Genomic DNA, 57,671 nt, shown 5'->3' on the forward strand with positions numbered 1-57,671 from the left:
ATCGCGGCGAACGAGTGCATGGTGACGCCGTCGACGTCCTTCTCCGGGGCAATCGCCTCGAAGGCGGCCCGCTCGTCGATGTGCGGGCCCATCGGGTGCTGCAGCAGGATGCCGTGCACCTCCGGATCCTTCGACAGGGCGGTCACCGCGGCGACGACGTCCTGAGTGGTGGAGTCGGCCGGAAGGGCCACGTGCCGGGACTCTATGCCCGCCCGCGCACACCGGTTGCGCTTCATCCTGACGTACGTCACCGAGGCCGGGTCCTCCCCGACCAGGACCGTGGCGAGGCAGGGGGCCGTGCCGGTGCGCCGGAGGATCTCCGCCGCCGTGGCGGCGCTTTCGTCGACGATGCGGCGGGCGAGGCCGGCGCCGTCCATCAGTTGGGCCGTGCTGGTCGGGTTCACCGGGAGCTCCTGGGCGTACGGGCGATCGCGGCGGCCACACGGGCCGCGGCACATCGCGGGAACGGCGGTCGATCGCCCAGGCGCACGGCTTCGGCAGCCGCCATCGGCTGCCGGTGTTCTCGGCGGCCGCTCCCCGGTGGTGCTCCACCTCAGCGCCAGTCACGGCCCGCGTCCACTGTAGAGCTCGGGAGCGGGGGCCGTGGTCGCACTCCCCCACTCCGGTCCGCGCTCCGGTGTCAGCCGGCGCTGCCCGGCTTCGGCAGGGGCTTCCCGTACCAGATCTCGATCAGGCGGGCCGCGATCGAGATGCCGAACGGGGGCAGGATCTCGCCCGATTCGAAGGCGGCGGTCAGCTCCTCGCGGGAGAACCAGCGGGCCTCCTCGATCTCCTCGCCGTCGACGTCGATCTCGTACGTCGTGGCCCGGGCCATGAAGCCGAGCATCAGGCTGGACGGGAAGGGCCAGGGCTGGCTGGCGACGTACTCCACCTCACCGACGGTGATGCCCGCCTCCTCGAACACCTCCCGTGCCACGGACTGCTCGATGGATTCGCCCGGCTCGACGAACCCGGCGAGGGTCGAGAAGCGGCCCTCGGGCCAGTGGACCTGGCGGCCCAGCAGGGCGCGGTCCTGGTCGTCGGTGACCAGCATGATGACCGCCGGGTCGGTGCGCGGGTAGTGCTCCGCGCCACAGGCCTGGCAGCGACGGATGTGGCCGGCTGCCGCGATCACCGTGCGTTCGCCGCAGCGTGAGCAGAAGCGGTGCAGCCGCTGCCAGTTCTCCAGCGCCACCGCGTGCACCATCAGACCCGCGTCGCGGGGGCCGAGGAGCAGGCCCGCCTCCCGCAGGCCCGCGGGCCGGGCCGACTGGTCCATGCGGCCCGGCAGGGAGTCCTTCTGGAGGGCGAAGTAGCTGACGCCGTCCTCGTCGGTGCCGAGGAAGTAGCGGTGGGTCTCGGTGACCGGGGCCTCGAAGGCGGGGGTCATCACGAGTTCGGTGCCGTCGGCGGTGTCGTCGATCAGCACCTGCCCGCCGGAGACGACGAAGACCCGGGTCGTCGGGTGGCTCCACGCGGCGGACAGCCATGCCTCGTCGAGGCGGTGGTGCGCGGCGCGGTCGATGCCGCTGGGCGCCGTCAGACCGATGGGCCGGTCTGTGGTGGCGTTGTCGAAGGTGCTCACAGGTGCTTCCTACTCCCCCGGGATGGATCGGGTGTTCAGAGGATTCAGCGGAGTGCGGCTGCCAGTTCGCCCCAGAGATGGGCGGTGGTCTCCACGCCCTTGAGCAGCAGGTCGAGCTCGACCTTCTCGTTGGGGGCGTGCCAGCCGTCGGACGGTACGGAGATGCCCAGGAAAAGGACGGGTGCGCCGAGCACGTCCTGCAGGTCGGCGGCCGGTCCCGAGCCCCCTTCGCGGGTGAAGAGGATCTTCTGGCCGAAGGCCCGTCCCATGGCGCGGGCCACGGCCTGCAGGGCGGGGTGGTCCAGCGGGGTGAGGCAGGGGCGGGTGGCGGGGAGGAAGGTGATCCGGTGGCGGATCCCGGCCGGGATCCGCGCCTCGGCCCAGGTCTGCACGGCCTGCTGGACGTGGTCCGGGTCCTGGCCCGCGACCAGGCGGAAGCTGAGCTTCACCAGGGCGGACGACGGGATGATCGTCTTGCTTCCGGCGCCCTGGTAGCCGCCGCCGATGCCGTTGACCTCGGCGGTGGGGCGGGCCCAGATCCGTTCGAGCGTGGAGTGGCCCGCCTCGCCGGCCGCGGTCTGTGACTTGGCGGTACGCAGCCAGGTGGCCTCATCGAAGGGCAGTTCCGCGAAGAGGGCGCGTTCGGTGTCCGTGATTTCGGCCACGCCGTCGTAGAAGCCGGGGACCGCGACCCGGCCGTCCGCGTCATGGAGTGCCGCGACTAGACGGGCGACCTCGGTCGCGGGATTGGGGACGGCGCCGCCGAACGATCCGGAGTGGATGTCCTGCGCCGGGCCGTGCAGCTCGATCTCGCACTCGGCGAGGCCGCGCATGCCGGTGCAGACGGTCGGGGTGGTCTCGTCCCACATGCCGGTGTCGGAGACGATCACGGCGTCGGCGGCGAGGCGGGCGGCCTGCTGCTCGACCAGGGCGCGGAAGTTCGGGGAGCCCGACTCCTCCTCGCCCTCGACGAGGAGCTTGAGGTGCACGGCGGGGTGGTGCGGCCGGTGGTGGCGAGGTGGGCCCTGACACCGAGGGTGTGGAAGAAGACCTGCCCCTTGTCGTCGGCCGCACCGCGCCCGTACATCCGGCCGTCGCGGATCACCGGCTCGAACGGGTCGGTGTCCCAGCCGTCCTCGCGGGCGGCGGGCTGCACGTCGTGGTGCCCGTAGACGAGGACCGTGGGGGCGTCCGGGTCGTCGGAGGGCCACTCGGCGAACACCGCGGGCGCACCCGCCGTCTCCCAGACCTCCGCGACCGGGAAGCCGGTCTCCTTCAGCTTGGCGGACAGCCACGCGGCACTGCGCCGTACGTCCTCCTCGTGCTCCGGCTGAGCGGATACGGAGGGGATGCGCAGCCACTCGGCGAGGTCGTCGAGGAAGGCTGTGCGGTGCTGCTCGGTGTACGTACGGACGGCGCTGTCCGGGGTGTCGCTCATGACCTTCAGCCTATCGGGCCGTGGGAGGTGGCTCGTCCAGGAGGATGCGCTCCAGCTCGGGACGGCCCGGGAGGCGGGCGGGCCGGACGCTCTCGCCGCTGCGCACGAAGAGGAACGTGGCCGTGACGTCGGTGAGCGGGAGTCCGTGCAGTTCGGCCCAGGCGACGCGGTAGACGGCGAGCTGGAGGGGGTCGGCGGTGTTGGTGCGGCTGGTCTTCCAGTCGACGATCTCGTACGTGCTCCCGGTGCGGTACACCGCGTCGATACGCCCCCGGATCACCCGGCCGGCCAGGGTGATCTGGAAGGGCGTCTCGACGCGGTACGGGGTACGGCGGGCGTACGGGGTGCGCTCGAAGGCCTCCTTCAGCTCGGCGAGATCGCGCTCGTCGGCGATGTCGGCGTCGCTACCGTCGCCGCCCGGCAGCTCGTCGGGGCCGAGCATGGGCAGCGGGAGCTCCTCGAAGCGGGACTCGACCCAGGCGTGGAAGCGGGTGCCACGGCGGGCGGCGGGCTGCGGAGGGCGGGGCATGGGGCGGGCCAGTTCCTGGGCGAAGCCGTCGGGGTCGTCGGCCAGGCGCAGCAGCTGGGTGGCGGAGAGCGAGGCGGGCACGAGGACGTCCCGCACGGTGGCGCGCGCCCGGCGCAGCTCCCCGGCGAGGGCGTCCAGGTCGCGGTCCCAGGAGGCCAGGGTGCGGGATTCCTCCGGGGTGAGGCGCGCGGGGACCCGCTCGGGGGCGCGGGCGGCCGGGACGCGCGGGGTCCGGGGCGGGCCGTCTTCGGGGACGGGCGCGCCTTCGGGGGAAGGCCCGTCCTTGGCGAGGGGCGCCGCGTGCGGGAAAGGCCCGTCGTCGGGGGCGGACGCATCGTCCGGGAAAGGGCCGTCGTCGGGGAAGGGGGCGTCGTCCAGGAAGGGGTCGGCGGGGAAGGGGGCGTCGTCCGGGAAGTGGCTGTCGTCGAGGGGCGGCTCGTCCGGTGGCGGTGCCTCGTCCGGGTCCGGCTCGTGCGCCGCGGACGGTTCGTCCCGCTGCCGGGGCGCCGCGGCCCCGTTCCGCCCTTCGTACGGGCCCGCGGTTGCCTGGGGGCCCCGTGCCGGGCCTCCTGCGGCCAGGGCGTCCGGCACCGGGCCGGCCATAACCTGCGCGTCCGGCGCCGGGCCCGCCTCAGCCAGTGCCTTGAGGTGGGCCATCACCGTGTCCGCGGCGGCCCGGCGGCGGGCCAGTGCGGTGTCGTCCAGGGGCAGCGGCCAGGCGTGGTCGGCCGCCGCCTCGGCCAGGGCCGGGTTCTCCTCGTCCTCGGCCGGCTCGTCCGCCCACGCCTCGATCTCGCCGTGACCGGCCGCGCAGTGCTCGTACAGCGCGTGCAGGAAGCCGGACGGGCCGCGCGGCTTCTTCTGGCTCGGGCCCCACCAGTGGCCGGAGCCGAGCAGCAGGGTGCGGGGCCGGGTGAAGGTGACGTATCCGAGGCGGAGCTCCTCGGTGTGCTGGTGCTCCTTCATCTCCTCCTTGAAGCCCTTGAGGCCCTTGGCGTCGAAGGAGTGGAGGACGGGCAGCGTGGCCGTGTCGCCGCGCAGGGCGTGCGGGAGGACCTTGGACTGGGACGTCCAGGCGTCGCGGGACTGGCCGCTGGGGAACTGGCCGGTGACCAGGCCGGGCACGGCGACGACGTCCCACTCCAGGCCCTTGGACTTGTGGGCGGTGAGGACCTTGACGGTGTTCTCGCCGCCGGGCAGGGCGTTGTCCAGGCCCTTCTCGTACTGCGCGGCGGTGCGCAGGAAGCCGAGGAAGGCCAGGAGCGTGGCCTCGCCGTCGACGGCGGCGAAGCGGGCCGCGACGTCGAGGAAGTTGGCGAGCGTCTCGCGGCGGCGGGCTGCCAGGGCCTGCGGGGACGCGGACAGTTCGACTTCGAGGCCGGTGGTGGTGAGGACCCGGTGCAGTACGTCCATCAGCGGGTCGGCGAGCGAGCGGCGCAGGTCGCGCAGCTCGGTGGCGAGGCGGGCGAAGCGGATGCGGGCCTCGGTGGAGAACGGCAGGCGGTCGTCCTGTTCGCCGCCGGAGTCGAGGAAGGTGTCCAGGGCGTCGGCCAGCGAGATCACCTCGGCCGGGTCGATGCCCTCGACCGCCTCGGCGAGGCGGCGGTCGGGGTCGAACTCCTCGTCGTCGTGGGAGGCGCGGTGGACGAGGAGGCGGGCGCGGCGGCCGAGCAGCGCCAGGTCGCGGGGGCCGATCCGCCAGCGGGGGCCGGTGAGCAGCCGGACCAGCGAGGCGTTGGCCCCGGGGTCCTGGAGGACCTCGCAGACGGCGACGAGGTCGGCGACCTCGGGGAGGTGGAGCAGCCCGGAGAGTCCGACGACCTCGACCGGGATGTCCCGGGCCACCAGCGCGGCCTGGATCTCCGGGAAGTCGCCGGCGGTGCGGCACAGGACGGCGATCTCGCCGGGTGCCTTACCGGTCCGCACGAGGTGGGCGATCGAGTCGGCGAGCCAGTCGATCTCCTCGGTGTGGGTGCGCAGCAGGGCGCAGCGGACCAGGCCGTCGCGCTCGGCGCCCGGGGCGGGGCGCAGGGCCTCGACGCCTTCGTGCATGGCGCGCAGGAGTTCGGCGAGGCCGTTGGCGAGGTGCAGGAGGCGGCCGCCGCTGCGGCGGTTCTCGCTGAGGGAGTAACGGGTCGCTGGGGCGCCGTCGGCCTGCGGGAAGTGGCTCGGGAAGTCGTCGAGGTTGGCGACGGAGGCGCCGCGCCAGCCGTAGATGGCCTGGCAGGGGTCGCCGACCGCGGTGACCGCGTGTCCGGAGGCGATGCCGTCGGGGCCGCTGCCGAAGAGGGCGGAGAGCAGGAGCCGCTGGGCGACGGAGGTGTCCTGGTACTCGTCGAGCAGGACGACCCGGTACTCCTCGCGCAGGATCGCACCGACCTCGGGGCGGGTGAGGGCGAGCCGTGCGGACAGCGCGATCTGGTCGCCGAAGTCGAGGAGGTCGCGGCTCTGCTTCGCCTCCCGGTAGCGCCGGGTCAGGGAGAGCAGTTCGCGGCGGGCCTCGGCCGTCTCGGGGATCTTGCGCAGTTCGGCGTTGCTGAGTTTGGCGGTCTCCAGCGTGCGGAGCAGTTCGGTGTCGTACCCGGCGAGCTGCTCGGGGCGCAGAAGATGTTCGGCCAGCTCGGCGTCGAGGGCCAGCAGGTCGCTCACCAGGGTGGGGAACGACCTGGTCAGGGCCGGGTAGGGGCCGGGTGCCTCGCGCAGGACGCGGGCGGCGAGCTGGTAGCGGGTGGCGTCGGCGAGGAGTCGGCTGGTGGGTTCGAGCCCTATCCGCAGCCCGTGCTCGGTCAGGAGCCGGCCGGCGAACGCGTGGTACGTGGAGATGCTGGGTTCGCCCGGGGGGTTGTCCGGGTCGATGGTGTCCGGGTCGGTGACGCCGGCGGCGATCAGGGCCTTGCGGACGCGCTCCGCGAGTTCGCCGGCCGCCTTGTTGGTGAAGGTGAGGCCGAGGACCTGTTCGGGGGCGACCTGCCCGGTCCCGACGAGCCAGACCACGCGGGCCGCCATCACCGTGGTCTTGCCCGACCCGGCTCCGGCCACGATCACCTGTGGGGCGGGCGGCGCGGTGATGCACGCCGTCTGCTCCGGGGTGAAGGGGATGCCGAGGAGCTCCTTGAGCTGCTCGGGATCGGTGAGGCGTGGGGACACTCCACAGAGGCTAACCGGACCCACCGACAACCCACGAAGCCGCGAGGGGCACGGGACGGGCCCCGTACGGCCGGTCCTGGCGGTGGTGTGAGGAAGCGCACGAAGACCGCGAAGCGGCGGATGTGCGGCACCCCGAGGCGGCCGGGAAGTGCCTCGCCCCGGGCCCGCCGGCCGGTCTAGGTTGAAGCCGATCACCGTTGATCACATCTGTACTGATCACATCTGAACGCGTCAACATCCCTACGAGGACGGTCACATGAGCACCGACGCCCCCGCGCCCGGCTCCGAAGCCCTGGACGCCACCGCCGGGCTCAGGAAGCGCATCGACACCACGAAGGCGCACCCGGCCCGGGTCTACGACGTCTTCCTCGGCGGCAAGGACAACTACCCGGCCGACCGGGAGGCCGCGGCGATGGCCCTGGCCGCCAATCCGCGCGGTTACCTCACCGTGCGGCACAACCGGGACTTCATGCGGCGGGCGGTGACCCTCGCGGCGCAGGGCGGGATCCGGCAGTTCCTGGACGTCGGCACGGGGCTGCCGACCCAGCAGAACGTGCACCAGATCGCGCAGGCCGTCGCACCCGATTCGAGGGTCGTGTACGTCGACAACGACCCGGTCGTCCTCGTCCACGCGCAGGCCCTGCTCACCAGCGGACCGGAGGGGCGCACCGACTACATCGAGGCGGACCTGCGCGATCCGGCCACGATCCTCGAAGCCGCCCGTCGCACCCTGGACTTCGACCGTCCCGTCGCGCTCGTCCTCGCCGCCGTCCTGCACTTCATCGAGGACGACGAGGCCTACCCGATCGTCACCCGGCTCGTCGACGCGCTCGCGCCGGGCAGCTGCCTCGTCCTGAGCAACGTCAGCTCGGATCTCAACGCCGAGCAGGTCGGCCAGGTGACGAAGGCGTTCAAGGAGCGCGGTTTCACCATGGTCCGCCGTTCGCGCGCGCAGGTGGAGCGTTTCGTGACGGACAACGGTCTGGACATGCTCGACCCCGGCGTCGTCCCGGTGCACCGCTGGCGCCCCGAGCAGGTCATCGATCTGCCCGAGGCCGCGGATCCCGATCTGGAGTTCGTGGCGGGGCTGGACGAGCTGGACCGGACGCGCTACCAGGACATCAACGATGTCACCGACGCGGACGTCAGCGTGTACGGGGTGATGGCCCGCAAGCCCTGACCACTCCGGAGACCCCCGGTCGGAGGGGCAGCCGGCTCACTCCAGGACGTGCCGCCCTTCCGGCTGGGCACTGCACGAGGCCCTGAAGGTGCAGTGGGTGCAGTGCTGGCCGGTCGTGGGGGTGAACCGTTCGTCCAGGACCCGGCCCGCGGCGGTCGCCAGCAGGTCGGAGACCCACTCGGAGTCCGGCGGCTGCTGGGCCTGCACCTTGGGCACGGCGTCGCCGCCCTCCTTCTTGGGGGCGGGCTGGCGCAGCTGTACGAGTTCGGCGCCGCCCGACTCGGGGCGGCGGCCGTCGAAGACGTCGTCGACCGCCCCTTCCCGGACGGCCAGCTGGTACACGGCGAGCTGGGGGTGGCGGGCGACCTCGTCCTTCGTCGGGGACTGCTTGCCGGTCTTGAAGTCGACGACGTAGGCCCGGTCCTCGGCGTCCCGCTCCACGCGGTCCATGGAGCCGCGGATGCGCACCTCGTACTCCCCCGCCTCCAGGGTCACGTCGAAGTCGTGCTCGCTGGCGGCCGGGGTGCGGCCGGTGCGGTCCATGACATGCCAGCGCAGGAAGCGTTCGAGGGCGACGCGTGCCTGTTCCTTCTCCTGCTGCGACTTCCAGGGGGCGTCGAAGACCAGCCCGTCCCAGACCGAGTCGAGCCGCTCCATGAGGACGGCCAGGTCGGCCGGCGTACGGCCGGAGGCCACCTCGTCGGCGAGTACGTGGACGACGTTGCCGAAGCCCTGGGCGGCGGTGGCCGGGGCGTCGGCCTTCACCTCACGGCCGAGGAACCACTGGAGGGCGCAGGTGTTGGCGAGCTGGTCGAGCGCGCTGCCGGAGAGGGCGACGGGCTGGTCACGGTCGCGCAGCGGGACGGCCGAGCGGGTCGGCTCGTACAGACCCCACCAGCGGTACGGGTGGGCCGACGGTACGAGCGGCTGCCCCTCGTCGTCGGTGAGCGCGGCGAGCCGGGCGAGGCGGTGGGCGGCCTCCTCGCGCAGGGTGTCGGAGGCTTCGGGGTCGACGGTGGTGGCGCGCAGTTCGGCGACGAGGGCGGCGACGGCGAGAGGGCGGCGCGGGCGGCCGGTGACGTCGCGGGGTTCGACGCCGAGCTCGGCGAGGAAGCGGGACGGCTGGTCGCCGTCGTCGGCGGGTGCTTTGACGGCCGTGACGACGAGGCGCTCGCGGGCCCGGGTCGCGGCCACGTAGAAGAGCCGCCGTTCCTCGGCGAGGAGGGCGCCGGGGGTGAGGGGTTCGGCGAGACCGTCGCGGCCGATCCGGTCCGCTTCGAGCAGCGAGCCGCGGCGCCGCAGGTCGGGCCAGAGGCCCTCCTGCACGCCGGCGACGACGACCATGCGCCACTCCAGGCCCTTGGACCTGTGCGCCGTCATCAGCCGTACGGCGTCGGGCCGGACGGAACGCCGGGAGAGGGTGTCGGCGGCGATGTCCTGGGCGTCGACCTCCTCCAGGAAGTTGAGCGCGCCACGGCCGCCGGTGCGCTCCTCGGCACGGGCCGCGGTGTCGAACAGCGCGCAGACGGCGTCGAGGTCGCGGTCGGCGTTGCGGCCGCCCGCTCCGCCACGCAGCGCGGCGCGCTCCAGCCGGCTCGGCCAGGGGGTGCCGGACCACAGTTCCCACAGAGCCTCTTCGGCGGTGCCGCCGCCCTCCAGGAGCTCGCGCGCCTTGCGCAGCAGGGCGCCCAGTCGCTGGGCGCCGCGGGCGTACGCCGGATCGTGCGCGACGAGCCGCTCCGGCTCGGCGAGGGCTCGGGCCAGCAGATCGCCGGAGGGCGCGGGCACCCGGTTCCCGGCGGCCCGTTCCTCGTCCCGCAGGGCCCGGCCGAGGCGGCGCAGATCGGCGGCGTCCATGGAGCCGAGGGGAGAGGCGAGCAGCGACAACGCGGTCTCGGTGTCGAGCCAGGAGGAGGGCGGGGCGGGGGCGGGTGCCGGGTCAGGGGCGGGTGCGGTGGCTTCCTCCGCGGGAGCGGAAGCCGGTTCCGGGCCGCCCTTTCCGGCCGCGTCCGCACGAGCCACATCCTCAGGAGCCACATCCTCAGGAGCCACGTCCGCCGGAGCCACGTCCTCAGACGCCGCCCCCTCAAGAGCCGCGTCCCCAGGAGCAACATCCCCAGCAGCCGCGCCCCCGTCCCCGGCCGCGCCCCCGTCCGCAGCCGTGTCCCCGTCCCGGCGCAGGGCTGCCGTGGCCACCGTGCGTAGGGCCGCCAGCAGCGGGGCCACCGCCGGTTCGTGGCGCAGCGGCAGGTCGTCGCCGTCCACCTCCAGGGGGACGCCCGCCGCGGTCAGGGCACGGCGCACCGAGGGGATCGTGCGGCCGCCGGCCCGGACCAGCACCGCCATCTCGTGCCACGGCACCCCGTCCTCCAGATGCGCCCGGCGCAGCAGGTCGGCGATGTTGTCGAGCTCGGTGGAGGCGGTCGGGTAGGTGTACGTCTCGACGCTGCCGCCCTCCCGGACCGCGCCGAGCTCCCGGTGGGCGCGGACCTTCGCCGCGGGGAGCCGGGTCAGCGGCATCCGCCGGGTGAGCAGCCGGGTGGCGGCGAGCAGCCGGTCGCCGGAGCGCCGGGATGTGGTGAGCACGCCGACGGGGGCAGGAGCACCGTCGGCCCGCCGGAACACCTCGGGGAAGTCGAGGATGCCGTTCACATCGGCGCCGCGGAAGGCGTAGATCGACTGGTCCGGGTCGCCGAACGCGATCAGGTTCCGGCCACCGCCGCCGCCCGGGGCGCTCCCCCGGTTCCCGGCCAGGGCGTGCAGCAGCCGCACCTGCGCCGGGTCGGTGTCCTGGTACTCGTCGACGAACACCGTGTCGTACTGCCCGGCCAGCAGCGCCGACACCTCGGGGCGCTCGGCCAGCAGTACCGCCCGGTGCACCAGCTCGGCGTAGTCCAGCACCCCCTGGGCGTCCAGGATGTCGAGGTACTCGGCGAGGAACTGGGCGGCGGCGCTCCAGTCGGGGCGGCCGGTACGCCGGGCGAAGTCGGCGAGGGCGTCCGGGCCGAGGCCCAGCTCGCGGCTGCGGGCGAGCACCGCGCGCACCTCGTCGGCGAAGCCGCGCGTGGTCAGGCAGGCCCGCAGTTCGTCGGGCCAGCGGATGTGGGCGTGGCCCTGCTTCTCCAGATCGAGCTGGCCGGCCAGCAGATCGCGGACCGTGACGTCCTGCTCGGGCCCGGAGAGCAGCCGCAGCGGGTCGGCGAAGAGATCGGCGTCCTGGTGGGCGCGGACCAGGGCGTAACAGAAGGAGTGGAACGTGGTGGCCTGCGGGCCGCGGACGGCACCGAGCCGGGCGGCCATCCGGTCGCGCAGCTCGACCGCGGCCTTGCGGCTGAAGGTGAGGACCAGGATGCGGGCCGGGTCGGCGCCGCGGGCGACGTACGCGGCGACCGTTTCGACGAGCGTGGTGGTCTTGCCCGTGCCCGGACCGGCGAGGACCAGCAGCGGCCCGCCGGAGTGATCAACCACCGCACGCTGCGCCGCGTCCAGGAGAGGGGGGTCCACGGAGCCCGGCAGGGTGCGCACCAGTCGGTACGCGCCCGTGGCCGTCCCCCGCCGTGCCTGACGGTGCGGACTGTGCCGGGTGGTGGAGGAGGAGCTCACGTGGGTCGCCGGTCCTGGTGGGTGTGCTGATGGTGAGGGTGCGGCGCCTGCCGCGAACTGACGACGCTACTCCGGCGACGGCCCCGAATGCGGCGGGACGGCTGCGGGGATCGTCACGTTCCGCGGAGGCGGCGGACGCCTCGGGGGCGGCGGACCCCGCGCCGTCCGCGGGTCACGCTGCCTTTACGCCGTACGGGCCCGGCTCCGCCCGATGCGCCACCGGATGGCCGAAGCTGTCAGGTGTGAGCACCCCCGCCGTCGTCGCCGTCCGCTGCCGGACCGCCCGTCGCCCCGCCGGCCGCCGCGTCGGCCGCACCGTCCCACCGGGCGCGTCGCATGTCCAGACGCGGAAGGTGACCGTCGGCGCTCCGCGCGGCCTCGCGCAGCGGGGTGTTCTCCTCGCGGTAGTGATTCAGCGCACGCAGCTCGTGGCCGGGCAGCAGCGCCCCGTCGGCACGCACCACGCGCCACCAGGGCACCGCGCTCCCGTACAACGCCATGACCCGGCCGACCTGACGCGGTCCGCCGTCGCCCAGCCACTCCGCGACGTCGCCGTAGGTCATCACGCGGCCGGGCGGGATCAGTTCGGCGGTGTCGAGCACGCGCTCCGCGTACTCCGGCAACGCGTCGCTCGTCGGGTGTTCGCTCATCCGGCCCATCCTGCCGTACGCCACCGACAGCCCGGCCGGTTGAGTGTCCGTACGGACACGGAGCGTGCGCGCGGCGGGAAAGGAGCGTATCTTGCGCTTCGCGCGCCCCTGCATCGCACCCTGATGCCCTCCTCCGTCCGCCGGCCGTGCCACCATCATGCGGGCGGTGACCGGTGATACGAGAACACGAAAACCAATCAGAGGCGACGAAGGAGCAGGGCGTGCAGCCACCGAAGGCGGCCGACGCCTCTGATGCCGAGCCGCGCCCGGACGGAGCCCGGCCGGAGCCGGACACCGACCAGGACACCGACCAGGAGAACCCTTCCGGGGAACCGGCCGGCTCGACGCTCGCGACCTCCGAGGCGCCGACCGACCGCGTCTCGGGCGACGAGCCCCTGCTCCCCGCCCGGGTGCACCGCCCCTCCGATCTGCTGCGCCTCCTCGTCGGGGTCCTGGCGATCGTCGTGCTGTTCTCCGTCGCCGCGTTCGCCCACGGCACGACCACCGGCCTCGAACAGGACATCAACAAGGGCACCGGTCAGGCACCCGATCTGCTGATCAAGATCGCCGGTCTGGTCTCCAGCATCGCTGTCCTGCTCGTCCCGGTCGCCTTCGCCATCGAGCGGCTGATCAAGCGGGACGGGCTACGGATCGCGGACGGCGTCCTGGCCGCCGTGCTGGCGCACGGGGTGACGCTCGCGGCGGACCTGTGGGTCGCCAAATCCGCCTCGGGATCCATTCAGGACGCCCTGACCCAGCCGCAGCCAGGTGACGCGCTCACCGATCCCGTGCACGGCTACCTCGCCCCCGTGATCGCCTATATGACGGCGGTGGGGATGGCGAGACGGCCGCGCTGGCGGGTCGTGCTGTGGGTGGTGCTGCTGCTCGACGCCTTCACCATGCTGGTCGGCGGCTACACGACACCGCTCTCGATCGTCCTCACGGTGCTGATCGGCTGGACGGTGGCCTACGGCACGCTGTACGCGGTCGGTTCGCCGAACGTCCGGCCGACCGGTCAGCACCTGATGGGCGGTCTGCGCCATGTCGGCTTCCGCCCCGTCACCGCGATGCGGGCCGACGACGTGCCCGACTCGGGCGACCAGAACGACCGCGGCCGCCGCTATCTGGTCTCCCTGGAGGACGGCCCACCGCTCGACGTCACGGTCGTCGACCGGGAACAGCAGGCCCAGGGCTTCTTCTACCGGGTGTGGCGCAGGCTCACCCTGCGCGGCATCACCCAGCGGCGGTCCATCCAGTCGCTGCGCCAGGCGCTGGAGCAGGAGGCCCTGCTCGCGTACGCGGCCATCGCCGCCGGGGCCAACGCCCCCAAGCTGATCGCCACCTCCGAGCTCGGTCCCGACGCCGTGATGCTGGTGTACGAGCACATCGGCGGCCGCTCGCTGGACGCCCTGGAGGACGCCGACATCACCGACGACCTGGTGCGCGGTGCCTGGCGCCAGGTGCAGGCGCTCCAGTCCCGGCGGATCGCGCACCGCAGGCTGACCGGTGACGCCCTGCTGGTGGATCGTTCCGGCAAGGTGTTCGTCACGGATCTGCGCGGCGGCGAGATCGCGGCCGGCGACCTGGTCCTGCGGATGGACGTCGCCCAGCTGCTGACCACGACCGGCCTGCGGGTGGGCGCCGAGCGGGCGGTGGCCGCCGCACTGGCGGTGGTCGGGCCCGACACCGTCGCGGACTGTCTGCCGCTGCTCCAGCCGATCGCGCTCAGCCGCTCGACCCGGGCACATCTGCGCAGACTCGCCCGGGAGCGTTCGCAGCGGGAGCGGGAGGCCGTGCTGGACGCGTCGGACGCGGCCAAGCGGGCCCGGGCGCATGACGCGGAGCTCTCGAAGGAATCGGACCGCAAGTCCGCCCGCAAGTCGCTGCGCACCGAGAAGCAGGCCGAGAAGCGGGCCATGGACGACGCCCTGGACGAGGCCCGCGAGGAGGACCTGCTCTCCCAGATCCGCCAGGAGGTACTGCTGATCCGGCCGCAGGCCCCCGTCGAGCCGGTCCGTCTGGAGCGCATCAAGCCGCGCACCCTGTTCAGCTTCATCGCGGGCGCCATCGCCGCGTACTTCCTGATCTCGCAGGTCACCGAGGCCGACTTCGGCGCGGTCGTCGAGCAGGCGGAGTGGGGCTGGGTGGCCGCCGCGCTCGGCTTCTCGGCCCTCAGCTACATCGCGGCCGCGATGAGCCTGCTGGGCTTCGTGCCCGAGCGGGTGCCGTTCGGCAAGACGGTGCTGGCGCAGATCGCCGGATCGTTCGTGAAGATCGTGGCCCCGGCCGCGGTCGGCGGTGTCGCCCTCAACACGCGGTTCCTGCAGCGCTCCGGCGTACGCCCGGGGCTCGCGGTCGCGAGTGTGGGTGCCTCACAGCTGTTCGGTCTGGGCTGCCACATCCTGCTGCTCGGTGCCTTCGGCTATCTGACGGGCACCGAGAAGACACCGTCCTCGCTCACCCCGTCCAGGACCGTGATCGCGGGGCTGCTCACCGTCGCCGTACTGGTGCTGGTGGTGACGGCGATCCCGTTCCTGCGCAAGTTCGTGGTGACCCGGGTGCGGTCGCTGTTCGCCGGTGTCGTACCCCGCATGCTCGACGTCGTGCAGCGGCCGCAGAAGCTGCTCACCGGCATCGGCGGGATGCTGCTGCTGACCGGCCTGTTCGTGATGTGTCTGGACGCGTCGGTCCGGGCGTTCAGCGGTCCGGACACGCCGCACCTCAGCTACGCGAGCATCGCGGTGGTCTTCCTCGCCGGTAACGCGCTGGGCTCGGCGGCGCCGACCCCAGGCGGCATGGGCGCGGTCGAGGGGGCGCTGACACTGGGTCTGATCGCGGTGGGCCTGCCGAAGGAAGTCGCGGCCCCGGCGGTGCTGCTGTTCCGGCTGATGACGCTGTGGCTGCCGGTGCTTCCCGGCTGGATCTGCTTCAACCAGCTGACCCGCAAGGGCGCGCTCTAGGGGCTTGCGTTCGAGTCAGGCCGGGTCAGGTCCGGCAGCCCTCATCCGGCCGCGACCGCACGTTCACTCTCCCCGTCACCGCGGCAACCGCCCGTCGGCAGTCGCACCGATGGCGTGCGCGGGCGCGTCAGGGCCCTCCCGCCGCTGCCGCAGGACACGGCCACCCGCTTGGACCGGCGCCCCGTGCACGCTCCCGGCCCCCGCCGCACGATGGAGCGATGAGGACCTCCCCTGCCCTGCGCGCCACCGCCCTCGCCGCCACCGTGACCGTGCTGCTCCCGCTCGCCGGCTGTTCGGACGGCGGTGACAAGGACGCACCGGACCGGTCGAAGAGCTCGCCGCACGCGGCGAACGCCGCCGCGACCGGCAGCCCGTCCGGCCTCGCCGCCCAGAAGCTGAAGTGGAAGCCCTGCCCCGCCCCGTCCCAGGCGGAGGGCGGCGGCGCCGCACCCTCCCCGCTGCCCGGCGGGGCCGTCTGGGAGTGCTCCGTCATGAAGGTCCCGCTCGACTACGCGAAGCCCGACGGCGACACCATCGGGCTGGCGCTCGTCCGGGCGAAGGCCATGGACAAGAAGAAGCGGATCGGTTCGCTCATCTTCAACTTCGGTGGCCCCGGCGCCTCGGGGGTCGCCACCCTGCCCGCCTTCGGCACGGAGTACGACAAGCTGCGCACCCGCTACGACCTGGTGAGCTTCGACCCGCGCGGGGTCGGCCGCAGCGCCGGCGTGGAGTGCGAGAACGACAAGCAGCTGGACGCCCGCTACGAGGAGGACGGGACACCGGACACCGCCGCCGAGGAGAAGGCGTTCACGAACGACACGAAGACGTACGCGGCGGCCTGCAAGAAGAACTCCGGCGCCGAACTCCCCTTCGTCGGCACGACGAACGCCGCCCGCGACATGGATCTGATGCGTCAGGTGCTCGGCGACGAACGGCTGTACTACTTCGGCATCTCGTACGGCACCGAACTGGGCGGCGTCTACGCGCACTTGTTCCCCAAGAGCGTCGGCAGGTCGGTGCTGGACGCGGTGGTCGACCCGACCGAGGACTCCGAGCAGTCCTCCCTCGGCCAGGCCAAGGGGTTCCAGCTCGCGCTGGACAACTTCGCCAAGAGCTGCGCGGACCGGGGCGACGCGTGCAAGCTGCCGGGCTCCGACGCGGACGAGGTCGAGCAGGGGGTCTCCGACCTGCTGGGCCGGCTGGAGAAGAAGCCCGTGCCCGGCATCGGCTCCCGGAAGCTGACTCAGACGCAGGCCACCACCGGCATCGCGTCGGCCCTGTACTCCAAGGAGACCTGGCCGCTGCTGGAGCAGGGCCTGGACGAGGCCGACGGCGGCAACGGCGCGCTGCTCCTGGCGCTCGCCGACTCCCTCAACGGCCGTTCCCAGGACGGCCACTACGACAATTCGGCCGCGGCCAACCTGGCCATCAACTGCGCCGACTCCAGGGAGCGGTTCACGCTCGATCAGACCAAGGCCAAGCTCCCCGAGTTCCATGACGCCTCACCGGTCTTCGGTGACTACCTGGGCTGGGGTCTGATGGCCTGCACCGGCTGGCCGGTCGCGGGCACCTGGAAGACCCCTGACGTCAGCGCCCCTGGCTCGGCCCCTCAGCTGGTCATCGGCAACACCGGCGACCCGGCGACCCCGTACGCGGGCGCGAAGGCGATGGCCGACGAACTGGGCAAGGGCGTCGGCGTGCAGATGACGTACAAGGGCGAGGGGCACGGGGCGTACAACAGCGGCGACGCCTGTGTGCAGAAGGCGGTCGGCGGCTACCTGCTGGACGGCAAGGTGCCGGCCGCCGGAACGGTCTGCGGGTAGGGCCGGGTCCGCCGGAACGACCCCGGGTCCGGGCGGGAGGCGCCCTACCATAGGCGAACTGTCGAACGGGCAGGCACAACGGGGAGGGACGGACACGTGGTCGCATTCGCACGGGCCGGGGCGCTGGCCGCCACCGCGCTGCTGCTGACGGGGGCACTCGCGGGCTGTGAGGACGGGACGGACGACAAGCCCGGCGCGCGGGCGGACGGCAGCACGGCCACCTCGCCGTCCGCCCGTGCTTCGTCCACCGCGAGCGGGAAGCCGGGGCTGCCGGCGCTGCCCGGCTCGCTCACCTCGCAGCGGCTTGGCTGGAAGCACTGCAAGGCCCCCGAGGGCGGTACGGCGCCGGGTTCCGCCTGGCGCTGTGCGACGGTCCGCGTCCCGCTGGACTACACGAAGCCGGCCGGCACCACGATCGGGATCGCGCTGATCCGCAAGGAGGCCCGGGACAAGAGCCGACGGCTGGGCTCGATGCTGTTCAACTTCGGCGGCCCCGGCGGATCGGGGGTTTCCATCCTGCCCCGCGCTGCCGGTTCGTACGGAGAGCTCAACACCCGTTACGACCTGGTGGGTTTCGATCCGCGCGGGGTGGCCGCGAGCGCCGGGGTGCGGTGCCGCTCCGACCGGGAGCAGGAGGACGCCTCCCGGAAGGTCGACATGACTCCGGACACGGCGGCCGAACAGGCGGCGTTCATGAAGGACGGCGCCGACTTCGGCGCCGGATGCGCGCGCATCTCGGGCAAGGTCCTGCCGTTCGTCGGCACGACGAACGCCGCCCGGGACATGGATCTGATCCGTCAGGTCCTCGGTGACAGGAAGCTGACCTACTTCGGCATCTCGTACGGCACCGAGCTGGGCGGCACGTACGCGCACCTCTTCCCCGCGAGCGTGGGGCGCACCGTGCTGGACGCCGTCGTCGACCCGACCGCGGACACCGTCGGGCACGCCCGCAACCAGGCGACCGGTTTCCAGCGGGCGCTGGACAACTACCTCAAGGACCGCGGCGAGGACCCGAAGGCGGGCACCCGGCGCATCGCCCGGCTGCTGGCGCGGATCGACAGGAAGCCGCTGCCGACGGGCACGGGCCGCACGCTCAACCAGTCACTGGCCATCACGGGCATAGTGACGCCGCTCTACTCCAAGGGCAACTGGCCGCTGCTGACGGAGGCCCTGGACGAGGCGACGAACGGCAACGGCGGCAAGCTGCTGGAGCTGGCGGACTCGTACAACAGCCGTGACGAGAGCGGCCATTACGGCACCGAGAGCCACTCGCAGCGCGCCATCTCCTGCGCGGACAGCAAGGCACGCCCCTCGGCGGCCGAGGCGAAGGCGCTGGTGCCCGGATTCGAGAAGCTGTCCCCGGTCTTCGGCGCGTTCCTGGCCTGGGACACCGCGGGCTGGTGCTCGAACTGGCCGGTGAAGGGCGAGCACGACACCCCGGAGGCGAGCGCCCCTGGCGCCGGGCCGATCCTGGTCGTGGGGACGACGGGCGACCCGGCCACGCCGTACGAGGGCGCGCGCAAGATGGCGGACGAGCTGGGCAAGGGGGTGGGCATCCTGCTCACCAACAAGGGCGAGGGGCACGGCGCCTACGGCCAGAACACCTGTGTGACGTCGACGGTGGACACGTACTTCCTGGACGGGAAGGTGCCGGCGGACGGCAAGACCTGCTCGTAGCCGGCAGGGCGGCACACGCCGAAGGGGCCGGCCCGCATGATGCGGGCCGGCCCTTCGAAGCGTTCAGCCGCTAGTACACCGGCTTCTCGGGCTCGATCTGGTTGACCCAGCCGATCACGCCGCCGCCGACGTGCACCGCGTCGGCGAAGCCAGCCGACTTGAGGACCGCGAGGACCTCGGCGCTGCGGACACCGGTCTTGCAGTGCAGCACGATGCGCTTGTCCTGCGGGAGGTCCTGCAGGGCGCTGCCCATCAGGAACTCGTTCTTCGGGATCAGCTTCGCGCCGGGGATCGAGACGATCTCGTACTCGTTCGGCTCACGGACGTCGATGATCTCGATCTTCTCGTCCGCGTCGATCCACTCCTTGAGCTGCTTGGGAGTGATCGTGGAGCCGAGCGCCGCCTCCTGGGCCTCCTCGGACACGACGCCGCAGAAGGCCTCGTAGTCGATGAGCTCGGTGACGGTCGGGTTCTCGCCGCAGACCGCGCAGTCGGGGTCCTTGCGGACCTTGACCTGGCGGTACTGCATCTCCAGGGCGTCGTAGATCATCAGCCGGCCGACGAGCGGGTCGCCGATGCCGGCGAGCAGCTTGATGGCCTCGTTGACCTGGATGGAGCCGATGGACGCGCAGAGCACGCCCAGCACGCCGCCCTCGGCGCAGGAGGGGACCATGCCGGGGGGCGGCGGCTCCGGGTAGAGGCAGCGGTAGCAGGGACCGTGCTCGGACCAGAAGACGGACGCCTGGCCGTCGAACCGGTAGATGGAACCCCAGACGTACGGCTTGTTCAGCAGCACCGCGGCGTCGTTGACGAGATAGCGGGTGGCGAAGTTGTCCGTGCCGTCCACGATCAGGTCGTACTGGGCGAAGATCTCCATCACGTTCTCGGCTTCGAGCCGTTCCTCGTGAAGGACCACGTTCACCAGCGGGTTGATGCCCAGCACCGAGTCCTTGGCGGACTGGGCCTTGGACCGGCCGATGTCGGCCTGGCTGTGGATGATCTGGCGCTGCAGGTTCGACTCGTCGACCTCGTCGAACTCCACGATGCCGAGCGTTCCGACACCGGCGGCGGCCAGGTACATCAGAGCCGGCGAGCCGAGACCGCCGGCGCCCACACAGAGCACCTTCGCGTTCTTCAGCCGCTTCTGCCCGTCCATCCCGACATCCGGGATGATCAGGTGGCGGGAGTACCTGCGGACCTCGTCGACGGTGAGCTCAGCAGCTGGCTCGACCAGGGGTGGCAGCGACACAGGAACCTCAACAATGCAGGTGGTCGGTTTCTACGTACTTCGACTACGTACGGTTGTTCTTGCCGTAACACTGCCACGCCCCCTCTCATTCCGAGATACCCGGTCCGATCCGCGAGACGATTTCGTCCCAGTACCTGGGCAGAGTCGCGAATGGATCGCTTTGTCCGCGCCCGTTGCCCGGATCCGCCTCTCCGGTGCGGTCCGTGAAGAAGATCGTTCCGGCGCCCTGCCAGCGCGCGATGCGCATGGCTTCCTCCAGGTGGGTGCGCGGGATGCCGTGGACGAAGTGCGCGAACCGGCCGGGCGGGTAGGCGGCGGTCCACTCCGCCACCTGGGACCAGCGGTAATCGGTCCACGGGCCGCGGAAGGTGACGAGCTGGTCGGCGGCCTCCGCGTAGCCGGGATACGGGTGGGTGTCGTGCCCGAGCACCAGGTGCCCGCCGTCCTGCGCGCTGTCGCTGTCCTCCAGCAGCGCGGCGAGCGTGCTGGTGAGACGGCGGACGGCCGGGAGGCCGGGGCGATCGGCCGGACACCGGTCGAGGTAGAAGCCGTCGACGCGGTACCAGTCGAGGAAGGCCTGGGCGTCGGCGATCAGCTCGCCGAAGGGCCGGCTGCCGTGGGCCAGATCGAGCTGTCCTAGCAGCCGGCCCGCCGACGCCCGCACGGAGTCCGGCGGCTCCGCGCCGTGCACGGCGCGTTCGCGGGCGTTACGGAGCCGGCCGGCGGCCTGCAGGCAGTGCGGGTCGGGCCGGGTGCCGGGGCCGTTGTCGATGTTGAGGACGGCCCAGTGCAGCGGGGTGCCGGGGCGGGTGAGCTCGGCCCATTCGACGGGTGCGAGCAGCGGGTGCGCGTAGCCGGGGACCCCGAAGCCGAGCTGCTCCGCCCCGCTGGTCCGGCGGGCCGTGCCGGTGCTGGTCAGATACGGCACGCCGCCTCCATCCAGATGTCGGCGAGGGACTCCTCCAGATTGATCCGGGGGCGCCAGCCCAGCCGGTCCCTGGCCGTGCGGACATCGGCCTGCTGCCAGGCGCCGCAGCCGTCCGGGTAGGGGGACGGGGTGGCCGAGAGGTGTTCCATGACCGATTCGGTGGAGGTACGGGGGGCGCCGATGGGGAGCCGGGCCGGGGGCGTGTCCAGCTCGTGGAGCGCGCCCCCGTATCCGGCGACCTTGGCGAGCACGGCGGCGGCGTCACGGAGCCGCACGGCCCGGCCGGTGCCGATGTTGACGACGCCCTGGGCGGCGGAGAGCGAGGCGGCGTGCACGGCGCGTGCGACGTCGCGCACGTCGACGAAGTCGCGCTGCACGCCGAGGCCGCTGAGCTTGAGCTCACCGTCGCCGGACTGCATGGCGCGGCGCATCGCCTCGGCGAGCCGGCCGAGCGGGGAGCCGGCCGGGGTGCCGGGGCCGACGGGTGAGAAGACCCGCAGCACGACGGCGTCCAGGCCGGAGCCGAGGACGAGTTCGGTGGCGGCGAGTTTGCTCACTCCGTACGGCCCGCCGGGCCGGGGGATGGCGTCCTCCGCGGTGGACGAGCCGGGCTGCGAGGGGCCGTACTCCGAAGAGCAGCCGACCTGGACCAGCCGGGCGGTACAGCCGCTGCGTCGCATCGCTTCGCAGACGGTGGCGACGGCGACGGTGTTGTGCCGGGTCAGGTCGCGGGCCCCGCCCGGGTGGCGCCCGCGCAGTTGACGACGACTCCGGGGTGGACGGCGTCCAGGAAGCGCGTGAGCGCTCCGGGGCTGCCGCTGGCGAGGTCGAACCGTACGTCGGCATCGTCGCCGCGGCCGAGCGCCGTGAGGTGTACGGCGGGGTCGGCGAGCAGCCGGTCGGCGACGAACCGGCCGAGGAATCCGTTGGCTCCGAGCAGCAGCACCCTCATCGCGCGCCCCCTGCGTGCCGACGGCGGGCTGCCGGTGCGGGGTATTGGGGGGTCATGTCCGGTTTCTCCTTGGGGAAGTTGCGTACGGTGCGGGAAGGGACCCGCGGCGTCGGCTCCGCGGGGGCTGTGTTGGTGCGTCAGGCGGCGGTGTGGGCGGAGGCTCGGGAGAGAGCGACGGTGGCGGTGGTCAGCAGGCCGAGCGCGGCCGCGCCGCAGGCCACGGCGGGTACTGCGCCGGTGCCCGCCGCCTCGACGAGCACGTCGACCGGCCGGGCTACGGCGTCGAGGCCGGGCAGCCGCCCGGCCAGGATCAGTGCGGGAGCAGCGGCCTCGACGGCGCAGGCGGCGGCGAGTCCGGTGGCGGCGGGTTCGGGGAAGCCGTGGACGGCGAGCAGCCGGGCCAGCAGGAGCAGTACCCCGAGGGCGGCGGCTCCGACGGGGGCGCCACCGCCCCCGATCCCCAGGCCGGCCAGGTACAGCAGCCCGGTGAGTACGACGAGGAAGAACGCCACGGCGCCGAACAGCAGGGGGCGCACGCCTGCGGCGAACTCCTCCAGTGCGCGGCTGCCGTGGAGTTTGCGGTGAGCGTGCACGGAGAAGAGGTGCGCGCACCAGGCCGCGGGCGCCACCGCCACGGCGAGCCCGAGCAGGGGTGCCGGGGTGATCGCCCAGGGGCCTTCGGGACCGCCGCTGAGCACCTGGTCGAGCAGGGCGTTGCCGTACAGGACGTAGCCGAGCAGCCAGCAGCCGTACATGTCGGCGGCGCCCGTGGAGCGGCCGCCGGTGGAGAGCGGGCCGGTACGCAGGGCGAGGGCGAGCCCGATCAGCGCGAGGAGCCCGCCGCCGCTGCCGATGGCGAGCCGCGCCTCGTCACCGAGCGCCCCCTCGGTGAGCCGCAGCGCGACGAGGGTGGCCAGGCAGGCGGCGCCGGGCAGCAGCGCCCGGAGCGACCACGCGGCGCGCGTCTCGATGTCCCGCGCCGGAGCGGGAAATGCTCCGCCGGACTCCCCCGCGATGCCGGGTACCCGTGCGAACAGTTCCTCGGCGAGCGAGAACACGTCGCGGTGCCGGTAGCGGGCGGCGGTGCGGTCGGTGACGCCGTGGGCTTCGAGCCCGGCGGCGATCTCCAGCGGATCGACGGCGCGCTCGCAGAGTTCGCGGTGCCGGTGCATGAGCGTCTTCACGGGGTCGGCGGGGCCACGTCGGCCCGTGCTGAGCTTGCGCGACGGCGCGGCACGCGCGATCTCGGGGGCGCGTGGGGAGGAGTGCACCTCCACGAGCTCCGGGGAGGCGGCGCGACGCACGGGCGGCGGGGTCCGCTGCGGTGCGGCCTGCTGTCCGCGCGGCTCGCTCTGCGGGGTGGCCCCCGGGGCCGCGCCCGTCCCGGCATCCGGGTTCGCGCACCGCGCTGCGGCAGCCGCGACCGCCGGGGCACTTGTCGGCTCGGCCTCGGGCACTGCGTCCGGCGTGGCCTCGGGTTCGGCAACCGGCTCGGCCTCCGGCAGCGCGTCCGGCGTGGCCTCGGATACCGCGTCCCGCCTGGCCTCGGATACCGCAACCGGCTCGGCCACGGGTGCGGGTCCAGCGTCCGGCCCGGCCTGCGTCAGCGGCCCGGCTGCCGTGGTGGCCGGCCCGGCGTCCGGGGTCTCGGTCGATCCGACGTCGGACCGCCCGGCGTCCGGGGTCTCGGTCGGGCGGCCCATCGTCGTTCCTCCGTGCTTTTCACCCGGTGCGCCGGGCAGTCCTGGCCGGTCCTGACCGCGAGCCGGCTCACCCGGTGCGCCGGGCAGTCCTGACCGGTCCTGACCGCGGCCCGGTCCGGCCGTTTCCTGGTCACACATCCCCTGGTCACACATCGCCGTCCCCCGCTCCACGCGCTCCGGCCCAGCTCGGCGTGCGCTCGGCGGGTTCCGGGGCCGAGCCCTCGTCCGGCTCGGGCCACAGGCCGAGGACGTGGGCCTCCGGAGGGGTGGCGAAGGGGCGCGGTCCGCCGTGCGCGGCCGCCGCCTCCCGGCGCACCGGGGCCCGGGAGATCAGCTCCAGGTAAATGCCGCGAAATGCCGCGAGGTTCTGTTCGACGGTGAAGAGTTCGAGCGCCCGGGCGCGCGCCGCCGCACCCAGGCGCGCACGGCGCTCGGGGTCCCGCAGCAGCGCCAGACAGGCGTCCGCGAGGGCGCGGGGGTTGCGCGGCGGCACCACGAGCCCCGTGCCGCCGATGACTTCGACGACCGCGCCGACGTCCGTCGAGACCGTGGCCCGGCCGCAGAACATCGCCTCGACCAGGCTGATCGGGAAGCCCTCGACCACGCTGGAGAGCACCACGACCCCGCCCGCCGCATACGCGTGGGCCAGGTCGGGCACCTCGACCCCGCCGATGTCCTCGAAGGAGACCGGGTTGTCGCCGACGGCATGCGCGTCAGCGGCCTCGTCCGGGAACAGCTGGGCGGCGAGTGCCCGGCAGTGCGCGAAGTAGCCCGCACCCTCGGGCCCCTGGGCCGGCGCGCCGATGATCCGCAGCCGGGCGTCGGGCTCCGCCCTGCGCACTTCCGCGAAGGCGTGCAACAGCGCGATCAGGTCCTTGGCGGGCTCGATCCGGCCGACCCACACCAGGGTGTCCGGGCCGCCGTCGCCCTCGTTCTCGCCCAGCGCCGCGAACCGGCCGGACTCCATGCCGGGGTAGACCGTGCGCACCTTGGCGGGTTCCGCGCCGCAGCGCTCCTGCCAGCGGCGGGCGTGCGTGTTGCCTGGGGTGATGAGGGCCGCCTGGCGGTACACCTCGCCGGCCAGGCGGCCGTGGAAGTTCGCCAGCAGGGCGCGCACCGGCGCACTGAGCGGGGTGCCGGTCGCCGCGAGATAGTGCGACCGCAGCTGCACGGCGTGCTCGGTGACCAGCAGCGGCACCCCGAAGAAGCGTTTGGCCAGCAGCCCGGGCAGGGCCGCGGCGCCTCCGGAGGTGGCGTGGCAGAGGTCCACGGCGCCGAGGCTCTCCTCGTCGTACCAGTCGAGGGAGAGCGGGCGGAGGACCCGGTCGAGCTCCGCGGCGAAGGCGAGGAGGTCGGGGACGGTGGCGCTCTGGACGGTACGGCCGGTGCCGGGCGCGCCGCAGGCCGCCTCCAGGATCCGTACCGCGGTCTCGGAGCGGAGCGCGGCGGGAAGTCCGCCGTGCTCACAGGCCAGTTCGGCGAGTCCGTAGAGGCCTTCGGTGAACCGGGCGTCCTCGGAACCGGCTGCCTCGCCGGGTGCACCGCGGCCGGCGGGGTCTTCGCCCTCACCCCGCTCGCCACCGGTCGCGCCCGCCGAACAGACCGAGGTCGCGAGCGCCGTGAAGTGGGCGGTGAACCGGCGCCGTTCGCGCCGTCCGTAGGACCGTGCGCCCCCTCCGGTCAGCAGGCGTGAGAGCACTCCCCTGGGGGCGTGGAGGCCCAGGGTGTCCTCGTCCGCGGTCCACAGCGGCGCCGTGCGTACCCGGCTCACATGGACCGGGAGCTGCACCCAGCCCTGCGCCTCCTGCTCGGCCGTGCGGCTGAGCGCGAAGAGATCGAACTCGTGCTGCGTGAGTCCGCGCACCAGACGGTCGCACCAGAGTCTGGAATCACCGGTCGCATACGGATAACCACCGTCGGTGAGCAGTCCGATCCGCACGAGCACACCCCCGATCTCCCTTGTGGGCGGCCACCGTTGGATCGGCGACTCGCAGCGGGACGACCGTAAGCGGATACGCCGGTGGTGCGACGGACGGTTGTCCGTCGCACCACCGAAAGGGGTGAACCGTCGTAACTTTCCCGCCCGCGTAGCGTTCCGTCGCGCTATAGAGGCATTCGGCTACGTAGGGTCAGGCCGCGGTCAGCTCCTTGCGGGCCTCGCGACGCGTCGCCGCGAGGGCCGGATCGAGTGTCGGCACGGCCGCCAGAAGCTGCTTGGTGTACGGGTCGCGGGGCGCTCCGTACACCTGCTCCACCGGGCCCTCCTCGACGATCCGGCCCCGCCGCATGACGGCGACCCGGTCGCTGACCTGCCGTACCACGGCGAGATCGTGCGCGATGAAGACCAGCGCGAGTCCCAGTTCCTGCTGCAGCTCGGACAGCAGTGCGATGACCTGGGCCTGGGTCGTCACGTCGAGGGCGGAGACCGCCTCGTCGCAGACGATCAGCCTCGGTTCGGCGGCCAGCGCCCGCGCGATGCCGATGCGCTGACGCTGTCCGCCGCTGAACTCGTGCGGATAGCGGTCGTACTGCGCCGGGTCGAGCCCGACGCGCTCCAGCAGGTCGCTCACGCGCGCCCTGATCACGCCCTCGTCGCGCTGTCCGCGCGCCCGCAGCGGGTCGGCGACCGACTCGCCGACGGAGCGGCGCGGGTTGAGCGAGGAGACCGGGTCCTGGAAGACCATCTGCACCTGGTCCACGCGGGTGAGCCGCCCGGAGGTGGGCTCCAGCAGACCGACGAGCATCCGCCCGAGTGTGGTCTTGCCGCTGCCGCTCTCGCCGACGATGCCGAGCGTCTCGCCGCGGCGGACGGTCAGCGAGACCCCGTCGACGGCGGCCAGGGCGGACTTCCCCCTGCCGAACACCTGCCGCACGCCGTCGGCTTCGGCGAGCACCTCGGCCTCGTCGGTCACCGGGTGTCCGGTCGCCGCGGCCGGACTGTCCGCCTGCGGGGCGATACGCGGCACCGCGGAGAGCAGCGCCTTGGTGTAGGGCTCGCGCGGCGCACCGAGGATCTCCGCCACCGGGCCGCGCTCCACCGCGAGTCCGGACTGCATGACCAGTACCTCGTCCACCGACTCCGCCGCCACGCCCACGTCATGGGTGACCAGCAGCAGCCCCATGCCCGTCTCCCGGCGCAGGTCGTGCAGCAGGTCGAGGATCTGGGCCTGGACGGTGACGTCCAGCGCGGTCGTCGGCTCGTCGGCGATGAGCAACTGCGGCTCGCAGGCCAGCGCCATCGCGATCAGCGCCCGTTGCCGCATCCCGCCGGAGAACTCGTGCGGCCGGGACCGGGAACGGCGTACCGCGTCGGGAATCCCGACCCGGTCCAGCACCTCGACGGCCTTGGCCCGCGCCGCCCGCCGGGAGACCCGGTGGTGGACGCGGTACACCTGGGCGATCTGGTCGCCGACGGCGTAGTACGGGTCCAGCGAGGAGAGCGGGTCCTGGAAGACCATCGCCGCCTTGGCCCCCCGCAGCCCGCGCAGTTCCGCGTCGCCGGCGGACTGGACGTCCACGCCGGCCACCCGGATCGAGCCGCCGACCCTGGCACCGGTCCCCCGGTGCAGTCCGAGCAGGGCGTACGCCGACGCGCTCTTGCCGGAGCCGGACTCGCCGACGACACCGAGCGCGCCGCCCGCCTCCAGCGAGAACGACAGGCCGCGCACCGCGTGCACGTCGCCGAACGAGATCGAGAGATCGGTGACCTCGACCAGACTCATGTGAGCACCACCCGTCGGTCGGCCGTCGCCTGCAGGATGTCCGCGACGGCATTGGCGATGACGACGAAGAATCCGGTGACGAGCACCAGACCGACGACGACCGGGAGGTCCACGTTCCGGACGGCTGCGACGAGTTCGCGGCCGATCCCGGGAATCCCGAAGAGCGACTCGGTGAGCACGGCGCCGCCGAACATCGAGCCGATGTCCAGCGCGCCGAGCGCGATCACCGGGGCGAGCGCGCCGCGCAGTGCGTGCCGTCCGACGATCACCCGCTCGCTGACCCCGTACGCCCGGAAGGTCCGCACATGGTCCTCGGCGAGCGTCTCGAGCATCGACGCCCTGGTCATCCGGGCGTACGGAGCGGCGGAGATGAGCGCCAGCGAGATCCACGGCAGCAGCAGGTTCCAGGCCCACTGCTCCGGGTCCTCGGTGAACGGCACGTAGTCCGGGAAGGGCAGGATCTGGAGCGCCGTGACGCAGATGATGATCAGCAGCAGGCCGATCACGAAGACCGGTGTGGCCATGCCGGCCAGGGTGATCCCGGTGAGGATGCGCTCGGTGGCGCGGCCACGGCGCCACACCGAGAGCACTCCGGTGCCGACGCCGAGCACCATCCACAGCACGAACGCGCCGACGGCGAGCGAGGCGGTGGCCGGCAGTTTGGTGACGATGAGCTGGGTGACCTGCTGGCCGCTCTGGTACGAGAGTCCCAGGCACGGGGCATCGCAGTGCACCACACCGGTGCCGGTGGAGTAGTCGCGGCCGGCGACCAGGCTCTGCAGGAAGTGCGCGTACTGCACGTACACCGGGTCGCCGAGGCGCAGTTGGTCGCTGACCTGGGCGACCTGCGCGGGCGAGCAGCGCGGACCGCAGGCGATCTGTGCGACGTTGCCCGGTGCCACGTAGAAGGCGGCGTAGACGACGACGCTGAGGGCGAGCAGGACGAAGAGCGCCCCGCCGAGCCGCCGCAGCAGGAACCACCTCATGCTCCGGCCTCCTTCCTGGCGCCGGTGCCGATCCGCAGCCGGGAGGCGGCGCGCGGGTCCAGTGCGGTGCGCACGCCCTCGCCGAGGACGGTGAGCGCGAGCACGGTGACGAAGAGCAGTCCGGCCGGGATCAGCAGGTAGGTGGGTGCCGCCTGGTACCAGGTGTCGGCGTCGCTGAGCATCTGTCCCCAGGAGGGCGTGGGCGGTTTGATGCCGACGCCCAGGAAGGACAGGGCCGCCTCGACGACGATGTTCGCAGGGAAGAGCAGCACGGCGTACGTGATGACGGGCGCGGCCAGCGCGGGCAGCAGTTCACGCCGGGCGATCTGCCACGGTCCCCAGCCGCTGAGCCGGGCGGCCGCGACGTGGTCGAGCGATTTCAGGGCGAGGGTCTTGGCGCGCACGATCTTCGAGACGTGGGTCCAGCCGACCAGGCCGACGAGCAGTGCGATCAGCACCGGGCGCGGGAATCCGGCCGGGACGACGGCGAGTGCGCCGAGGGCGGCCACCATGACGGGCAGGGCGACCATGACATCGGTGACCCGGCTGAACGCCTGGTCGACGAAGCGGTTGCCGAGGCCTGCCGCGAGGCCGGTGAGGACGCCGATGATCACCTGCAGCAGCGTCGCGCCGAGCGCGACACCGAGCGAGACCCGGGCGCCGTACACGACGCGGGCGAACAGGTCGCGTCCGGTGAGCGGTTCGACGCCGAGCCAGTGATCGGCGCTGATCCCGCCGAAGGAGCCGAGCGGTACCCCGCCGGTCGCGGAGTCGACGAGGCCGGGGTGGTACGTGGTGGGGTCCTGGCCCTCGATGCCCGCGAGCAGCGGTGCGGCGAGCGCGGTCAGGACCAGCAGGGCGACGACGGCGGCCGCCACCAGGGCGGAGCGGCTGGTTCGCAGCCGCTGCCAGAACGGATGAGCCCCGGAGGCGGGGGCCTCGACGGCCCCCGCCTCCTTGACCAGCAGTGCTTCGGCCATGGTTACTTGACCGCGACCTGCGAGATGTCGAGCACGCCGGTCCAGTCGCTGATCACGACGTTCTTGACGGACTCGCCGTACAGGCGCTTGTAGACCGGGTGGAACAGCGGCACGGTCAGTGCCTGCTCGCCGACCTTCTTGTCGAGCGCGCCCCAGCGCTTGGCGGCGGCGCTCAGGTCGGTCAGCTTGTTGATCTCGTCGATCTCCTTGTTGACCGCGGAGTCGTTCAGCTGGGAGGCGTTGAAGTTGTAGCCGGCCTTGACGATCTGGCGTCCGTCGAAGATCGGCGCGAAGAACGGGCCGCCGGAGGGCCAGTCGGCGCCCCAGCCGCCGAGGAAGAAGCCCGGCTCGCTCTTCACGTTGTAGATCGTGTCGGAGTAGGCGTTGTCCTCCAGGCCCCGGAGCTTGACGGTGATGCCGGCCTTCTTCAGCGCCTCCTGCAGCGCGGTGGCGATCTCCGGGCTGGTGGCGAAGTTCTTGTCGTTGTTGTGCGTGAGGGTGACGGTCAGCCCCTTGGGGTAACCGGCCTCCTTCAGCAGCTCCTTCGCCTTGGCCGCGTTGCCGGTCTTGCCGGCCGGGAAGGCGTCGTACGGCGTGTAGCCGAAGGAGGCCTGGTCCGGCAGGAAGGTGGTGGCGGGCTCGGCGAGCGAGGAGCCGCCCGCGGCGTTGACCACGGAGGAGCGGTCGACGGCGTAGGAGATCGCCTTGCGGACCTTCGGGTTGTCGAACGGCTTCACCTTCGGGTTGAAGGCGATGTAGTTCGTGTAGCCGAAGTGGCCGGTGCCGACCCGGGCCGCGAGCTTCTTGTCGCCGCTGACCTTGGCGAGTTCGGCCGGGCCGAGGTTGGTGTCGGTGGTGACGGCCGCGGCGTCGGCGCCCTGCGAGGAGGAGAGCCGCTGGTTGATGACGGCGGAGTCGAGCCCGGAACGTACGTCGATCCGGTCGGGGTAGGCCTTGCGCTCCTCGTCGGTGGCGGACGACCAGTGGGTGTTGCGCTCCAGCGTGAGGCGCTCGCCGTCACCCTCGTTCTTGACGACCTTGTACGGCCCCGAGGAGAGCGGGTGCTCCTCGTACTTCGTGCCGGTGTCCTTGGCCTTGGGCACGGGGGTGGTCTGGGTCTGCGTGGCCAGGAAGGGGAACTCGCCCTCGGGCTTGTTGAGGTGGAAGACGATCGTCTTCGCGTCGGGCGTCTCGATCGAGTCGAGGCCCTTCTTGTCCTTGTACGGGCCCTGGTAGCCGGCGCCGCCGATCAGCCAGTCGCGCAGGTAGGGCGCGCCGCCGGAGAGCTCGGCCGCGAAGGAGCGCTCGATGCCGTACTTGATGTCGGCGCTCGTGATCGCGGAGCCGTCCTCGTACTTGAGGCCGTCCTTGAGGGTGTACGTCCAGACGGTGGCGTTCTTGCTGGGCCTGCCCAGGTCGGTCGCCAGGTCGGGGACGACCTTCGAGCCTGCCGCGCCGTCCTCCCGGTTGCGGGTGGTGAGCGTACGGAAGACGAGCGAGGGGACGTTGCCGCCGCCGGAGGTGTAGAGCCGGGCGGGGTCGAAGTCCTCCTGCGGGGCGCTGTTGAGGACGGTGAGCGTGCCGCCCTTCTTGGGCGCGCCCGCTGCGCCGGAGCTGCCGTCGCTGCCCTTGCTGCTGTCCTCGGGCCCGCAGGCCGCGGCGCCCGCGGCCACGACGAGTACTGCGGCCGCCGCTGCTACGCGGCGCGATATGACGGACGGTTGACGCATCGGAAGGTGACCTCTCGGATGTACTGCCTGAATGGAGGAAACAGAAGCGAATCCGTGCAGGCGGCGACGAGAGAGTGGGAAGCCGGGAACCGGAACTGCCGCGCCTGCGGACGGATTACGCCCGGTGCGGCAGTCGGGGAGGTCCGTCCGGGACTTCAGAGCCCGGACAAGGGGCCGACGCGCACTCGGGCAGGCGTCAGCAACAGTCGACGTCGGCGACGCTGTGCCCGGTCACACCGATGAGCGCCAGCTCAATGGCGGCGCGATCGAAGGTGACGAGGCTGCGTGACATGCGAGAAATATGAGCGACGGCCCGCACGATGTCAACGCAATGTGAGACAGCAGTCTCGCTATCCGGACAGACGTACCGGCAGGGCCGTGCGGACGGCCCGGCTACCGGCCCTCCTGCGCCTGCGCCCGCGCCTGCCCCCGCAGACGCAGGTCAGGGTCAACGAGCCGGATACACCCAGGCGTTGGGACGGCACTTGATGCCTTCGATATCCAGCGATTTGGTCTGCTGCTGCATCACCGGAGCGAGGGAGCCCGGCGTGCGGCAGCTCACATGATTGTGTCCGAGCCGGTGGCCGACCTCGTGGTTGATCAGCATCTGACGGTAGGAGAAGAGCTTGTCCGGACCGAAGGTCGACGAGCCCTGGGCCCAGCGATAGGCATTGATCATCACGCGTTCGGTGGCGGCGGAGTCGCAGGAGACGTTGTCCTCCGTCGTGTCCAGACCCGACTTCTCGCACCAGACGCCCGTGGTCCCGGGACTGGCCAGCGTGATCACGAAATCCGGCTCACCACCGGAAATCCGTTCGAAGGTCATGTCGCCGTCGTGCGCCCAACTCCGGTCGTCATTGAGGGTCTTCTGGACCGCCTGGGCAAAGAGTGCCGAGTCGAGGGCGAGGCCCTTCTCGACATCGATCCGGTAGCGGTATTTGTGCCCCTTGCCCGGAGCCTTCGCCGCACCGGGGACGACCTCGAATTTCCCCGATCCCTTCAGCGCCGGCGCCAGCGGATAGGGCTTGGCCATCTTCTGCTCGTACGAAAGCGGCTTGACCATCACCTTGGGGGCGGGCGTCCTCCTGCTGTCCGAGCGGGAGGTGTCGGCGCCGCCGTCCCGGTCCACGCCCGCGGGCTGCGCGGCACTGGCCCGGCCGCCGCCGTCGTGGGCGACCTGGCCCGCCACGACGACCGCGAGCACCGTGGTCACCGCGGCGGCCGCGATGCCGGTGAAGGTGCGGCCCTTGCCGCCCTTGGGGTCCCTGGCAGGCGTCTGGGCGGCATCGCCGCCGCCCGGCGGCCGTTCGCCCCGGTCACCGGCGGAGCTGTGCGGATCGGCCGGGGCGGCCTGCGCCGGGACCGGCCCGCGGGGTGCGGGCGCGGCGGCCGGGGCGTCGAAGGCCTCGACGAACTCCCGCCGCGGTCCCGGTATCAGCGGCTTGGTGCCGGCCCCACGGGGGTTCTGCTGCGCCTGCGGCCGCGGGGGCGCCGACGTCTGTGCGGCGATGCGGCCGGTTCCGCCGCGCGGCGTACCCGGCCGCTCGGTGGGCCGCTCCATGGGCCCGGTGCCCCAACCGCCGCCGGGTTCACGCTGTTCGGGGTGTCCACCGCGCACCTGGGGAGCGCCCCGGGGCGGGGTGTGGCCGTCGGCGCCGGCCGGCATCTCACCGGGCCGCCTGCGTCGGCCGTTGCCGGGTGCGGGGCGCACGCCCTCGCGCTCGGCGCCCGCGTCCACCGCGGCGGGCCCGGCCTCAGGGGCCGTGGCCCCAGGGCCCTTTCGACTGTGTCGTCCCACGCCCCGTATCAGCTCCCGCCGCATTCGTCGAGCAGTTCCCGGAACGCCTGGGCGACCGCCTCCGGGTACTCCATCATCGCCACATGCCCGGCGTCGGGCAGTGTCAGCAGCCGCGCGTCGCGGAAGGCCGCGGACGCTCTGCGTGCCATCCGGTACCCGATGAGCTGGTCCCGTCCGCCGTACACGAGCTGGGTCGGTGCGAGCACCCGCTCGGCCTGGCGCCACAGTCCGTGCTGGCCGCCCAGTGTGTACGCATCGACGATGCCACGGGCGGAGCGCGCCATGGCGTCCCAGAAGTACGGCAGCTCCAGCCTTCGCTCCATTTCGGCCACCGCATCGCGGAAGCCCGCCTCGGAGACACGTGCCGGATCGCCGTAACAGAGTGCCATGACTCCGCGGGTGCGTTCCTCCGCGGTCCAGTCCCGGGTCAGCCGGGAGAACAGGGAGACGACGCCCGGAACGGCGAGCAGCGCGGTCGGCGCGGCCGACAGCTGGACCCGGAGCTCGGGGAGCGCGGGCGAGATCAGGGTGAGGGTGCGCACCAGGTCGGGACGGACCGCCGCGACCCGGGTCGCGACCGCGCCGCCGAGCGAATTGCCGAACAGGTGGACGGGACCCCGCTCCCCCGCGTCGAGGAAACGGATCACCGCGCGGGCGTGGCCGGTGACGGAGTAGTTGCCGTCGTCCGGCGGCGGTGAGTCCCCGAATCCGGGCAGGTCCAGCGCCTCGCTGTCCAGCACGTCCGCCAGCAGCGGCATCAGCGCCGACCAGTTCTGCGAGGAGCCGCCGAGCCCGTGCACGAAGTGAGCGGCCGGCAGCCCGGTCCGCTCCGGCGGCCGCGAACGGACGGTCAGCGTCAGTCCGGGCAGCGTCACGGAGCGAAGCTTCTCGCCCTCCGCGACCCTGACGGTGCTCACCGTGGGGGCCACCGCTGCGGCGGCGGCACGGACTCCCGGCAGCTCGGTCGAAGACATGCGGCAATGTTACGAGACGATCACACCGTGGTTCATGTGTTCGCCGTCACACACCGCATAGCGCCTTCGGGCCCTTGCTCCTACGCTCGGAGCAAGGAAGGGAGTCACCATGACGGTCGACCCCAGCGACCCGGACAGCTTCGAGGACGTCCAGCCGGACGAACCCGGCCAGGAGACACCCGCCGCGGACGCCGCCGAGCAGCAGACGAACCTGCGCCCGGAGAGCGACGAACCACTGACGGAACTCGACCGGAACCGCGCGAACGAGGCCGATGCGGCCGAGCAGGCCCGCGTCGTCTCACAGGATGAGGACGATTACCGCTGATACGTCCTGCTATGCGGCACAGATCGAAGAATCTGTGGCTACCGCAGTCGTCCGGTCCGTGAAATTCTGCGTCCGCGCCGCGCATACCCGGGTTACCCGAAAGTACGATGGCGGTATGGCGCAGCGTGCACGGAACGGTGTGTCGGATCACAAATTTGGGAGGCGGCGTGACAGCCATCGAGCAGACCGAGGCGGCGCGCCCGCGGGGCACTCGCCTGCCCCGCCGCGCCCGACGCAATCAGCTCCTGGGTGCTGCGCAGGAGGTATTCGTCGCGCAGGGCTACCACTCCGCCGCGATGGACGACATCGCGGAACGGGCCGGCGTCAGCAAGCCGGTGCTCTACCAGCACTTCCCGGGCAAGCTCGAGCTCTACCTGGCCCTGCTCGACCAGCACTGTGAGTCGCTGCTCCAGGCGGTGCGCACGGCGCTCGCGTCGACGACCGACAACAAGCTGCGCGTGGCCGCGACGATGGACGCCTACTTCGCGTACGTCGAGGACGAGGGCGGCGCCTTCAGGCTGGTCTTCGAGTCGGACCTGACCAACGAGCCGGCCGTGCGCGAGCGGGTCGACCGGGTCTCGCTGCAGTGCGCCGAGGCGATCTCCGACGTGATCGCGGGCGACACGGGCCTGTCCAAGGACGAGTCCATGCTGCTCGCGGTGGGCCTCGGCGGGGTGTCCCAGGTGGTCGCCCGCTACTGGCTCTCCAGCCGGTCCGCCATTCCGCGCGACACGGCGGTGCAGCTGCTCACCTCGCTGGCCTGGCGGGGCATCGCGGGCTTCCCGCTGCACGGCATCGATCAGCACTGACCGGGCGGCCGCCGGGCGTGTTCGCTGCGGGCGTTGCCCGTGGAGCCCTGGCGGGTCCCCTCAGCGGGCTAATGTGTGCTGCGTACGGCGCGGTTCACCGCGCAGGGACTGACCGTCGGAGGGACATAGCCGTGGAGGTCAAGATCGGGGTGCAGCACACGCCCCGGGAGATCGTTCTGGAGAGCGGGCTTTCCGCCGAAGAGGTCGAGAGCGCGGTTTCCGAGGCTCTCGCCGGCAAGGCGCAGCTGCTCAGCCTCACGGACGAGAAGGGCCGCAAGGTCCTGGTGCCGGCCGACCGGATCGCCTACGTGGAGATCGGCGAGCCCAGCACCCGACGGGTGGGGTTCGGCGCGCTGTAAGGGCGCGCACGGACAAAGTGACCGTGGAAGCGGCCCGGCGGGGGATTCCCCGCCGGGCCGCTTTCCGTCGGGCTGCCCGCACACGCCGCGCCGCCGCCACTCCCGCACGCCGGCCGTTCCTGTCCGACGGCTGTTCCCGCGACGGCTGTTCCTGCGACGGCTGTTCCTGTGCGACAGCTGGGCGAAGCCTGTCCGCGGAAGGATTGCGTCCGGTAGCCCGGGGGTAGTACCGCCAAGACCGAATTGCCCGCCCCGTACCTGCGAGGTGATCGCCTGTGATCTTGGAAACCCTGGGCTCCGTCGTGTTCGGACTCGCCCTCTCCTGGGCGGCGCTCCGCTCCCTGTCGCGCCGCCTCCCGGCCCGTCGGACCGTCTTCGGTGCCGGCGCCCTGGGAGCCCTGTTCGGCGCGTATCTCACGCACTCCGTCCTGGGCCCGGGCCACGCGGCCGCGACGCTGGTCGGCTCGGTGCTGATCTCCGCGGTGACGCTGTCCCTGCTGATCAGGCCGCGCAGCCGCCGTCTGAGCCGGTCGGCGGCGGTCTGACGCCGCCACCGTGGCCCCGGGGACCGGGCTCTCCCGGACCCCGGCGGCACCGGCTGAGGGCTGTCCCGATTGCCGGACGGCCCTCAGGCAGCCAGACCCAGGGTGGCCATCCGCTTGGTGTGGGCCTCGGTGATCCGCGAGAACATCCGGCCGACCTCGGCCAGGTCGAACCCGTCGGCCACCCCGCCCACCAGCATGGTCGACAGCGCGTCGCGGTCCGCCACCACCCGCTGCGCCTGCGAGAGCGCCTCGCCCATCAGCCGTCGCGCCCACAGCGCGAGCCGGCCGCCGAGCCGCGGCTCCGCCTCGATCGCGGCCCGCACCTTCTCCACGGCGAAGTTGCCGTGCCCCGTGTCGTCGAGCACGGCGAGCACGAGCGAGCGGGTGTCCGCGTCGAGGCGGGCGGCGACCTCGCGGTAGAAGTCACTGGCGATCGAGTCGCCGACGTAGGCCTTGACCAGGCCTTCCAGCCAGTCCGACGGGGCGGTCTGGCGGTGGAAGTCGTCGAGGGCCTTGGCGAACGGCTCCATCGCGGCGGTCGGCTCCACCTCGATGGCCGTCAGCCGGTCCGTCAGCCGCTCGAAGTGATGGAATTCCGCGGACGCCATCTTCGCCAGCGCCGCCTTGTCGCCGAGCGTCGGCGCGAGTTTGGCGTCCTCGGCGAGCCTCTCGAAGGCCGCCAGCTCCCCGTAGGCAAGTGCTCCGAGCAGGTCAACGACGGCGGCCTTGTACTGCGGCTCCGTGGACGCGGTGGCCCAGTCCTGGTCGGCGATTTTGGTGGATGCGGGGGTTTCCGTGGCGTTGTCAGGCGTCTCCATGGAGCGCAGAATAGCCCGCCCGCCGAGGGGTCGAGGGGTCCGGCCGACGACTGACGTCACACCGTTCCGATGAATTCGCCCAACACAGATGCGCGAATCCGGGGTACAGTGGTATTGCGCTTACTGAGCATTTTGCAACTGCTCGTGGCGCGAAATTGAATGAGGATGCCCGGTCGGTGGCCCGATCGGCTCCGACCCGACAGCCCTCCACGCGACGCGTACGCCCTGTACGACCGCAGATGAGGGGCCCCTCAGCGGCACGAGCGCTCGAGCGACGGCAGTGGTCCCGCGCCACTCGGCCAATCCACGGCCGGATGACCAACCCCGGCACGGTACGACCCCCTTCGTTCGCCTCGGATCGCGTTTCACAGAAGAGGCAATACCCTGACTACGTTCCGAGACCTCGGGATTCTTTCCGAGACGGCCGAAGCCCTCGAAGCTGTCGGCATCATGTCCCCCTTCCCCATCCAGGAGATGACGCTCCCCGTAGCGCTCTCCGGCTCCGACGTCATCGGACAGGCCAAGACGGGCACCGGCAAGACGCTCGGTTTCGGTCTTCCGCTGCTGGAGCGCGTCACCGTCCTCGCGGACGTCGAGGCAGGCCGGGCAGCGCCCGAGAAGCTGACCGACGCGCCGCAGGCCCTGATCGTCGTCCCCACCCGCGAGCTCTGCCAGCAGGTCACCAACGACCTGCTGACCGCCGGCAAGGTCCGTAACGTCCGCGTGCTCGCGATCTACGGCGGCCGGGCGTACGAGCCCCAGGTCGAGGCCCTCAAGAAGGGCGTCGACGTGATCGTCGGCACCCCGGGCCGGCTGCTCGACCTGGCGGGCCAGCGCAAGCTCGACCTCTCGCACATCCGCGTCCTCGTTCTCGACGAGGCCGACGAGATGCTGGACCTGGGCTTCCTGCCCGACGTCGAGCGCATCATCACGATGCTGCCGGCGAAGCGGCAGACGATGCTGTTCTCGGCGACCATGCCGGGCGCGGTCATCAGTCTGGCGCGTCGCTACATGTCGCAGCCGACGCACATCAACGCCACCTCGCCCGACGACGAGGGCACGACCGTCAAGAACACCGCGCAGTACGTCTACCGCGCGCACAACATGGACAAGCCCGAGCTGGTCTCGCGCATCCTCCAGGCCGACGGCCGCGGACTCGCCATGGTCTTCTGCCGTACGAAGCGGACAGCCGCCGACATCGCCGACCAGCTGGAGAAGCGCGGTTTCGCCTCCGGCGCGGTCCACGGCGACCTCGGCCAAGGCGCCCGTGAGCAGGCGCTGCGCGCCTTCCGCAACGGCAAGGTGGACGTGCTCGTCTGCACCGACGTCGCCGCCCGCGGTATCGATGTCGAGGGCGTGACCCACGTCATCAACTACCAGTCCCCCGAGGACGAGAAGACCTATCTGCACCGGATCGGCCGGACCGGCCGCGCGGGTGCCAAGGGCATCGCGATCACGCTGGTCGACTGGGACGACATCCCGCGCTGGCAGCTGATCAACAAGGCCCTGGACCTGAAGTTCCCCGACCCGGTCGAGACGTACTCCACGTCCCCGCACCTGTACGAGGAGCTCAGCATCCCGGCCGGCACCAAGGGTGTCCTGCCGCGCATCGAGCGGACCCGCGCCGGTCTGCGGGCCGAGGAGATCGAGGACCTCGGCGAGACGGGCGGCCGTGGCCGCAAGTCCGCCGCCGCCCCGGCTCCCGCCGTCCGCGAGGAGCGCCCCGCGCGCACCCCGCGTCAGCGCCGTCGCACCCGTGGCGGTTCCGCGGCCGAAGAGGGCGCCACCACGGTGCCCGCACCCGCCACCGAGGCCGTCGTCGAGGCCCCCGAGTCCACGGACGGCCCCGCCGAGCCGCGCACGCCGCGCCGGCGCCGGCGCGGCCGGGTCGGTGCACCGGACGTCGCCGCCGAGGCAGCGGTGGACGTGGCGGAGGCTCCGGTCGTCGTCATCGACACCGCGCCGCCCGCGGTGAAGACCAGGACCAGGGCGGCCAAGGCCAGGACCGAAGTCGTGGTCGAGGCGGAGGCCGTGACCGAGGCCGAAGCCGTGACCGAGGCCAAGCCGCGTCGCCGCCGCGCCCGGGCCGCCAAGCCGGTGACGGAGGAGGTCGACTTCCAGACCGCCCCCGTGGCCGAGCCCGCGCCCGAGGCGCAGACGGTCACCAAGCCGCGTCGCCGTGCCCGGGTGATCAAGCCGGCCGAGGACGAGGTCGACTTCCAGATCGCGCCGATGGCCGAGCCCGAGACGGACAGGCCGCGTCGCCGCACCCGTACGGCAGCCAAGCCGAAGACGGATGCCGTGGCGGAGACCGCCACCGACGGCGAGGCCAAGCCGCGCAGGCGTCGCGCGCCGCGCGCGGCTGCCGCGAAGTCCGAGGGCTGAGCGCCGCCGGATGGTCCGGGGGTCACCCCGGACCGGCCGGCATCGAATGTGACGGACGGGCCCGAGGGATTGCCTCGGGCCCGTCCGGCGTTCCACGGCATAACCTCTTCCCATGAGCCGGCCACCCACCTTCACCCCGCCCCCCTGCGCCCGCGCCCGTGCACTGCACACCGCGCGCGGGGAGTTCGCCGTGCTGGACGCGGTGCCGCCTGCCGAACCGCGCGGCACCGCTCTCCTGCTGCCCGGGTTCACCGGCAGCAAGGAGGACTTCATCGCCCTGCTGGAACCGCTCACCGAGGCCGGCTACCGTGCCGTCGCCGTTGACGGGCGCGGCCAGTACGAGAGCGAGGGGACGGATCGTCAGGAGTCCTACGCACAGGTGGAGTTGGCCCGCGACGTACTGGCCCAGACGGCCGCGCTGGGCCTCGGCGACGGCGCGGTCCAGCTGCTCGGGCACTCGCTCGGCGGGCAGATCGGCCGGGCCGCGGTGCTCCTGGACGCCGCGCCGTTCCGGTCACTCACGCTGATGTCGTCGGGGCCGGCCGAGGTCGTCCAGTCCCAGCAGGTCAAGCTGAAGATCCTCGGTGACGCGCTCGCGACCATGAGCATGGACGACGTCTGGGCGGCGATGCGCGCCTTCGACCCGCCGGCGGAGGCGGACACGGGCGGCGAGGACATGCGGCGGCGCTGGCTGCGCCACCGCCCCGCCCAGCTCATCGCCACCGGCCGTCAGCTGGCCACCGAACCGGACCGGGTGGCCGAGGTCGCCGCCACGGGGATGCCGGTCCACGTGGTCTCAGGCGAGCGCGACGACGTCTGGCCGGTACCGCTGCTCGACGCGATGGCGGTGCGCCTCGGTGCGCGCCGGACCCGGATCGAGGGCGCCGAGCACTCCCCCAACACGGACCGGCCGGGGCCGACGGCGGCCGCACTCGTCTCCTTCTGGGACAGCCTGTAGGCGGCGCCGGCAACCACGGGGACAGCCGTCAGTACTGCGCCTGGAGGTGCTGCCAGAAGCCGTCGCGCAGCGCCCTTCGCAGATGGGCGTGGCCGCGCAGCGAGTGCTGCAGCAGGCGTTCGGCCTCGACCAGCAGGTCCTGGTCCACGGAGCCCGGCAGATACGGGTGCCCGGGCAGCAGGTCGGCGAGGGACTCGCGGCCGCGGGCGGCGAGCCAGGTCGCGGCGATCTGCGCACCGACGAAGCGGACGTCCTCCCGCGAGGGCGCGGGGGAGTCGTCCTCGTAGGTGGTGACGGGGCGTCTGGTCACGTACGGGCGGCAGAAGTCGAGGTCGAAGGTGCGCTGGCTGTCGACCTCCCAGAGCAGTGGTTCGGCCTGGTTGCGGCCTTCCCCGGCCTCGATGCCCCACAGGTGGACGCGAGCGCCGTAGCCCTGCGCCGCCTCGACGGCCGACACCAGGTCCTCGTCGCCGCCGACGAGGGCGGCGTCGCTGATCGCGCGGTGGCGGGCGAGGGATTCGAGGTCGGTGCGGATGAGTGAGTCGACGCCCTTCTGCTGGTTGTTGGCGTTGAGGTTGCCGAGCCTGACCTTGACGTCGGGGAGTTCCGCGATGGACTGCTGCTCGACGGTGTGGATGCGGCGCCTGGCTCCGTCGTACCAGTACACGCGCAGCAGTCTGCTGTCCGCGAAGATCGTGCGGGCCTTGTCGATGAAGGCCTCGATCAGCCCCTCCGCGTCGAGGTCGAAGGAGCGCCGGTCCTCGGTGCCGGTGACCAGGAGCCCGGCCGCGGCGTACACGTAGCCCGCGTCCACGAAGATCGCGTGGGTCGAGGGGGTCTTCGACACCTCGGCGAGCATGCGCTGGAGCAGCTCGTTGGCGCGGTCCAGCCGCTCGCCGATCTCTGCCTCGTTCATGCGGGCCTCGTCGCGGATGTCGTCGTCCGCGCATGCTCGGTTACCTGCTGGTACTTAGACATCCAAAAAATTTCCTTAGCGTAGGGAATGATTGCAGGGAGCAAGTCGTTGTACACCCCGTGGGGCGCGAGACAGAGATGCCTGGCGCTCTTCATCCTTGCGGACGGGCCACCCGTCCTCCCAGTAGTTCTCCAGCAGGAGGATCAGACGAAGGGAAGCCATATGCGCTTCGAGATCATGCGACTCGACGATGTCGACGGTACCGCCGTGGACAGCACCGTCGTGGACGCCGCCTCCGTCAACCGGATCGTGCAGCAGGCCGCCGCGATAGGCCAGCGCATCTACATCCGCCCGGCCGACAGCTCGGCTTCGTAACGCATTGCCGACGTAAAGACGAAGCGCCCCCGCACGGATCGACCGTGCGGGGGCGCTGTGGTGTCCGGGGCCGGGTCAGGCGTTCTGGATGACCTGGGTGACGCCGTTGATGATCTGCTGCACGGCGATGGCGGAGAGCATCATCCCCGCCAGCCTGGTCACCAGCACGACGCCGCCGTCCTTGATGACCCGGATGATCAGCAGCGAGTAGCGCATGGTCAGCCAGAGCACGACGTGCATGGCGACGATCGCCGTCCAGACCGAGATCTGGCTCGCCGCACTGTCGGCGTGCTGCACGGCGAGGATCACCGAGACGATCGCACCGGGCCCGGCGAGCAGCGGCATGCCCAGCGGGACGAGCGCCACGTTGACGTCCTTGGTCTGCGTCGGCTCGTCGGTCTTGCCGGTCAGCAGATCGAGTGCGATCAGCAGCAGGAGCAGTCCGCCCGCGATCATCAGCGCGGGGACGGAGACGTGCAGGTAGTCCAGGATCTGCTGGCCGAGGACGCCGAAGACGGCGATCACGCCGAAGGCGACGGAGACCGCCTGCAGCGCCATCCGGCGCTGCATCTTGGCGGGGCGGCCGGCGGTGAGGGCCAGGAAGATCGGGGTGATTCCGGGCGGATCCATAATCACAAAAAGCGTGAGAAAAAGGGATCCGAAGACAGCGACGTCGAACACAGTGAGCCTTGCGAGGAGAGGGAACGAGAATTCGGGCCGAGGAGCGCACGGCGCGGGCGCCGGACCGGCATTCCGTCGGAGGATCCTGACGGCAGCCGAGACGGGCCGGTGCGCGGGGGTGGGACGAGTGGTGGTGCGGGCCGCGCAGGGTGTGGTGCGCGGGTGCCGTTACGCGGTGACGGGTCCGCCGGCTCCCGGTACCGGGAAGGCTCCCGTGGCGCGCCGGGTGATCTCGCCGTAGATCTCGGGGTCGGTGGCGTACTCACCGAGCCGTACGGTCTTGCGGCTGCCGTGGTAGTCGCTCGAACCGGTGGTCAGCAGCCCCAGCTCGCGGGCGAGGCCGCGCAGCCTGGCCCTGGTCGGTTCGTCGTGGTCCATGTGGTCGACCTCGATGCCGTCGAGCCCGGCCGCGGCCAGCTTCGCGATCGACGACTCGGGGACCACTTCGCCGCGCTTGACGGCGGCCGGGTGGGCGAACACCGTCACGCCGCCGGCGGCCTTGACCAGCCGGATCGCGTCGAAGGGGTCCAGCTCGTGCTTGTCGGCGTGCGCGCGTCCGCCGTCGGCCAGCCACTGCGGCGTGAAGGCGTCGGAGACGGTGGCGACTACGCCGAGCTCGACCAGTGCGGTGGCGATGTGCGGCCGCCCGACCGATCCGGCGCCGGCGATCCGTGCGACCTGTTCCCACTCGACCGGCACGCCGAGCTCCTGGAGCTTGCGCACCATCGTCCGGGCCCGCGGCACCCGGTCGTCGCGCACCAGCTCGCGCTCGCGCGCGAACTCGGGCTCGTCCGGGTCGAAGAGGTACGCCAGCATGTGCAGGCCCACGCCGTCGAGCCGGCAGGAGAGCTCCGCGCCGGTGACCAGGGTGAGCCCCTCGGGCAGGGCCGCGGCCGCCTCGGCGTGCCCGCGGACCGTGTCGTGGTCGGTGAGGGCGACGACGTCGAGCCCCGCGGCGGCGGCGTTCCGCACCAGCTCGGCGGGGGTGTCCGTGCCGTCCGACGCGGTGGAGTGGGTGTGCAGGTCGATGCGCACGACACGTACTCCAGTGCTCGCAGCCGGACGGGGGGACGCCCAAGGATAACCGGCGAACGGGCGGGTTCCGGCCGCTCAGGGCCCCGTCAGCAGCCGGGGGGTGAGCGCGCCGCAGGGGACGAGGTCGACCTCTCCCCCGGCATCGCGGAGGTCGGTCAGCACCAGCTCGTCGTACATCAGGAGGCCCGACTGCTCCGGCCAGACGATGGCCCAGAGCCACAGTCCGCGCGCCTCACCCGCGAAGACCGCCCGGTCGTCGGGGGCGTGCTTCACGTGCCAGAGCGGGGTCGGACGTCCGGCGGCGAGCACCTTGACGTCCGGCGGCCCCTCCACCCGCAGCTGCGGTCCCGGGTCTGGCCCGTCGACCCCGGCGTACCGCGCACCGAGCCCGACGCCGAGCTCCTCGGCGACGAGCAGCAGCTCACCGACGCCGCCGAGCGGCCCCGGTCCTGAACAGGCCACCGCGGTGGCCCGGCCGCCGCCGCGGTCGTCGCCCGCACACGCCACACCGGTGAACAGCCAGCCGACCGGGAGCGGCCAGGGCATCCACACCGGCACCTGGGCGCGGTGCACCGCCACACCGAGCGCCTCGACGCTCGGCGGGATGACCGGTTGCATCGGGTGCACGCTGCCGTGCACATCGCACTGCCAGGTGTCGTCGAAGAAACCGGGCGCCTTGACCCGGCCTCCGCACTTCGGGCAACTGGGTTCGCCCCTCATAGCGACCAACGGTCCTCCCCGGTCGTCGCCGCGTCAAGGACGATCACCCTTCCGCAGCGTGGCTCTCACCAGGAGATTTAGATGTAACTTGCATTTATTAGCTCCTCTAACTTATTCTGTGCATAACACAACGACCTAGTGGAGAGCGAGAAGAGCCATGCAGGGAGAGGATCCGTTCGACCAAGGAACGGTCAGCATCCTGCGCCAGCCGAAGGCCGTCTGGGCCACAGCGGGCGCCTCTGTTGTCGCGTTCATGGGAATCGGCCTGGTGGACCCGATTCTGCCGTCCATCGCCAAGGGCCTGGAGGCGACACCCAGCCAGGTGTCCCTGCTCTTCACCTCGTACTTCCTGATCACCGCCGTCGCGATGCTCGTCACCGGCTTCGTCTCCAGCCGCATCGGCGGCCGCAAGACGCTGCTGGCCGGCCTGGCGCTGGTCGTGGTCTTCGCCGCACTCTCCGGCACCTCGTCCTCCGTCGCGGAACTGGTCGGCTTCCGGGCGGGCTGGGGCCTGGGCAACGCGCTCTTCGTGTCGACCGCACTCGCCGTGATCGTCGGCGCGGCGGCGGGCGGCAGCTCGGCGGCGATCCTGCTCTACGAGTCGGCGCTCGGCCTCGGCATGGCCTGCGGACCGCTGCTCGGCGCACTGCTCGGTGACGCCAGCTGGCGCTACCCGTTCTTCGGCACCGCCGCGCTGATGGCCATCGGCTTCGTCTGCATCACGGCTTTCCTCAAGGAGCAGCCCAGGCCGGCCCGCAGGACCTCGCTGCTCGACCCGATCAAGGCGCTCGGCCACGGCGGGCTCGCGTCCGTGGCGACCTCGGCGTTCTTCTACAACTACGCGTTCTTCACGATCCTGGCGTTCACGCCGTTCGTGCTGAACATGTCGCCGTACAAGTCCGGCGCCGTCTTCTTCGCCTGGGGCCTGCTGCTCGCCGTCTTCTCGGTGCTCGTCGCGCCGCGGCTGCAGAAGCGCTTCGGCTCGCTCAAGGTGGTCGGCACCTCACTGGTGCTGCTCGCCGCCGACCTGGTGATCCTCGGATACGGCAACCACACGGCGGCCGTCGTCTGCACGATCGTCTCGGGCGCCTTCATCGGCATGAACAACACCGTCTACACGGAGCTGGCGCTCGGGGTGTCCGACGCGCCGCGCCCGGTGGCCAGCGCCGGCTACAACTTCGTCCGCTGGTTCGCCGCGGCCGCGGCGCCCTACCTTGCCCCGAAGATCGAGGAGTGGAGCAATATCCACATCCCGTTCGTGGTCGCCGCCGTCGCGGCTGTCCTCGGCGCGGTCGTCGTCTGGGTCCGGCGCTCCGCACTGACGCACGAGGCCGCGGAACTGGAGCCGAAGCACGCCACCGAGGACGGCGTCACGGTCTTCGCCAACTGAGGCACCCTCACCCCGCAGCGCCCCGCCCGCGGCTCGCCCTCCTGGCCGCGTGGCGGGGCATTCGTGTTCCGTACGCCTCAGCCGGCTCAGTCCAGGGCCACCGAGGCGCGCAGCGGATCGCGCAGGTCCGTCCCCTGCGACAGCCACCGCTCCTGGAGCTCCTGCGCGCCCCGGACCCGCTTCCAGGCCGCCTCGTTGGGCGTCATCGGCAGCAGCGGCAGGAAGCGCACCGCCTCCATGGGCGCGTCCAGCTCCAGGTCCTCGACCAGTCCGCCGGGCTCGGCGACGAGCACGGAGCTGAACGGCGCCCCCGGCCACAGCGGTTCACCGACGTCAAGCGAGGCACCCGGGGTCACGATCAGCCCCTCCACCTGCGGCGAGGCCGCCAGCACGGCCAGCTTGCGCAGCACCTGGTCGGTGTCGGCGAGGCCGGCCCGCACGGAGACGACCAGCTCGGCCCGCGGCCCCTTCACCGGGTCGGCGAGCACCTCGGTCGGGTCGGCCATCGGCTGCGCGGACATGCCGAGCGTGGCGTACCTCACGACGTCGCCGTCGATGAAACGGAGCACCTCGATCCGGTCCGTACCGAGAAACGTCACTGCCGCGCGTGCGTCCGGTTCACCCAGGGCCGTCCGCAGACGGGCCTCGACCAGAGGAAGAATTTCTGCCATGCCGCGAGCATAGGACGCGTATGGAACGGGCAAAGTAAGAGATTGGGCCTGTGCCGACTGATAGCCTGGGCCGCCGGTCGGGACAGCACGCAGAAGCGTTGCTCTCAAGTCCCGACGAAACGTCATCCCCTACGGGGGACCGACCGGAGGAGGTGGGGCTGCGGTGGATCCAAGTCGACCGTGCAGTACTAGCCGCTCTTCCGCTCGACACCTTTCTTCTGTGATCTGACGCCTTCTCGGTCAAGGCTCATGGCATTTCGCACGACGGAAGAGCACTCCTTTTTGCCTGTCTGTAGCGAACGCCGTCATCGCGCTGCCGCGGTGCCGCCCGCTTTGCGGACGTGAGTCCACGTCCCCATTCCGGGCTGTTCCACGCCCTCGCCGACGGCCCTCCGTGAAGGAGCCAGCCATGTCGATGATCCGTGACCTGCGCGCCGTGGTGCGCCCGTCCCTGCGCAAGACCAACACCCTGCACAACAGTTACGACGCCACGCGTGACCCGTCGGCCTCCAGCGCCGTCGTCGACTGCGCGGTCTACCGCGACGGACGACGCATCGCGGAGGAGGAAGGCACCTGCCGTACGCCGCACGAGGCGATGCTCCGCGTGCGGGAACAGGGCGGCTTCGCCTGGATCGGCCTGCACGAGCCGACCGAGGAGGAATTCGCGGGCATCGCCCGGGAGTTCGGGCTGCACCCGCTGGCCGTCGAGGACGCCGTGCACGCCCACCAGCGGCCGAAGCTGGAGCGGTACGACGACACCCTGTTCACCGTCTTCAAGACCATCCACTACGTCGAGCACGCCGAGCTGACCGCGACCAGCGAGGTCGTGGAGACCGGCGAGGTGATGTGCTTCACCGGCCGGGACTTCGTCATCACCGTGCGGCACGGCGGACACGGCTCGCTGCGCGCGCTGCGCCACCGGCTCCAGGACGACCCCGAACTGCTCGCCAAAGGGCCGTCTGCGGTCCTGCACTCCATCGCCGACCACGTCGTCGACGGATACATCGCGGTGGCGGGCGCGGTGCAGGACGACATCGACGAGGTGGAGATCGAGGTCTTCTCCACCCCGGACAAGGGCAGCCCGCGCGGTTCGGACGCCGGCCGGATCTACCAGCTGAAGCGCGAGGTGCTGGAGTTCAAGCGGGCCGTGTCGCCGCTGCTGCGCCCGATGCAGCTGCTCAGCGAGCGGCCGATGCGGCTGATCGACCCGGACATCCAGAAGTACTTCCGGGACGTCGCCGACCACCTCGTCCGGGTGCAGGAGGAGGTCATCGGCTTCGACGAACTCCTCAACTCGATCCTCCAGGCCAATCTGGCGCAGGCGACCGTCGCGCAGAACGAGGACATGCGCAAGATCACGTCCTGGGCGGCCATCGTCGCGGTGCCCACGATGATCTGCGGGGTCTACGGCATGAACTTCAAGCACATGCCGGAGCTGCGCTGGACGTACGGCTATCCGATGGTGATGGGCTTCATCGGAGTGATCTGTTTCTCCATCCACCGCATGCTCAAGCGCAACGGCTGGCTCTGAAGGACCGGGCAGGACCCGGCCCTTCCCCCGCGGCCGCTCGCGGGCGAGGTCGTAAGCTCTGCCCCATGACTGCTGCTGACACGCTGCTCGGAGAGGCCCTCGTCGAGGAGGCCACCAAGAAGTCGGGCCTCGTCTGGGTGCGCGGCACCGGACCCGCGCGGGCGCTGTGGCACGTGTGGCACGAGGGCGCGGCGCACTTCGTCGGGGACGGCCCCGGCGAGCAGCCGCTCCCGGCCGGCCTCACGGACGGGGGCACCGCCGAGGTGACCGTGCGCAGCAAGGACAAGGGCGGCCGCCTCGTGGCCTGGACGGCCTCGGTGACGCAGCTCGCACCGCACTCCGCGGAGTGGGAGGCCGCGGTCGCCGAGCTCAAGGGCAAGCGGCTCAACGCACCGGATGCCGAGCAGATGACCGAGCGGTGGGCGCGCGAGTGCCGGATCGTACGGCTCGCGCCGCTCGATTCCCGTACGGACCTGCCGGAGACCTCGGGTGCGGCGGCGCCGCTGCCCACCACCGCGACCACCCGCCTGCCGGTGCCGGCCGGGCTGCCGCGGCTGCTGAAGCGGTCGCTCAGGAAGTCCTCGAAGCCCTAGGGTCTCTGACCCGCGGGACCGTTTCCCGGCCTAGGAGGACGAGGACTTGGGCAGCTGCTGCCCGTAGTCGACCGTGTCGTCGTCGTCCGGCGCCTTCAGCGCGAAGTCCCTGCCCCAGTCGGCGAGCGTGATGACGCCCCCGCCACCGGCCCGCGCGAAGCGCAGCGGATACGGCTTGCCCTCCAGGGACACGTCGAGGGCGCCGCCCTCGCCCTCGCCGCCCGTGATCCGGACGGTCCGTACACCGCCGACCTTGTCGCGGTCGCCCTTGGCGACCTTGCCGTGCAGCTTGAGCAGGCCGTCGAGCAGCACCTTCTTGTCCGTGAATCCGCGCAGCTGCTTGTACGTGGGGTCGTCCTGGGGAACCTTCACGTACTTGTCGTCCAGCTTGTCCGCCGCGGCTCCGCCCGCGTCGCTCGCCTTCCCGGCGTCCTTCGTGTCATGGCTCCAGAAGCCGGCGTCCGCCTTGAGGTAGAGCACGTCGCCGATCCGGAGCAGCTCGAAGGTGCTGTTCTTCGAGGTGACGGACCCCGCGCCGCCCTTGCCCTTGAGCCGCATGTTGAGCTTGTACGTGCCGCCCTTGCTGACCAGCGTGCCGGCCAGCCGGACCGCGTCGGACGAGTCCGCGGCGGCCTGCGCCTTCTTCTCGATCTCCGGCGCCTCCAGTCTGCCCATGCCGTTGGTCCCCTTGTCCGGGTCCTCGCCCGCGCACGCGGCCAGGGCTGCGGTCAGCCCCGCGCAGAGCACGACGGCGAGGGAGGCGGTCCGGCGGCGGGCCCGGACGGGCGGGACAAAAGAGGTCACAGGCGCACTGCCTCTCATCTGCATGGCGGGGGTGGCAGACGGCAGCGTACCCGTGCCGCCTACGCCTTCCGGCAGAGAGCCGTACGGACGGCTCGCCGGGGCGCCCCGCAGCGGTACGGGCTAGCCTGATCCCGTCATAACGGTGCAATAAATGTCGGAACAGACCGGATGCGAAGCAAGGAGGCGCAGGCATGGCAGCAGGCACGCCCCGGGTCTTCGTCTCGCACCTCTCCGGTGTGCCGGTCTTCGACCCGAACGGCGACCAGGTGGGCCGGGTCCGTGACCTGGTCGCGATGCTCCGGGTCGGCGGCAGGCCGCCCCGGCTGCTCGGCATCGTCGTCGAGGTGGTGAGCCGGCGCCGGATCTTCCTCCCGATGACCCGGGTGACGGGCATCGAGTCGGGCCAGGTCATCACCACCGGTGTGGTCAACATGCGGCGCTTCGAGCAGCGGCCCACCGAACGTCTGGTGCTCGGCGAGTTCCTCGACCGGCGGGTCAGCCTGGTGGACGGCGGCGAGGAGGTCACCATCCTCGACGTGGCGATCCAGCAGCTGCCCGCCCGCCGCGACTGGGAGATCGACAAGTACTTCGTACGCAAGGGCCGGGGCGGGGCGCTGCGCCGCAAGGGCGAGACCCTGACGGTCGAGTGGTCGGCGGTCAGCGGCTTCTCGCTGGAGGAGGACGGGCAGGGCGCGGAGTCGCTCGTCGCCACGTTCGAGAAGCTGCGCCCGACCGACGTGGCCAACGCCCTGCACCACCTCTCCCCGAAGCGGCGGGCGGAGGTCGCCGCCGCACTCGACGACGACCGGCTCGCCGACGTCCTGGAGGAGCTCCCCGAGGACGACCAGGTGGAGATCCTCGGCAAGCTCCAGGAGGAGCGCGCCGCGGACGTCCTGGAGGCGATGGACCCCGACGACGCGGCCGACCTGCTGTCCGAGCTGCCCGAGGAGGACAAGGAGCGGCTGCTGACTTTGATGCGCCCGGACGACGCGGCCGATGTGCGGCGCCTGATGTCGTACGAGGAGCGGACCGCGGGCGGTCTCATGACCACCGAGCCGATCATCCTGCGCCCGGACGCGACCGTCGCCGACGCGCTCGCCCGGGTCCGTCAGGCGGATCTGTCGCCGGCGCTCGCCGCCCAGGTGTACGTGTGCCGGTCGCCGGACGAGACGCCGACCGGCAAGTACCTGGGCACGGTGCATTTCCAGCGGCTGCTGCGGGACCCGCCGTTCACCCTGGTCAGCTCGATCGTCGACAGCGACCTGGTGGCGCTGACCCCGAGCACCCCGCTGTCGGTGGTGACCAGCTATCTGGCCGCGTACAACATGGTCTCGGTGCCCGTGGTGGACGAGAGCGGCTCGCTGCTCGGTGCGGTGACCGTCGACGACGTGCTCGACCACCTGCTGCCCGACGACTGGCGGGAGACCGACTTCCACGGCCGCGAGGGGGTGCTCCGTGGCCGGTGAGGACCGCTCCAGGGCATCGAACGGCTCAACGGCGCTGACCCGTACCCCCAGGGCCCGGCTCGACCAGCCGAAGGACCCGCGCCGACGGCTGCTCCCGGAGTACGACCCCGAGGCGTTCGGCCGGTTCTCGGAGCGGATCGCACGCTTCCTGGGCACCGGCCGGTTCATCGTCTGGATGACGCTGATCATCATCCTGTGGGTGGTGTGGAACATCTTCGCGCCCGGGAACCTGCGGTTCGACGAGTACCCGTTCATCTTCCTGACGCTGATGCTCTCCCTCCAGGCCTCGTACGCGGCCCCGCTGATCCTGCTCGCGCAGAACCGGCAGGACGACCGCGACCGCGTCACGCACGAGCAGGACCGCAAGCAGAACGAGCGCTCCATCGCCGACACCGAGTACCTGACCAGGGAGATCGCGGCGCTGCGGATGGGCCTCGGGGAGGTCGCCACCCGCGACTGGATCCGCTCCGAACTGGAGGACCTGGTGCGGGACCTGGACGATCGGCGGGTGCTGTCCCCGGCCGAGAGTGACGAAGACCGCTGACGGAGCTACCCGTGCGTAGGAGCGAGCGCCGTACCATCGTCGGTATGGCTACGGAAGACGCGGTGCTTGAAGCACTGGCGACAGTGAACGACCCGGAGATCCACCGCCCGATCACCGAGCTGGGCATGGTGAAATCGGTCGAGATCGATCCTGACGGTGTGGTCGCTGTCACGGTGTATCTCACCGTCTCCGGCTGTCCGATGCGCGAGACGATCACCAAGAACGTGACCGACGCGGTGGCCCGCGTCGAAGGAGTGTCACGGGTAGAGGTCACGCTCGATGTGATGAGCGACGAGCAGCGCAAGGAGCTGGCGAACTCGCTGCGCGGCGGCACGGCGGAGCGCGAGGTGCCGTTCGCCCAGCCCGGTTCGCTGACCCGGGTGTACGCGGTCGCCTCCGGCAAGGGCGGCGTGGGCAAGTCCTCGGTGACCGTGAACCTGGCGGCGGCGATGGCCGCCGACGGCCTCAAGGTCGGTGTCGTGGACGCGGACATCTACGGCCACAGCGTGCCCCGGATGCTCGGTGCGGACGGCAAGCCGACCCAGGTCGAGAACATGATCATGCCGCCGTCCGCGCACGGCGTGAAGGTCATCTCCATCGGCATGTTCACCCCGGGCAACGCCCCGGTGGTCTGGCGCGGCCCGATGCTGCACCGCGCACTGCAGCAGTTCCTCGCCGATGTGTACTGGGGCGACCTGGACGTCCTGCTGCTCGACCTGCCGCCGGGCACCGGTGACATCGCGATCTCCGTGGCCCAGCTGGTGCCGAACGCGGAGATCCTGGTCGTCACGACCCCGCAGCAGGCGGCTGCCGAGGTGGCCGAGCGGGCCGGCTCGATCGCCGTGCAGACCCACCAGAAGATCGTCGGTGTCGTCGAGAACATGTCGGGCATGCCGTGCCCGCACTGCGACGAGATGGTCGACGTGTTCGGTTCGGGCGGTGGCGCCCGGGTCGCCGAGGGGCTGACGAAGACGGTCGGCGCGGAGGTGCCGGTCCTCGGCTCCATCCCGATCGACGTGCGGCTGCGGGAGGGCGGCGACGAGGGCAAGCCGGTCGTCCTGTCCGATCCGGACTCCCCGGCCGGCAAGGCCCTGCGCTCCATCGCCGACAAGCTGAGCGGCCGCCAGCGCGGCCTGTCCGGCATGTCCCTGGGACTCACCCCGCGCAACAAGTTCTGACCGCGGACGCGGGAACGCGTGAGCGCCGGGGGCCGATGGCCCCCGGCGCTCACGCACAGAACGAGTACGTCCCCTCAGCCCGTCACGACGGGCAGCCGAGCCCGTCCGGCGCTTGAGGACATCCCCTCAGCCCGTCACGGCCGACACCCAAGCCAGTCCGGCGCTTGAGGACATCCCCAGCCCGTCACGGCCGGCACCCAAGCCCGTCCGGCGCTTGAGGACATCCCCAGCCCGTCCGGCGCTTGAGGACAACGCGGCCGCCGGACGCCCGGCCGCCGCACCCGCGCGCCGCCCCGGCTAGGACGCGTACGACCTGATGTCCCCGACCACCGAGAATCCCAGCCCGTACGCACTCATCCCACGCCCGTACGCCCCGATGTGCACTCCGCCGTGCGCCGAGCCCGCCAGCACCCAGCCGAACTCGGACTCGCGGTAGTGGAAGGCCACCGGCACACCGTCGACCGGCAGCGACAGCGCCGACCAGGCGGGGCCGTCCAGATCGTCGGCGAGCTCGAACGCCGTCTCCGTCTGCTGGTCCAGCCAGTCGTCGCGCAGGGTGTGGTCCATCTGCGGGGGCCAGGTGCACGCCAGCAGGCCGGAGCCCGCCAGCCAGGCCGCGGAGGAGACCGTCGTCGCGTCCAGGACGCCCGTGCCGTCGCCGCTGCGCCGCACCGGGCTGCTGGCCACCGTCACGACGGCCGCGAATCTCTGTCTCTCCGCGCCCGTGTCGCTGCGCACCGAAGGTTCGTCCCCGTGACCGGTGGAGCCGTGCTGCACCGTGCCGTCCGCGGCGGTGCCCACCTGCATCAGCCAACGGGGCCCGGTGAAGGCCTCGTCGAGTCCGTACCAGGGGAACGGCGCCTGCAGATAACGGTCGACCGTGAGCCGGGCCGCCGGCACCCCCTCTGCCGTGCCTGTGTCCGGCGCACCATCCACGCCCACCCGACTCGTCGTCTCCATCTGTCCGGCCGCCTCCTCGATCCGTAGGGTCCGGAGCGGCCCGCCCCCCTCGGGCGTCCTCACAACCGGACAGATGGAGAATAGCCATACGGTCCGGACGAGTCGGGATTGACGGGTGTCAGGTGGCGTCTGCGTCGAACGGCGGGTGGTCGTCCTTCGCGGGCTGTTCACGCTTCTTGAGCAGGTCGGGAGCGCCTGCGGAGCCGTTGGCCGCGCTGACCGTCGAACCGGCCGACACGCCGCTCTTCGCCCCCGTGGCCGAGGTCCCGCGGCCGTTGACCGCGTCGGTGACCTCGGAGACCTCCTTGCGCAGGTCGAAGCTCTCCCGGATCTCCTTCAGCCCCAGATCGTCGTTGCCGTCCATGAGCTGCTTGCGGACGAACGTCTTGGGGTTGAGGTCCTCGAAGTCGAAGTCCTTGAACTCCGGGCCGAGCTCCGTGCGGATGTCGTTCTTGGCGCTCTCCGAGAACTCACGGATCTTGCGGATGAAGCGCGAGGCGTCCTGAATGACCTTGGGCAGCTTGTCCGGACCGAAGACGAGCACACCGATGATCACGAGCGTCACCAGCTCGAGTGGGCCTATGTCATTGAACACCTTGCGGCTCCTCGTGTTCTCCGCGACCAGGTCGGATGAGGTCCGGACACCGCCCACGGTACCCGGCGGAACTGTCCGTGCGGTAGCTTCCCGTGGCCGTCACGTGCCGGTTGCCGAACCGAGCGTCAAAGACATGGACAGGTCTTTGCCACCGCGGGTCAGCCCCAGTTCCAGCCGGTCGCCCGGCCGGTGCGAGCGGATCTTCACTATCAGCTCCTCGCCGCTGTGCACGCGTTCGCCGTCCACCGCGTCGATGATGTCGCCCGGCTTGATCCCGGCCTTGGCCCCCGGGCCGCCCGGCGTGACGGAGGACTTGCCGTCGGTGCCCTTCGGCCCGACCTTGGCGCCGTCCCCGGTGTACTTCATGTCGAGCGTGACACCGATCACGGGGTGGGTGGCCTTCCCGGTGTTGATCAGTTCCTCGGCGACGCGCTTGCCCTGGTTGATCGGGATGGCGAAGCCGAGGCCGATGGAACCGGCCTGGGCGCCCTCGGCGGTCGAGCCGCTGTCGGCGGCACGGATGGCGCTGTTGATCCCGATGACGTGCGCGTCGGTGTCCACCAGCGGGCCGCCGGAGTTGCCCGGGTTGATCGGCGCGTCGGTCTGCAGCGCGTCGACATAACTGATGTCGCTGCCGTCGCCCTTCTCACCGCCCGCGGTGATCGGCCGGTCCTTGGCGCTGATGATGCCGGAGGTGACGGTGTTGGACAGGTCGAACGGTGCCCCGATGGCCACCACCGGGTCGCCGACCTGCACGTTGTCGGAGTTGCCGAGGGGCAGCGGCTTCAGCCCCGAGACGCCGCTGACCTTGACCACGGCCAGGTCGTAGCCGCTGTCCTTGCCGACGACCTCGGCGTTCGCCGTCTCGCCGCCGCTGAACGTCACGGTGATCTCGCCGGAGGAACCGGCCGGGGCGACCACGTGGTTGTTGGTGAGGATGTGGCCCTGGCCGTCGAGGACGAAGCCGGTGCCGGTGCCGGACTCGGTGGTGCCGCTGACGTGCAGCGTCACCACGCTGGGCAGGGCACTGGCCGCTATGCCCGCGACGCTGTCGGGGGCGCGGCCGCCGCCGTTGCGTTCGTCCTGGGGCAGTTCGACCTGGGTGAGGCCGCCGTTGCGCTCGATGTAGGCACCAATCCCGCCGCCGATGCCACCCGCCAGCAGGGCGAGCAGCAGGGCACCGACGAGGACCGATCCGCGCCGGTTCCTCCGCCGGCCGCCGTCGGGGCCGAGCGGCGGGCCGGGGTTGGTGACGAGGGGCTGCCGGGGAGCACCCCAGGGGTCGTACTGCTGCCACTGCGGCGACGGGGGCTGCGGCTGAGGCTGCTGGCCCTGCTGCTGCGGCGGAGCCTGCTGAGGCTGGTGGCCCTGCTGCTGCGGCAGCAGGGGCTGAAGAGGCTGCTGGGGCTGGCCCTGCGGCTGCTGGGGCTGTCCCTGCGGCTGCTGGGGCTGTCCCTGCGGCTGCGGAGGCAGTGGGGGCGCGAACGTGGCCGCTGGGGCGGGGAGCGGGGTGGCCGCCGTCATGCCGGCGCCGTTCGTCCCCGCGTACGGCGGGGGTACGGGGGTGCCGTGGGCCGGAGTCGGGACCGGTCGCTGCACGGGAGGTGCAGGGGCCCAGGGACCGGGGCCGCCGTAGGGCGGGGTGCTGTACTGGTCGGGTTCGTGGAGCGGCTTCGCAGCCTGCGGCGCGGGGGCCTCGGGCGTCGCCGGCCCCTCCGGGGCCGCCTCCGCTTCCGTCCCCTCACTCACGCCGGGCACGTCCACCGGGGGCACCGCGTCCTCGACGGGCGACGGCTCCTGGGGCGCTGGGGGTGTGCTGCGCCCCGACGTGGGCCGGCTCCACCACTTCGCCTTCGGCTCGGTGGTCTTCCCGTCGTCCATGCTCTCCCCGCAACTGCCACAACTGGCCTCTGCACGCCCCGCAAGGAGCGGCCCTCCCGGAAATCCTGCCGGAATTCAACCAGGTTTGAACCGACCGGCATACGGGGGCCGGTGCAGACCTGTGTCAGCGGCGGGGAAGGAGCGGCAGTCCGTGGTTGGCGGGGGACGGCAGACCGGCGGCCGAAGTGGGGGTCCTGGACGGCTCCGGGGAGGCCGAGGAAGCCGGGGAGAGGCCGCTGCCGAGAGCCTGGGCGAACAGCGGGCTCGTGCCGTTGGGACGTATCAGCGACGGCGCGGACACGCTGGCGGGAAGCGCGAACCGGCTTCCGTCGAAATTGCCGCTGCCGAGCAGCGAGGGTGCCGAGGCGAACACCAGCGGTGCGGCGTTCGCAGCGAGGGAGACCGGGCTGTCGCCGGTGCCGGCCGCGGCGAGCGTGCCGTGGCTGCCGCCGCCCCGGCGGCTGACGGTGGCGCCGCTCTGGGCACGGGCATCCGCGTCCATTGGGGTCACGCTGCTGCCCGTGCCGTCGGCCCGGGTCGGGGCGTCGGGACCGGCGTCCGTCGGCAGGGCGCCTCCGAGGGCGATCGCGGCCAGCGAGACGGCGCTCGCGGCGGCGAACGCGAACCTGCGGGAACGCCAAGGCGAGCGGTCGGCCTCACGGCTGACCTCGTGGATCCGGAAGGCGGGACGGGACGGGGCGACCGGAAGCACCGCGGCCGAGCCGTGCACGGTGGGGAGGTAGCCGAAGCCGTCCAGCGGGGAACCGCCCGAGGACGAGTCCGTCCGGCCGCCGGGAGGCTGCATCACGGGGAAGATCCCGTCACCGAAGCGCCCGGAGCCACCCAGAGGTCTTCCCCGGCCGTCGTCGTCACCACCCGGTCCGCCTGGAAGGCCCTGCAGCCGGGCCAGGAAGCCCTCGGAGGGCGAGGGCGGGGCCGACTGGGCGAAGACACTCTTCAGGCGCCGCTGGGCCGCAGCCTCGGCCTTGCACTTGGCGCAGGTCGCCAGGTGGGCGAGGACCCGGTCACGGGCGTCGTGCTTGAGCTCGCCGTCCACGAGCGCGGCGAGCCGGTCCCCCAGGTGTTGTTCCGCGGAGGTCGGACCTGTGCCGTTCACGCCGATCCACCCTCCCCTGCCACGAACGCACCCGTCAGCGAGCGCTGCTCGGCGCGGGCCTCGGGCGAACGGTGCTGCAGCGCCTTGCGCAGGTGCGAGCGCCCGCGGTGGATACGGCTGCGCACGGTGCCGAGCTTCACGCCGAGTGTCGCGGCGATCTCCTCGTACGAGAGTCCCTCGATGTCACAGAGCACCACCGCGGCCCGGAATTCGGGTGCGAGGGTGTCCAGCGCCTGCTGGACGTCCGCGTCGAAGTGCGTGTCGTTGAAAACCTGCTGCGGCGACGGCTCACGGCTCGGCAGCCGCTCGGCCGCGTCGTCGCCGAGGGAGTCGAAGCGGATTCGCTGCTTACGACGGACCATGTCCAGGAACAGGTTGGTCGTGATGCGGTGCAGCCAGCCCTCGAAGGTGCCGGGCGTATAGGTCGACAACGAACGGAAGACACGGACGAAGACCTCCTGGGTGAGGTCCTCGGCGTCGTGCTGGTTTCCCGTCAGTCTGTAGGCAAGGCGGTACACACGACCGCTGTGCGTGCTGACGATCTCTTCCCATGAGGGCGGTGTCCACGCCTGGGAGTCCGCATCTGAGGCGAAGGTCGCGGTCGGTGCGGAGTCGTTGGAAGAACGGTCAGCAATGTTGGTCACGGATTTCGGCTCACCAGCCGACCTGAGAAAGCGCCACAGCACTCCTCCCCGATCCACAGGCGCAGCCGCACCTCCCCTGTCGGCTCTGGTGGTGTCCAGTGGAGCCCCTACCATAGCCACCTCGCCCGTTAGCTCCGGATAAGCCTTTTTCCTGCTGGGGCCGGGGACAACCCCGCAACCGCCTGCCCGCGAGCCGGGCCCGATCTGCGGGCCGGATCCACGGGCTTTCCCCTGTCCTTCCATAACGCCCGGTCCCATCTGCGGGTTCCCGGGTGCAGCGGATACAGTCACCGTTGCGCCAACTACGGGGACAGGAGAGGGCCATCACCGCCAACCGGCAGACGAGCTGGGCGTTCGCCGACGCCTTTGTCGCCGAGGACGAAGCACTGCGCTGGGCCCGGGACCGGGCACGGGAGGCAGGGCTCCGCTCGGTGTCACCAGGCACCGGCGCCGCGCTGCGCCTGCTCGCTGCCACGACGGACGCCAAGGCGGTCGCCGAAATCGGTACGGGTACCGGCGTGTCCGGCATCTATTTGCTGCACGGCATGCGGCCCGACGGGGTGCTGACCACGGTCGACCCGGAACCCGAACGGCAGCAGTTCGCCCGCGAGGCCTTCCGGGCGGCGGGATTCGCCACCAACCGGGCCCGCTTCATCCCCGGCCGCGCCCTCGACGTACTGCCGCGGCTGGCGGACGGCGGATACGACCTCGTGTTCTGCGACGGCGACCGGCTGGAGAGCCTGGACTGCCTCGCTGA

The 57,671-nt window shown here is 71.9% G+C and carries 46 protein-coding genes and 2 pseudogenes (2 of these 48 only partly in view); 18 read left to right on the forward strand and 30 right to left on the reverse strand.

Features of this window, described 5'->3' with window-relative positions:
* The 4 genes and pseudogenes from LNW71_RS09150 to LNW71_RS09165 all read right to left on the reverse strand — a co-directional run.
* On the reverse strand, window positions 1-377 hold the beginning of the coding sequence (locus tag LNW71_RS09150) for a bifunctional 5,10-methylenetetrahydrofolate dehydrogenase/5,10-methenyltetrahydrofolate cyclohydrolase (protein WP_250971945.1). Its footprint begins 457 nt before the window's first position; the window shows 377 of its 834 coding nt (coding positions 1-377); the start codon lies at window positions 375-377; its stop codon lies off the left edge, out of view.
* 263 nt (window positions 378-640) lie between these two features.
* Window positions 641-1,585 carry an NAD(+) diphosphatase gene (nudC, locus tag LNW71_RS09155; RefSeq protein ID WP_250967776.1) on the reverse strand — a complete coding sequence of 315 codons (945 nt, stop codon included), beginning with the start codon at window positions 1,583-1,585 and terminating at the stop codon, window positions 641-643.
* Window positions 1,586-1,629: 44 nt separating this feature from the next.
* Window positions 1,630-3,023 (reverse strand): annotated as a pseudogene (locus LNW71_RS09160) (dipeptidase).
* A 10-nt stretch (window positions 3,024-3,033) separates the two neighbouring features.
* Entirely contained in the window at window positions 3,034-6,699 is a 3,666-nt protein-coding gene (locus LNW71_RS09165; protein ID WP_250967777.1) for an ATP-dependent DNA helicase, read from the reverse strand.
* 256 nt (window positions 6,700-6,955) lie between these two features.
* Here LNW71_RS09165 and LNW71_RS09170 point away from each other — a divergent pair, with 256 nt between their 5' ends.
* Window positions 6,956-7,879: an SAM-dependent methyltransferase gene (locus LNW71_RS09170; protein ID WP_250967778.1), complete on the forward strand. Its 924-nt coding sequence runs from the start codon at window positions 6,956-6,958 to the stop codon at window positions 7,877-7,879.
* A 36-nt stretch (window positions 7,880-7,915) separates the two neighbouring features.
* Here LNW71_RS09170 and LNW71_RS09175 read toward each other — a convergent pair whose 3' ends face one another.
* Window positions 7,916-11,482 carry an ATP-dependent DNA helicase gene (locus LNW71_RS09175; protein ID WP_250967779.1) on the reverse strand — a complete coding sequence of 1,189 codons (3,567 nt, stop codon included), beginning with the start codon at window positions 11,480-11,482 and terminating at the stop codon, window positions 7,916-7,918.
* A gap of 236 nt (window positions 11,483-11,718) precedes the next feature.
* Window positions 11,719-12,132 (reverse strand): MGMT family protein, encoded by a 414-nt coding sequence (locus LNW71_RS09180; protein ID WP_285802079.1) that lies wholly within the window; start codon window positions 12,130-12,132, stop codon window positions 11,719-11,721.
* Window positions 12,133-12,353: 221 nt separating this feature from the next.
* Between LNW71_RS09180 and LNW71_RS09185 the strand changes: the two genes are divergently transcribed.
* The 3 genes from LNW71_RS09185 to LNW71_RS09195 all read left to right on the forward strand — a co-directional run bounded on the left by LNW71_RS09185 (window position 12,354) and on the right by LNW71_RS09195 (window position 18,592).
* Window positions 12,354-15,092, forward strand: coding sequence for a lysylphosphatidylglycerol synthase domain-containing protein (locus tag LNW71_RS09185; RefSeq protein ID WP_250967780.1), 2,739 nt, complete (start codon window positions 12,354-12,356; stop codon window positions 15,090-15,092).
* 218 nt (window positions 15,093-15,310) lie between these two features.
* The gene (locus tag LNW71_RS09190; protein ID WP_250967781.1) at window positions 15,311-16,915 is read left to right on the forward strand and encodes an alpha/beta hydrolase; all 1,605 of its coding nucleotides are present in this window, start codon (window positions 15,311-15,313) and stop codon (window positions 16,913-16,915) included.
* 96 nt (window positions 16,916-17,011) lie between these two features.
* Complete coding sequence (locus tag LNW71_RS09195) at window positions 17,012-18,592, forward strand: alpha/beta hydrolase (RefSeq protein WP_250967782.1); 1,581 nt, start codon at window positions 17,012-17,014, stop codon at window positions 18,590-18,592.
* A gap of 70 nt (window positions 18,593-18,662) precedes the next feature.
* Here LNW71_RS09195 and moeZ read toward each other — a convergent pair whose 3' ends face one another.
* The 12 genes and pseudogenes from moeZ to LNW71_RS09250 form a co-directional block, all read right to left on the reverse strand.
* Window positions 18,663-19,841 (reverse strand): adenylyltransferase/sulfurtransferase MoeZ, encoded by a 1,179-nt coding sequence (gene moeZ / locus LNW71_RS09200; RefSeq protein ID WP_250967783.1) that lies wholly within the window; start codon window positions 19,839-19,841, stop codon window positions 18,663-18,665.
* An 85-nt stretch (window positions 19,842-19,926) separates the two neighbouring features.
* The gene (locus tag LNW71_RS09205) at window positions 19,927-20,769 is read right to left on the reverse strand and encodes a spherulation-specific family 4 protein (protein ID WP_250967784.1); all 843 of its coding nucleotides are present in this window, start codon (window positions 20,767-20,769) and stop codon (window positions 19,927-19,929) included.
* A pseudogene (locus LNW71_RS09210) lies at window positions 20,757-21,721 on the reverse strand (NAD-dependent epimerase/dehydratase family protein). Before LNW71_RS09210 ends, LNW71_RS09205 begins: the two are co-directional and overlap by 13 nt.
* Window positions 21,722-21,858: 137 nt before the next feature.
* Complete coding sequence (locus LNW71_RS09215) at window positions 21,859-22,998, reverse strand: hypothetical protein (RefSeq protein WP_308294563.1); 1,140 nt, start codon at window positions 22,996-22,998, stop codon at window positions 21,859-21,861.
* A gap of 571 nt (window positions 22,999-23,569) precedes the next feature.
* A complete protein-coding gene (locus LNW71_RS09220) occupies window positions 23,570-25,363 on the reverse strand; it encodes a glycosyltransferase (RefSeq protein ID WP_250971947.1) in 1,794 nt (597 codons plus the stop codon).
* A 190-nt stretch (window positions 25,364-25,553) separates the two neighbouring features.
* Window positions 25,554-27,146, reverse strand: coding sequence for an ABC transporter ATP-binding protein (locus tag LNW71_RS09225; RefSeq protein ID WP_250967786.1), 1,593 nt, complete (start codon window positions 27,144-27,146; stop codon window positions 25,554-25,556).
* Window positions 27,143-28,132 carry an ABC transporter permease gene (locus LNW71_RS09230; protein ID WP_250967787.1) on the reverse strand — a complete coding sequence of 330 codons (990 nt, stop codon included), beginning with the start codon at window positions 28,130-28,132 and terminating at the stop codon, window positions 27,143-27,145. Before LNW71_RS09230 ends, LNW71_RS09225 begins: the two co-directional genes overlap by 4 nt.
* Window positions 28,129-29,112, reverse strand: a complete 984-nt coding sequence (locus LNW71_RS09235) for an ABC transporter permease (RefSeq protein ID WP_250967788.1) — start codon at window positions 29,110-29,112, stop codon at window positions 28,129-28,131. Before LNW71_RS09235 ends, LNW71_RS09230 begins: the two co-directional genes overlap by 4 nt.
* A gap of 2 nt (window positions 29,113-29,114) precedes the next feature.
* Window positions 29,115-30,842 carry an ABC transporter substrate-binding protein gene (locus LNW71_RS09240; protein ID WP_250967789.1) on the reverse strand — a complete coding sequence of 576 codons (1,728 nt, stop codon included), beginning with the start codon at window positions 30,840-30,842 and terminating at the stop codon, window positions 29,115-29,117.
* A gap of 196 nt (window positions 30,843-31,038) precedes the next feature.
* Window positions 31,039-31,134, reverse strand: coding sequence for an Ms4533A family Cys-rich leader peptide (locus tag LNW71_RS36890; protein WP_311316959.1), 96 nt, complete (start codon window positions 31,132-31,134; stop codon window positions 31,039-31,041).
* A gap of 156 nt (window positions 31,135-31,290) precedes the next feature.
* Window positions 31,291-32,664, reverse strand: a complete 1,374-nt coding sequence (locus tag LNW71_RS09245) for a DUF3152 domain-containing protein (protein WP_285802080.1) — start codon at window positions 32,662-32,664, stop codon at window positions 31,291-31,293.
* Window positions 32,649-33,614 (reverse strand): alpha/beta fold hydrolase, encoded by a 966-nt coding sequence (locus LNW71_RS09250; protein ID WP_250967791.1) that lies wholly within the window; start codon window positions 33,612-33,614, stop codon window positions 32,649-32,651. Before LNW71_RS09250 ends, LNW71_RS09245 begins: the two co-directional genes overlap by 16 nt.
* Window positions 33,615-33,723: 109 nt before the next feature.
* Between LNW71_RS09250 and LNW71_RS09255 the strand changes: the two genes are divergently transcribed.
* The 4 genes from LNW71_RS09255 (at window position 33,724) to LNW71_RS09270 (ending at window position 35,652) form a co-directional block, all read left to right on the forward strand.
* On the forward strand, window positions 33,724-33,939 hold the full coding sequence (locus tag LNW71_RS09255; RefSeq protein ID WP_250967792.1) for a hypothetical protein: 216 nt from the start codon (window positions 33,724-33,726) through the stop codon (window positions 33,937-33,939).
* A 167-nt stretch (window positions 33,940-34,106) separates the two neighbouring features.
* Window positions 34,107-34,748, forward strand: coding sequence for a TetR/AcrR family transcriptional regulator (locus LNW71_RS09260; RefSeq protein ID WP_018105511.1), 642 nt, complete (start codon window positions 34,107-34,109; stop codon window positions 34,746-34,748).
* Between the two features lie 131 nt (window positions 34,749-34,879).
* Entirely contained in the window at window positions 34,880-35,107 is a 228-nt protein-coding gene (locus tag LNW71_RS09265) for a DUF3107 domain-containing protein (protein ID WP_024490505.1), read from the forward strand.
* A gap of 275 nt (window positions 35,108-35,382) precedes the next feature.
* Window positions 35,383-35,652, forward strand: coding sequence for a hypothetical protein (locus tag LNW71_RS09270; RefSeq protein ID WP_250967793.1), 270 nt, complete (start codon window positions 35,383-35,385; stop codon window positions 35,650-35,652).
* A gap of 83 nt (window positions 35,653-35,735) precedes the next feature.
* Here LNW71_RS09270 and LNW71_RS09275 read toward each other — a convergent pair whose 3' ends face one another.
* Complete coding sequence (locus LNW71_RS09275) at window positions 35,736-36,470, reverse strand: ferritin-like fold-containing protein (protein WP_250967794.1); 735 nt, start codon at window positions 36,468-36,470, stop codon at window positions 35,736-35,738.
* 450 nt (window positions 36,471-36,920) lie between these two features.
* On the opposite strand from LNW71_RS09275, the gene LNW71_RS09280 reads away from it, so the two are divergent.
* Entirely contained in the window at window positions 36,921-38,855 is a 1,935-nt protein-coding gene (locus LNW71_RS09280; protein ID WP_250967795.1) for a DEAD/DEAH box helicase, read from the forward strand.
* A 112-nt stretch (window positions 38,856-38,967) separates the two neighbouring features.
* Window positions 38,968-39,813, forward strand: coding sequence for an alpha/beta fold hydrolase (locus LNW71_RS09285; RefSeq protein WP_250967796.1), 846 nt, complete (start codon window positions 38,968-38,970; stop codon window positions 39,811-39,813).
* A gap of 28 nt (window positions 39,814-39,841) precedes the next feature.
* Here the strand turns inward: LNW71_RS09285 and LNW71_RS09290 are convergent, their stop codons facing one another.
* Window positions 39,842-40,729, reverse strand: a complete 888-nt coding sequence (locus LNW71_RS09290; protein ID WP_250967797.1) for an NYN domain-containing protein — start codon at window positions 40,727-40,729, stop codon at window positions 39,842-39,844.
* A gap of 222 nt (window positions 40,730-40,951) precedes the next feature.
* Between LNW71_RS09290 and LNW71_RS09295 the strand changes: the two genes are divergently transcribed.
* Window positions 40,952-41,104 carry a hypothetical protein gene (locus LNW71_RS09295; RefSeq protein WP_093692475.1) on the forward strand — a complete coding sequence of 51 codons (153 nt, stop codon included), beginning with the start codon at window positions 40,952-40,954 and terminating at the stop codon, window positions 41,102-41,104.
* Window positions 41,105-41,179: 75 nt separating this feature from the next.
* Here LNW71_RS09295 and LNW71_RS09300 read toward each other — a convergent pair whose 3' ends face one another.
* From LNW71_RS09300 to LNW71_RS09310, 3 genes are all read right to left on the reverse strand, one after another.
* Window positions 41,180-41,785, reverse strand: coding sequence for a MarC family protein (locus tag LNW71_RS09300; RefSeq protein ID WP_250967798.1), 606 nt, complete (start codon window positions 41,783-41,785; stop codon window positions 41,180-41,182).
* Between the two features lie 168 nt (window positions 41,786-41,953).
* On the reverse strand, window positions 41,954-42,820 hold the full coding sequence (locus tag LNW71_RS09305; RefSeq protein ID WP_250967799.1) for a PHP domain-containing protein: 867 nt from the start codon (window positions 42,818-42,820) through the stop codon (window positions 41,954-41,956).
* Window positions 42,821-42,895: 75 nt separating this feature from the next.
* Window positions 42,896-43,540: a DUF6758 family protein gene (locus tag LNW71_RS09310; protein ID WP_250967800.1), complete on the reverse strand. Its 645-nt coding sequence runs from the start codon at window positions 43,538-43,540 to the stop codon at window positions 42,896-42,898.
* 157 nt (window positions 43,541-43,697) lie between these two features.
* On the opposite strand from LNW71_RS09310, the gene LNW71_RS09315 reads away from it, so the two are divergent.
* Window positions 43,698-44,930 carry an MFS transporter gene (locus LNW71_RS09315; protein WP_250967801.1) on the forward strand — a complete coding sequence of 411 codons (1,233 nt, stop codon included), beginning with the start codon at window positions 43,698-43,700 and terminating at the stop codon, window positions 44,928-44,930.
* Window positions 44,931-45,016: 86 nt separating this feature from the next.
* On the opposite strand, the gene LNW71_RS09320 is transcribed toward LNW71_RS09315, so the two are convergent.
* Window positions 45,017-45,601 (reverse strand): suppressor of fused domain protein, encoded by a 585-nt coding sequence (locus tag LNW71_RS09320; protein ID WP_250967802.1) that lies wholly within the window; start codon window positions 45,599-45,601, stop codon window positions 45,017-45,019.
* A 409-nt stretch (window positions 45,602-46,010) separates the two neighbouring features.
* On the opposite strand from LNW71_RS09320, the gene LNW71_RS09325 reads away from it, so the two are divergent.
* The gene (locus LNW71_RS09325) at window positions 46,011-47,132 is read left to right on the forward strand and encodes a magnesium and cobalt transport protein CorA (protein ID WP_250967803.1); all 1,122 of its coding nucleotides are present in this window, start codon (window positions 46,011-46,013) and stop codon (window positions 47,130-47,132) included.
* A gap of 65 nt (window positions 47,133-47,197) precedes the next feature.
* Window positions 47,198-47,725, forward strand: coding sequence for a hypothetical protein (locus tag LNW71_RS09330; RefSeq protein WP_250967804.1), 528 nt, complete (start codon window positions 47,198-47,200; stop codon window positions 47,723-47,725).
* A gap of 30 nt (window positions 47,726-47,755) precedes the next feature.
* Here LNW71_RS09330 and LNW71_RS09335 read toward each other — a convergent pair whose 3' ends face one another.
* Entirely contained in the window at window positions 47,756-48,529 is a 774-nt protein-coding gene (locus LNW71_RS09335) for a hypothetical protein (RefSeq protein WP_250967805.1), read from the reverse strand.
* A gap of 191 nt (window positions 48,530-48,720) precedes the next feature.
* Here LNW71_RS09335 and LNW71_RS09340 point away from each other — a divergent pair, with 191 nt between their 5' ends.
* Genes LNW71_RS09340 through LNW71_RS09350 form a run of 3 tightly spaced genes read left to right on the forward strand, consistent with a single transcriptional unit; the run spans window position 48,721 to window position 51,717 of the window.
* Window positions 48,721-49,995, forward strand: a complete 1,275-nt coding sequence (locus tag LNW71_RS09340; RefSeq protein ID WP_250967806.1) for a magnesium transporter MgtE N-terminal domain-containing protein — start codon at window positions 48,721-48,723, stop codon at window positions 49,993-49,995.
* Complete coding sequence (locus tag LNW71_RS09345) at window positions 49,985-50,539, forward strand: DUF1003 domain-containing protein (protein WP_250967807.1); 555 nt, start codon at window positions 49,985-49,987, stop codon at window positions 50,537-50,539. The genes LNW71_RS09340 and LNW71_RS09345 overlap by 11 nt, the downstream gene beginning before the upstream one ends.
* Before the next feature lie 44 nt (window positions 50,540-50,583).
* Entirely contained in the window at window positions 50,584-51,717 is a 1,134-nt protein-coding gene (locus LNW71_RS09350; protein WP_250967808.1) for an Mrp/NBP35 family ATP-binding protein, read from the forward strand.
* A gap of 297 nt (window positions 51,718-52,014) precedes the next feature.
* On the opposite strand, the gene LNW71_RS09355 is transcribed toward LNW71_RS09350, so the two are convergent.
* The 5 genes from LNW71_RS09355 to sigE form a co-directional block, all read right to left on the reverse strand.
* Window positions 52,015-52,677 (reverse strand): hypothetical protein, encoded by a 663-nt coding sequence (locus LNW71_RS09355; RefSeq protein ID WP_250967809.1) that lies wholly within the window; start codon window positions 52,675-52,677, stop codon window positions 52,015-52,017.
* Window positions 52,678-52,795: 118 nt separating this feature from the next.
* Window positions 52,796-53,272: a sec-independent translocase gene (locus tag LNW71_RS09360; protein ID WP_250967810.1), complete on the reverse strand. Its 477-nt coding sequence runs from the start codon at window positions 53,270-53,272 to the stop codon at window positions 52,796-52,798.
* 99 nt (window positions 53,273-53,371) lie between these two features.
* Complete coding sequence (locus LNW71_RS09365; RefSeq protein WP_250967811.1) at window positions 53,372-55,153, reverse strand: S1C family serine protease; 1,782 nt, start codon at window positions 55,151-55,153, stop codon at window positions 53,372-53,374.
* A 124-nt stretch (window positions 55,154-55,277) separates the two neighbouring features.
* The gene (locus LNW71_RS09370) at window positions 55,278-56,270 is read right to left on the reverse strand and encodes a zf-HC2 domain-containing protein (RefSeq protein WP_250967812.1); all 993 of its coding nucleotides are present in this window, start codon (window positions 56,268-56,270) and stop codon (window positions 55,278-55,280) included.
* Window positions 56,267-57,028: an RNA polymerase sigma factor SigE gene (sigE, locus tag LNW71_RS09375; protein WP_250967813.1), complete on the reverse strand. Its 762-nt coding sequence runs from the start codon at window positions 57,026-57,028 to the stop codon at window positions 56,267-56,269. The genes LNW71_RS09370 and sigE overlap by 4 nt, the downstream gene beginning before the upstream one ends.
* A 179-nt stretch (window positions 57,029-57,207) precedes the next feature.
* On the opposite strand from sigE, the gene LNW71_RS09380 reads away from it, so the two are divergent.
* Window positions 57,208-57,671 carry the 5' portion of an O-methyltransferase gene (locus tag LNW71_RS09380; protein WP_250967814.1) on the forward strand. It continues 202 nt past the right edge of the window, so only the first 464 of its 666 coding nucleotides appear in the window; the start codon lies at window positions 57,208-57,210; the stop codon falls past the right edge of the window.

This window comes from Streptomyces sp. RKAG290 (genome assembly GCF_023701695.1).
GTDB lineage: Bacteria > Actinomycetota > Actinomycetes > Streptomycetales > Streptomycetaceae > Streptomyces.

Excerpts from the sequence above, each read along its gene's own strand:
- LNW71_RS09255 (WP_250967792.1), top strand. The coding sequence starts at position 33,724 with ATGACGGTCGACCCCAGCGACCCGGACAGCTTCGAGGACGTCCAGCCG.
- LNW71_RS09315 (WP_250967801.1), top strand. The coding sequence starts at position 43,698 with ATGCAGGGAGAGGATCCGTTCGACCAAGGAACGGTCAGCATCCTGCGC.
- LNW71_RS09320 (WP_250967802.1), bottom strand. The coding sequence starts at position 45,601 with ATGGCAGAAATTCTTCCTCTGGTCGAGGCCCGTCTGCGGACGGCCCTG.
- LNW71_RS09330 (WP_250967804.1), top strand. The coding sequence starts at position 47,198 with ATGACTGCTGCTGACACGCTGCTCGGAGAGGCCCTCGTCGAGGAGGCC.
- LNW71_RS09290 (WP_250967797.1), bottom strand. The coding sequence starts at position 40,729 with ATGAACGAGGCAGAGATCGGCGAGCGGCTGGACCGCGCCAACGAGCTG.
- LNW71_RS09280 (WP_250967795.1), top strand. The coding sequence starts at position 36,921 with ATGTCCCCCTTCCCCATCCAGGAGATGACGCTCCCCGTAGCGCTCTCC.
- LNW71_RS09170 (WP_250967778.1), top strand. The coding sequence starts at position 6,956 with ATGAGCACCGACGCCCCCGCGCCCGGCTCCGAAGCCCTGGACGCCACC.
- LNW71_RS09310 (WP_250967800.1), bottom strand. The coding sequence starts at position 43,540 with ATGAGGGGCGAACCCAGTTGCCCGAAGTGCGGAGGCCGGGTCAAGGCG.
- LNW71_RS09365 (WP_250967811.1), bottom strand. The coding sequence starts at position 55,153 with ATGGACGACGGGAAGACCACCGAGCCGAAGGCGAAGTGGTGGAGCCGG.
- LNW71_RS09230 (WP_250967787.1), bottom strand. The coding sequence starts at position 28,132 with ATGAGGTGGTTCCTGCTGCGGCGGCTCGGCGGGGCGCTCTTCGTCCTG.
- LNW71_RS09240 (WP_250967789.1), bottom strand. The coding sequence starts at position 30,842 with ATGCGTCAACCGTCCGTCATATCGCGCCGCGTAGCAGCGGCGGCCGCA.
- LNW71_RS09285 (WP_250967796.1), top strand. The coding sequence starts at position 38,968 with ATGAGCCGGCCACCCACCTTCACCCCGCCCCCCTGCGCCCGCGCCCGT.
- LNW71_RS09235 (WP_250967788.1), bottom strand. The coding sequence starts at position 29,112 with ATGGCCGAAGCACTGCTGGTCAAGGAGGCGGGGGCCGTCGAGGCCCCC.
- LNW71_RS09350 (WP_250967808.1), top strand. The coding sequence starts at position 50,584 with ATGGCTACGGAAGACGCGGTGCTTGAAGCACTGGCGACAGTGAACGAC.
- LNW71_RS36890 (WP_311316959.1), bottom strand. The coding sequence starts at position 31,134 with ATGTCACGCAGCCTCGTCACCTTCGATCGCGCCGCCATTGAGCTGGCG.
- LNW71_RS09340 (WP_250967806.1), top strand. The coding sequence starts at position 48,721 with ATGGCAGCAGGCACGCCCCGGGTCTTCGTCTCGCACCTCTCCGGTGTG.
- sigE (WP_250967813.1), bottom strand. The coding sequence starts at position 57,028 with ATGGTAGGGGCTCCACTGGACACCACCAGAGCCGACAGGGGAGGTGCG.
- LNW71_RS09245 (WP_285802080.1), bottom strand. The coding sequence starts at position 32,664 with ATGCGGCGGGAGCTGATACGGGGCGTGGGACGACACAGTCGAAAGGGC.
- LNW71_RS09275 (WP_250967794.1), bottom strand. The coding sequence starts at position 36,470 with ATGGAGACGCCTGACAACGCCACGGAAACCCCCGCATCCACCAAAATC.
- LNW71_RS09355 (WP_250967809.1), bottom strand. The coding sequence starts at position 52,677 with ATGGAGACGACGAGTCGGGTGGGCGTGGATGGTGCGCCGGACACAGGC.
- LNW71_RS09180 (WP_285802079.1), bottom strand. The coding sequence starts at position 12,132 with ATGAGCGAACACCCGACGAGCGACGCGTTGCCGGAGTACGCGGAGCGC.
- LNW71_RS09250 (WP_250967791.1), bottom strand. The coding sequence starts at position 33,614 with ATGTCTTCGACCGAGCTGCCGGGAGTCCGTGCCGCCGCCGCAGCGGTG.
- LNW71_RS09295 (WP_093692475.1), top strand. The coding sequence starts at position 40,952 with ATGCGCTTCGAGATCATGCGACTCGACGATGTCGACGGTACCGCCGTG.
- LNW71_RS09225 (WP_250967786.1), bottom strand. The coding sequence starts at position 27,146 with ATGAGTCTGGTCGAGGTCACCGATCTCTCGATCTCGTTCGGCGACGTG.
- LNW71_RS09325 (WP_250967803.1), top strand. The coding sequence starts at position 46,011 with ATGTCGATGATCCGTGACCTGCGCGCCGTGGTGCGCCCGTCCCTGCGC.
- LNW71_RS09190 (WP_250967781.1), top strand. The coding sequence starts at position 15,311 with ATGAGGACCTCCCCTGCCCTGCGCGCCACCGCCCTCGCCGCCACCGTG.